General features: G+C 66.5%; 42 protein-coding genes and 2 tRNA genes. 19 read left to right on the top strand and 25 right to left on the bottom strand.

From position 1 onward, the window contains the following. Positions 1 to 431: 431 nt before the first annotated feature. Positions 432 to 1,751, bottom strand: a complete 1,320-nt coding sequence (locus ACUXVE_RS18545; RefSeq protein WP_093818228.1) for a M20 family metallopeptidase — start codon at positions 1,749 to 1,751, stop codon at positions 432 to 434. A gap of 186 nt (positions 1,752 to 1,937) precedes the next feature. Between ACUXVE_RS18545 and ACUXVE_RS18540 the strand changes: the two genes are divergently transcribed. The 9 genes from ACUXVE_RS18540 (at position 1,938) to ACUXVE_RS18500 (ending at position 17,559) form a co-directional block, all read left to right on the top strand. Continuing rightward, positions 1,938 to 3,176 carry an efflux RND transporter periplasmic adaptor subunit gene (locus ACUXVE_RS18540; protein WP_093818174.1) on the top strand — a complete coding sequence of 413 codons (1,239 nt, stop codon included), beginning with the start codon at positions 1,938 to 1,940 and terminating at the stop codon, positions 3,174 to 3,176. 74 nt (positions 3,177 to 3,250) lie between these two features. Beyond that, positions 3,251 to 6,484 (top strand): efflux RND transporter permease subunit, encoded by a 3,234-nt coding sequence (locus tag ACUXVE_RS18535; protein WP_445514922.1) that lies wholly within the window; start codon positions 3,251 to 3,253, stop codon positions 6,482 to 6,484. A 31-nt stretch (positions 6,485 to 6,515) separates the two neighbouring features. Further along, positions 6,516 to 9,638: an efflux RND transporter permease subunit gene (locus tag ACUXVE_RS18530; RefSeq protein WP_222388258.1), complete on the top strand. Its 3,123-nt coding sequence runs from the start codon at positions 6,516 to 6,518 to the stop codon at positions 9,636 to 9,638. A 248-nt stretch (positions 9,639 to 9,886) separates the two neighbouring features. Continuing rightward, positions 9,887 to 11,944 carry a TonB-dependent siderophore receptor gene (locus ACUXVE_RS18525; protein WP_445514921.1) on the top strand — a complete coding sequence of 686 codons (2,058 nt, stop codon included), beginning with the start codon at positions 9,887 to 9,889 and terminating at the stop codon, positions 11,942 to 11,944. A gap of 120 nt (positions 11,945 to 12,064) precedes the next feature. Next, positions 12,065 to 14,242 (top strand): YccS family putative transporter, encoded by a 2,178-nt coding sequence (gene yccS, locus ACUXVE_RS18520; protein WP_222388256.1) that lies wholly within the window; start codon positions 12,065 to 12,067, stop codon positions 14,240 to 14,242. Between the two features lie 169 nt (positions 14,243 to 14,411). Beyond that, positions 14,412 to 16,301 (top strand): MFS transporter, encoded by a 1,890-nt coding sequence (locus ACUXVE_RS18515; RefSeq protein WP_445514920.1) that lies wholly within the window; start codon positions 14,412 to 14,414, stop codon positions 16,299 to 16,301. A gap of 183 nt (positions 16,302 to 16,484) precedes the next feature. Further along, positions 16,485 to 16,772, top strand: a complete 288-nt coding sequence (locus tag ACUXVE_RS18510; RefSeq protein ID WP_025874636.1) for a CD225/dispanin family protein — start codon at positions 16,485 to 16,487, stop codon at positions 16,770 to 16,772. 33 nt (positions 16,773 to 16,805) lie between these two features. Further along, on the top strand, positions 16,806 to 17,090 hold the full coding sequence (locus ACUXVE_RS18505) for a CD225/dispanin family protein (protein WP_025874635.1): 285 nt from the start codon (positions 16,806 to 16,808) through the stop codon (positions 17,088 to 17,090). A gap of 43 nt (positions 17,091 to 17,133) precedes the next feature. Then, entirely contained in the window at positions 17,134 to 17,559 is a 426-nt protein-coding gene (locus ACUXVE_RS18500; RefSeq protein ID WP_025874634.1) for a DUF2752 domain-containing protein, read from the top strand. A gap of 479 nt (positions 17,560 to 18,038) precedes the next feature. Here ACUXVE_RS18500 and ampE read toward each other — a convergent pair whose 3' ends face one another. From ampE to ACUXVE_RS18475, 5 genes are all read right to left on the bottom strand, one after another. Continuing rightward, the gene (gene ampE, locus ACUXVE_RS18495) at positions 18,039 to 18,926 is read right to left on the bottom strand and encodes a regulatory signaling modulator protein AmpE (RefSeq protein WP_222388254.1); all 888 of its coding nucleotides are present in this window, start codon (positions 18,924 to 18,926) and stop codon (positions 18,039 to 18,041) included. 94 nt (positions 18,927 to 19,020) lie between these two features. Beyond that, on the bottom strand, positions 19,021 to 19,953 hold the full coding sequence (gene nudC, locus ACUXVE_RS18490; RefSeq protein ID WP_222388253.1) for an NAD(+) diphosphatase: 933 nt from the start codon (positions 19,951 to 19,953) through the stop codon (positions 19,021 to 19,023). Positions 19,954 to 20,094: 141 nt separating this feature from the next. After that, a complete protein-coding gene (gene erpA, locus ACUXVE_RS18485; RefSeq protein ID WP_025874631.1) occupies positions 20,095 to 20,487 on the bottom strand; it encodes an iron-sulfur cluster insertion protein ErpA in 393 nt (130 codons plus the stop codon). Positions 20,488 to 20,518: 31 nt separating this feature from the next. Then, complete coding sequence (locus ACUXVE_RS18480; RefSeq protein ID WP_025874630.1) at positions 20,519 to 20,983, bottom strand: bactofilin family protein; 465 nt, start codon at positions 20,981 to 20,983, stop codon at positions 20,519 to 20,521. A gap of 4 nt (positions 20,984 to 20,987) precedes the next feature. Next, entirely contained in the window at positions 20,988 to 21,731 is a 744-nt protein-coding gene (locus tag ACUXVE_RS18475) for a DUF6776 family protein (RefSeq protein ID WP_025874629.1), read from the bottom strand. A gap of 178 nt (positions 21,732 to 21,909) precedes the next feature. Here ACUXVE_RS18475 and ACUXVE_RS18470 point away from each other — a divergent pair, with 178 nt between their 5' ends. From ACUXVE_RS18470 to ACUXVE_RS18460, 3 genes are read left to right on the top strand one after another with little or no spacing between them, the layout of a single operon-like run. Then, positions 21,910 to 22,527: a DUF4126 domain-containing protein gene (locus ACUXVE_RS18470; protein ID WP_445514919.1), complete on the top strand. Its 618-nt coding sequence runs from the start codon at positions 21,910 to 21,912 to the stop codon at positions 22,525 to 22,527. 44 nt (positions 22,528 to 22,571) lie between these two features. Next, positions 22,572 to 24,467: an EAL domain-containing protein gene (locus tag ACUXVE_RS18465; RefSeq protein WP_093818183.1), complete on the top strand. Its 1,896-nt coding sequence runs from the start codon at positions 22,572 to 22,574 to the stop codon at positions 24,465 to 24,467. Then, positions 24,468 to 26,672 carry an ATP-binding protein gene (locus ACUXVE_RS18460; protein ID WP_222388251.1) on the top strand — a complete coding sequence of 735 codons (2,205 nt, stop codon included), beginning with the start codon at positions 24,468 to 24,470 and terminating at the stop codon, positions 26,670 to 26,672. It abuts the gene before it with no gap. Between the two features lies 1 nt (position 26,673). Here ACUXVE_RS18460 and bfr read toward each other — a convergent pair whose 3' ends face one another. The 4 genes from bfr to ACUXVE_RS18440 form a co-directional block, all read right to left on the bottom strand. After that, positions 26,674 to 27,144 carry a bacterioferritin gene (gene bfr / locus ACUXVE_RS18455; RefSeq protein WP_025874625.1) on the bottom strand — a complete coding sequence of 157 codons (471 nt, stop codon included), beginning with the start codon at positions 27,142 to 27,144 and terminating at the stop codon, positions 26,674 to 26,676. Positions 27,145 to 27,284: 140 nt separating this feature from the next. Further along, a complete protein-coding gene (locus ACUXVE_RS18450) occupies positions 27,285 to 27,494 on the bottom strand; it encodes a (2Fe-2S)-binding protein (RefSeq protein WP_032951724.1) in 210 nt (69 codons plus the stop codon). 135 nt (positions 27,495 to 27,629) lie between these two features. Continuing rightward, positions 27,630 to 27,926, bottom strand: a complete 297-nt coding sequence (locus ACUXVE_RS18445; protein ID WP_258954242.1) for a hypothetical protein — start codon at positions 27,924 to 27,926, stop codon at positions 27,630 to 27,632. Beyond that, positions 27,923 to 28,546, bottom strand: coding sequence for an RNA pyrophosphohydrolase (locus tag ACUXVE_RS18440; RefSeq protein ID WP_049466578.1), 624 nt, complete (start codon positions 28,544 to 28,546; stop codon positions 27,923 to 27,925). Before ACUXVE_RS18440 ends, ACUXVE_RS18445 begins: the two co-directional genes overlap by 4 nt. A 121-nt stretch (positions 28,547 to 28,667) precedes the next feature. Here ACUXVE_RS18440 and ACUXVE_RS18435 point away from each other — a divergent pair. Both ACUXVE_RS18435 and ACUXVE_RS18430 read left to right on the top strand, forming a co-directional pair. Then, positions 28,668 to 28,744: transfer RNA gene (locus ACUXVE_RS18435), tRNA-Met, on the top strand. 52 nt (positions 28,745 to 28,796) lie between these two features. After that, positions 28,797 to 28,870, top strand: a tRNA-Gln gene (locus tag ACUXVE_RS18430). Positions 28,871 to 29,152: 282 nt separating this feature from the next. On the opposite strand, the gene rpsI is transcribed toward ACUXVE_RS18430, so the two are convergent. Continuing rightward, positions 29,153 to 29,545, bottom strand: a complete 393-nt coding sequence (gene rpsI, locus ACUXVE_RS18425; RefSeq protein WP_005411311.1) for a 30S ribosomal protein S9 — start codon at positions 29,543 to 29,545, stop codon at positions 29,153 to 29,155. Between the two features lie 2 nt (positions 29,546 to 29,547). Continuing rightward, positions 29,548 to 29,976 (bottom strand): 50S ribosomal protein L13, encoded by a 429-nt coding sequence (rplM, locus tag ACUXVE_RS18420; protein WP_025874623.1) that lies wholly within the window; start codon positions 29,974 to 29,976, stop codon positions 29,548 to 29,550. A 196-nt stretch (positions 29,977 to 30,172) separates the two neighbouring features. On the opposite strand from rplM, the gene coq7 reads away from it, so the two are divergent. After that, positions 30,173 to 30,817 carry a 2-polyprenyl-3-methyl-6-methoxy-1,4-benzoquinone monooxygenase gene (gene coq7, locus ACUXVE_RS18415; RefSeq protein ID WP_033832396.1) on the top strand — a complete coding sequence of 215 codons (645 nt, stop codon included), beginning with the start codon at positions 30,173 to 30,175 and terminating at the stop codon, positions 30,815 to 30,817. A 73-nt stretch (positions 30,818 to 30,890) separates the two neighbouring features. Here the strand turns inward: coq7 and ACUXVE_RS18410 are convergent, their stop codons facing one another. After that, positions 30,891 to 31,211 carry a DMT family transporter gene (locus ACUXVE_RS18410; RefSeq protein WP_025874621.1) on the bottom strand — a complete coding sequence of 107 codons (321 nt, stop codon included), beginning with the start codon at positions 31,209 to 31,211 and terminating at the stop codon, positions 30,891 to 30,893. Between the two features lie 166 nt (positions 31,212 to 31,377). Then, positions 31,378 to 32,172, bottom strand: coding sequence for an adenosylmethionine decarboxylase (gene speD, locus ACUXVE_RS18405; RefSeq protein ID WP_025874620.1), 795 nt, complete (start codon positions 32,170 to 32,172; stop codon positions 31,378 to 31,380). 150 nt (positions 32,173 to 32,322) lie between these two features. On the opposite strand from speD, the gene crp reads away from it, so the two are divergent. Both crp and ACUXVE_RS18395 read left to right on the top strand, forming a co-directional pair. Further along, positions 32,323 to 33,012 carry a cAMP-activated global transcriptional regulator CRP gene (crp, locus tag ACUXVE_RS18400; RefSeq protein ID WP_025874619.1) on the top strand — a complete coding sequence of 230 codons (690 nt, stop codon included), beginning with the start codon at positions 32,323 to 32,325 and terminating at the stop codon, positions 33,010 to 33,012. A 137-nt stretch (positions 33,013 to 33,149) separates the two neighbouring features. Further along, complete coding sequence (locus tag ACUXVE_RS18395; protein ID WP_093818185.1) at positions 33,150 to 33,911, top strand: sulfite exporter TauE/SafE family protein; 762 nt, start codon at positions 33,150 to 33,152, stop codon at positions 33,909 to 33,911. Positions 33,912 to 34,062: 151 nt separating this feature from the next. Here the strand turns inward: ACUXVE_RS18395 and ACUXVE_RS18390 are convergent, their stop codons facing one another. The 7 genes from ACUXVE_RS18390 to ACUXVE_RS18360 form a co-directional block, all read right to left on the bottom strand. Further along, entirely contained in the window at positions 34,063 to 34,779 is a 717-nt protein-coding gene (locus tag ACUXVE_RS18390; RefSeq protein ID WP_025874617.1) for a haloacid dehalogenase-like hydrolase, read from the bottom strand. After that, entirely contained in the window at positions 34,776 to 35,570 is a 795-nt protein-coding gene (gene trpC / locus ACUXVE_RS18385; protein WP_025874616.1) for an indole-3-glycerol phosphate synthase TrpC, read from the bottom strand. The genes ACUXVE_RS18390 and trpC overlap by 4 nt, the downstream gene beginning before the upstream one ends. 74 nt (positions 35,571 to 35,644) lie before the next feature. Beyond that, on the bottom strand, positions 35,645 to 36,676 hold the full coding sequence (trpD, locus tag ACUXVE_RS18380; RefSeq protein ID WP_025874615.1) for an anthranilate phosphoribosyltransferase: 1,032 nt from the start codon (positions 36,674 to 36,676) through the stop codon (positions 35,645 to 35,647). Between the two features lie 16 nt (positions 36,677 to 36,692). Then, entirely contained in the window at positions 36,693 to 37,280 is a 588-nt protein-coding gene (locus tag ACUXVE_RS18375) for an anthranilate synthase component II (protein WP_025874614.1), read from the bottom strand. 2 nt (positions 37,281 to 37,282) lie between these two features. After that, entirely contained in the window at positions 37,283 to 38,062 is a 780-nt protein-coding gene (locus tag ACUXVE_RS18370; RefSeq protein ID WP_222388250.1) for an SIMPL domain-containing protein, read from the bottom strand. 67 nt (positions 38,063 to 38,129) lie between these two features. Continuing rightward, positions 38,130 to 39,620, bottom strand: a complete 1,491-nt coding sequence (gene trpE, locus ACUXVE_RS18365) for an anthranilate synthase component I (RefSeq protein ID WP_093818189.1) — start codon at positions 39,618 to 39,620, stop codon at positions 38,130 to 38,132. 176 nt (positions 39,621 to 39,796) lie between these two features. Then, the gene (locus ACUXVE_RS18360) at positions 39,797 to 42,178 is read right to left on the bottom strand and encodes an XVIPCD domain-containing protein (RefSeq protein WP_445514918.1); all 2,382 of its coding nucleotides are present in this window, start codon (positions 42,176 to 42,178) and stop codon (positions 39,797 to 39,799) included. 107 nt (positions 42,179 to 42,285) lie between these two features. Here ACUXVE_RS18360 and ACUXVE_RS18355 point away from each other — a divergent pair, with 107 nt between their 5' ends. Continuing rightward, positions 42,286 to 43,152: an ankyrin repeat domain-containing protein gene (locus ACUXVE_RS18355; RefSeq protein WP_445514917.1), complete on the top strand. Its 867-nt coding sequence runs from the start codon at positions 42,286 to 42,288 to the stop codon at positions 43,150 to 43,152. 8 nt (positions 43,153 to 43,160) lie between these two features. On the opposite strand, the gene yegS is transcribed toward ACUXVE_RS18355, so the two are convergent. The 4 genes from yegS to ACUXVE_RS18335 all read right to left on the bottom strand — a co-directional run bounded on the left by yegS (position 43,161) and on the right by ACUXVE_RS18335 (position 45,961). Then, positions 43,161 to 44,093: a lipid kinase YegS gene (gene yegS, locus ACUXVE_RS18350; protein ID WP_222388246.1), complete on the bottom strand. Its 933-nt coding sequence runs from the start codon at positions 44,091 to 44,093 to the stop codon at positions 43,161 to 43,163. Between the two features lie 266 nt (positions 44,094 to 44,359). Next, positions 44,360 to 44,842: a GNAT family N-acetyltransferase gene (locus tag ACUXVE_RS18345; protein ID WP_445514916.1), complete on the bottom strand. Its 483-nt coding sequence runs from the start codon at positions 44,840 to 44,842 to the stop codon at positions 44,360 to 44,362. Positions 44,843 to 44,899: 57 nt separating this feature from the next. Continuing rightward, positions 44,900 to 45,574 carry a ribulose-phosphate 3-epimerase gene (rpe, locus tag ACUXVE_RS18340; RefSeq protein ID WP_025874606.1) on the bottom strand — a complete coding sequence of 225 codons (675 nt, stop codon included), beginning with the start codon at positions 45,572 to 45,574 and terminating at the stop codon, positions 44,900 to 44,902. Positions 45,575 to 45,631: 57 nt separating this feature from the next. Then, a complete protein-coding gene (locus ACUXVE_RS18335; RefSeq protein ID WP_025874605.1) occupies positions 45,632 to 45,961 on the bottom strand; it encodes a J domain-containing protein in 330 nt (109 codons plus the stop codon). Positions 45,962 to 46,105: 144 nt separating this feature from the next. Between ACUXVE_RS18335 and ACUXVE_RS18330 the strand changes: the two genes are divergently transcribed. Next, positions 46,106 to 47,032 carry a phosphoribosylaminoimidazolesuccinocarboxamide synthase gene (locus ACUXVE_RS18330; protein ID WP_032976644.1) on the top strand — a complete coding sequence of 309 codons (927 nt, stop codon included), beginning with the start codon at positions 46,106 to 46,108 and terminating at the stop codon, positions 47,030 to 47,032. Positions 47,033 to 47,247: the final 215 nt, after the last annotated feature.

The following is a 47,247-nucleotide window of genomic DNA, read 5'->3' as shown; positions in this document are numbered from 1 at the left end:
GCCGTGAATACGTCCTTGTAGGCTCGGGCGCGCCATCCATGGCGCTTACGCCCCCAGCCAACCCACCCTCCCGGCCACGGCCAATTTCCCGCGCCACCACGGGAAAGATCAGGAAAGAATCAAAATCAAAAACCGATGCTTCAGACGTTCATGATGTCCGCCGTGTCGACCAAGGTCGACACCTACCAAAGCAGGATGTCGTTCCGACAGCCGCGGGAAGCTGTCGAAGGCGGGGTGGGTCCGGTGGCAGGGGCGTGAGCGCCATGGATGGCGCGACCGAGGCTACAGGGACGTACTTGCGCCGTCCCCTGCCACCGGACCCACCCCGCCATCCCACAGATAGCCATCTTTTGCCGTTGCTGTTGAGGTTGCCGGCCAGCGGCCGGCACTACCGCTTCGGCGGGTGCAGGGCGCAGCCCTGCCCGAAACCCTCAACCCGCCGGGGTGCCGGCACCATGCAGATAATCCAGGCTCACCTGCAGCAGCGCGCGGAATCCGACATCCAGCGCCTTCTCATCCAGCAGGAACTTCGGCGAATGGTTGGCCGGCGCCGTCGCCGGGTCGATGCCTACGCTGGTGGAACCGACGAAGAAGAACATGCCCGGCACTTCCTTGGCGTACAGCGAAAAATCCTCCGCGCCCATCTGCAGCGGCGGCTCGTACACGTTGTCCTTGCCCACCACCGCCTGCAGGCTCGGCAGCATCTTTGCGGTCAGCGCCGGGTCGTTCACCGTGGCCGGGTTGCCTTCCGATTCGTAGATGTCGGTCACCGCCTTGGCCCCATGCGCGGCGGCGGTGTGGTCGGCCACGTTGCGCAGGTCGGCGAAGATCTGCTGGCGCATGCCTTCGTCAAAGGTGCGGATGGTGCCAACCATTTCCACTTCATCGGGAATGATGTTGTAGCGGATGCCGCCGTTGATCGCGCCGAAGGTCAGCACCGCCGGCTGCTTGGACAGATTGGCGCGGCGGCTGACGATGGTCTGTGCGGTACCGATCAGGTCGGCGGTGGCAACAATCGGGTCGACGCCGTTCCACGGTGCCGAGCCATGGGTCTGTCGGCCGATCACCTTGATGCCGAAACGATCGGACGCGGCCATCAGCGGCCCCCCGCGCACCGCGATCTGCCCTGCCTGCACGCTGGAGAACACATGCAGGCCGAACACCGCCTCGGGCTTGAAGTCGGCAAACAGGCCTTCCTTCAGCATCAGCGCCGCCCCGCCCTCTTCCGGCGGCGGTGCACCTTCTTCGGACGGCTGGAAGATCAGCATCACCTGGCCCGGCAGGTCCTTCTTCATCGCCACCAGCGCTTCGGCCACGCCCAGCAGGGTGGCGGTGTGCGCGTCATGGCCACAGGCGTGCATCACGCCTACGGTCTGCCCGCGGTACTGCGCGGTGGCCTTGGAGGCGAACGGCAGGCCGGTCTGCTCGGTCACCGGCAGTGCGTCCATGTCCGCGCGCAGGGCGATCTTCGGCCCCGGCTTGCCGCCTTCGATGATCGCCACCACGCCATGGTGGGCGATGCCGGTCTTCGGCTTCAGGCCCATCGCGCGCAGGCGCTTGGCAACTTCGGCGGAGGTGCGTTCCTCGCGGTTGGACAGTTCCGGGTGCTGGTGGAAATCGCGCCGCCATTCAACCACCTTGGCTTGCAGGCGCTGCGCGGCAGCGGTCACTTCCGGGCGCTGCGCGTCCTCGGCGTGGACAAGGGCCGGCAGGGCCAGCAGCAGGGCGGACAGCAGCAACGAACGGCGCATCTCGATCTCCACGGAAGGGGTCTGCACCTGAATGTAGGGCAACCTTGCCGTTACGGGAACCTCCAGCGTCGTCCATCTGTCTGAGCGCCCGTCCCATCCGTCATGCAGGAAACCCGGTGGGCCACAGGTATGCTTTGCGCATTGCCACCCGGGGTGCCACCCCGTCCAGCCCTCTTGGAGTCTTGAATGTCACGTGTTTGGAAGATCGTGCTGCTGGTCGTGGCGGTACTGGTGCTGGCCGTGGTCGGCCTGCGCGTACTTGGTGGCGGCAAGGACAAGGCTGCCGGGCAGCAGGCAGGCGCCGGCCAGGGGGGTGAAGATCCCGATGCCGGCCCGGTGCCGGTGACCGTGGTCGATGCCGCGCGCCAGGACGTGCCGGTGTATGCCAGCGCACTGGGCACGGTGACCGCGATGAACACCGTGACGGTCAGCCCGCAGGTGGGTGGCCAGCTGATGAGCCTCAATTTCCGCGAAGGCCAGGAAGTGAAGAAGGGCGACGTGCTGGCGGTGATCGACCCGCGCACCGCCCAGGCCAGCTATGACCAGGCCGTTGCATCCAAGCGCCAGAACGAAGCCCTGCTGGCCACTGCGCGCTCGAACTACCAGCGCTCGAACGCGCCGGAGTACCGCCAGTTCGTGGCCAAGACCGATCTGGATACACAACGAAACCAGGTGGCACAGTACGAAAGCGCAGTGGCAGCCAATGAAGCCAGCATGCGTTCGGCGCAGGTGCAGCTGCAGTACACCAAGGTCACCGCGCCTATCACGGGTATCGCCGGCATCCGCGCGGTCGACGCCGGCAACGTGGTCAACGCCGGTACCGCACTGGTCACCCTGACCCAGATCCATCCGATCCACGTGCTGTTCAACCTGCCCGAACGCCAGCTCGGCGACGTGCGCCAGGCGCAGGCCGCCGGCAGCGTGCCGGTCGCAGCGCTGGACCGCGCCGATTCGCACGTGCTCAGCGGCGACGGCAAGCTGGACGTGGTCGACAACCTGATCAGCGCCGACAGCGGCACCTTCAAGGCACGCGCGGTGTTCGACAACACCGACAACGGCCTGTGGCCGGGCCAGTTCGTCAATGTGCGCATGCAGCTGCGCACCATCGGCGGCGGCGTGGTGATCCCGACCCAGGCAGTGCTGCGTGGCCCGGATGGCGAGTACGTGTACGTCGTGCAGGGCGACAACACGGTGAAGATGCAGACCGTGCGCAGTGGCGTGGAAGTGGGCGACAGCCAGGTGCAGATCGCCGAAGGCCTGAAAGGCGGCGAGCGCGTGGTCAGCGAAGGCCAGTTCCGCCTGAAGCCGGGCAGCAAGGTGACCGCGCTGAAGCCGGGCGAAACCCCGGCCGCACCGACCGAGGCCGAACTGAAGGCCGCCGAACAGAAGAGTGGCGGCGGCCGCCGCGGTGGTGGCCCGCGCTGAGCGCAGGCCCCTGCTCTTCCCCGCGCCGGCGATCCCGCCGGCGCTGCCATTGAAGTGCCAGCAAGGATCAGTCCGTGGGCTTTTCGACGATCTTCATCCGCCGCCCGATTGCCACCTCGCTGTTGATGGCGGGCTTGTTGCTGCTGGGCATTCTCGGTTACCGCAAGCTGCCGGTGTCGGCGCTGCCGGAAATCGATGCGCCCAGCCTGGTGGTGACCACGCAGTACCCCGGTGCCAACGCCACCACCATGGCCTCGCTGGTGACCACGCCGCTGGAGCGCCAGTTCGGGCAGATCTCCGGGCTGGAACTGATGACATCCGATTCCTCGGCGGGGTTGTCGACGATCATCCTGCAGTTCTCGATGGACCGCGACATCGACATCGCCGCACAGGACGTGCAGGCGGCGATCCGCCAGGCCACCCTGCCCTCGTCGCTGCCGTACCAGCCGGTCTACAACCGGGTGAACCCGGCCGACGCGGCCATCGTCACCCTCAAGCTGACCTCCGATACGCGGCCGCTGCGCGACGTCAACAACTACGCTGACTCGATCCTTGCCCAGCGCCTGTCGCAGGTGCAGGGCGTGGGCCTGGTGTCGATCGCCGGCAACGTGCGTCCGGCCGTGCGCATCCAGGTCAATCCGGCGCAGCTGTCCAACATGGGCTTGACCCTGGAAGAGCTGCGCAGCGCGCTCACCCAGGCCAACGTCAATGCGCCGAAGGGCTCGCTGAACGGCAAGACCCAGTCCTACAGCATCGGCACCAACGACCAGCTGGCCAGCGCCGCCGAGTACCGCGACACCATCATCAGCTACAAGAACGGCCGCCCGGTGCGTCTGTCCGACGTGGCCGAAGTGATCGATGGCGTGGAGAACGACCAGCTGGCGGCATGGGCCGATGGCAAGCCGGCCGTGCTGCTGGAAGTGCGCCGGCAGCCGGGCGCCAACATCGTGCAGACCGTCGAGCGCATCCGCGCGCTGCTGCCGCAGCTGCAGGGCGTGCTGCCGGCCGACGTGCACCTGGAGGTGTTCTCCGACCGTACCGAGACCATCCGCGCCTCGGTGCATGAAGTGCAGTTCACCCTGATCCTGACCATCGGCCTGGTGGTGGCGGTGATCTTCGTGTTCCTGCGCCGGTTCTGGGCCACCATCATTCCCTCGGTGGCGGTGCCGTTGTCGCTGGCCGGCACCTTCGCGGTGATGGCCTTCACCGGCATGTCGCTGGACAATCTCTCGCTGATGGCGCTGGTGGTGGCCACCGGCTTCGTGGTCGACGATGCGATCGTGATGATCGAGAACATCGTGCGCTACATCGAACAAGGCAAGAGCGGCAAGGAAGCGGCCGAGATCGGTGCGCGGCAGATCGGCTTCACCGTGCTGTCGCTGACGGTTTCACTGGTGGCGGTGTTCCTGCCGCTGCTGCTGATGCCCGGCGTCACCGGCCGCCTGTTCCACGAGTTCGCCTGGGTGCTGAGCATCGCGGTGGTGCTGTCGATGCTGATCTCGCTGACGCTCACCCCGATGATGTGCGCCTACCTGCTCAAGCCCGATGCACTGCCCGAGGGCGAGGACGCGCACGAACGTGCGGCCGCGGCCGGCAAGCAGAACCTGTGGACGCGTACCGTCGGCCTGTATGAGCGCAGCCTGGACTGGGTGCTGGAACACCAGCCGCTCACCCTGGCCGTGGCCGCAGCCGCGCTGGTACTGACCGTGCTGCTGTACGTGCTGATTCCCAAGGGCCTGCTGCCCGAGCAGGACACCGGCCTGATCACCGCCGTGGTCCAGGCCGACCAGAACATCGCCTTCCCGCAGATGGAGCAGCGCACCCAGCAGGTGGCCGAAGCGCTGCGCCGGGATCCGGATGTCACCGGCGTATCGGCCTTCATCGGCGCCGGCAGCATGAACCCCACGCTCAACCAGGGCCAGCTGTCGATCGTGCTGAAAGAGCGCGGCGAACGTGATGGGCTGGAAGACATCCTGCCACGCCTGCAGAAATCGGTCGCCGGTATTCCCGGCGTGGCGCTGTACCTGAAGCCGGTACAGGACGTGACCCTGGACACCCGCGTGGCCGCCACCGAGTACCAGTACTCGCTGTCGGACGTGGACAGCGCGCAAGTCGCGCTGCAGGCCAACCGCCTGACCCAGGCGCTGCGCCAGCGCCCGGAACTGGCCGACGTCGACAACAACTTGTCCAACCAGGGCCGCGCACTGGAACTGAACATCGACCGCGACAAGGCCAGCGTGCTGGGCGTGCCGATGCAGACCATCGACGACACCCTCTACGATGCTTTCGGCCAGCGCCAGATCTCGACCATCTTCACCGAGCTCAACCAGTACCGGGTGGTGCTGGAAGTGGCACCGCAGTTCCGCACCAGCACCGCGCTGATGGAACAGCTGGCGGTCGCCTCCAACGGCGCCGGCGCACTCACCGGCACCAACGCGACCAGCTTCGGCCAGGTCACCTCGTCCAACTCGTCGACCGCCACCGGTATCGGTGCACAGAACACCGGCATCACCGTCGGTGCGGGCGGCATCATCCCGTTGTCGGCGCTGGCCGAGGCGAAGGTCTCCAGCGCGCCGCTGCTGGTCAGCCACCAGCAGCAGCTGCCTGCGGTGACGGTATCCTTCAACGTCGCGGCGGGTCATTCGCTGTCCGATGCGGTCAAGGCCATCGAAGAGACCAAGGCCAGCCTGGACATGCCGGCGCACGTGCATGCGCAGTTCATCGGCAAGGCCGCCGAATTCACCGGCAGCCAGACCGACGTGGTGTGGCTGCTGCTGGCCTCGCTGGTGGTGATCTACATCGTGCTGGGCGTGCTGTACGAGAGCTACATCCACCCGATCACGATCATCTCGACCCTGCCGCCGGCCGGCGTCGGCGCGCTGCTGGCATTGATGGTCTGTGGCCTGAGCCTGTCGGTGGACGGCATCGTCGGCATCGTGCTGCTGATCGGCATCGTCAAGAAGAACGGCATCATGATGGTCGACTTCGCCATCGAGGCGCGGCGCACCGGCGCCAACGCGCGCGAGGCCATCCGCCGCGCCTGCCTGCTGCGCTTCCGCCCGATCATGATGACCACCGCTGCCGCCATGCTTGGCGCGTTGCCGCTGGCGCTGGGCACCGGCATCGGCTCGGAACTGCGTCGGCCGCTGGGCATCGCCATCGTCGGCGGCCTGCTGCTGTCGCAGCTGGTAACCCTGTACACCACGCCGGTGATCTACCTGTACATGGAACGCTTCTCGGAATGGCTCGCCCGTCGCCGTGAACAGCGCGCGCTGCGCGATGGCACGGTGCAGGAGCCGCAGGCATGACCCTGGCCCCGCACCTTCGGGGGGCTGCACGATGAACCTGTCCGGCCCCTTCATCCGCCGCCCGATCGGCACCGCCCTGCTGGCCATCGGCTTGTTCATGGTCGGCGTGATCTGTTACCTGCGGCTCGGCGTGTCGGCGTTGCCGAACATCGAGATCCCGGTGATCTTCGTGCACGCCAGCCAGTCCGGTGCGGATGCGGCGACCATGGCCTCCACGGTGACCGCGCCGCTGGAGCGCCACCTCGGCCAGCTGCCAGGCATTGACCGCATGCGTTCGTCGAGCTCGGAAGGCAGCTCGCTGGTCTTCATGATCTTCCAGAGCGACCGCGACATCGATTCGGCCGCGCTGGACGTGCAGACCGCGATCAATTCGGCGCAGGCCGACCTGCCCTCGGGCATGGGCTCGCCGATGTACCAGAAGGCGAACCCGAACGACGATCCGGTGATCGCCATCGCGCTGACCTCGCAGACGCAGTCCGCCGATGAGCTGTACAACGTCGCCGATTCGCTGCTGGCCCAGCGCATCCGCCAGATCGGCGGCGTCGCCTCGGTGGATATCGCCGGTGCCTCGACGCCGGCGGTGCGTGTGGACGTCAACCTGCGCCTGATGAACGCGCTGGGACTGACCGCCGACGACCTGCGCAATGCCGTGCGCGCGGCCAACGTGACCTCGCCCACCGGCTTCCTCAGCGATGGCAACACCACCACGGCGATCATCGCCAACGATTCGGTTGCACGCGCCGCCGACTTCGCCGATCTGGTGGTCAAGACCCAGGGCGATGGCCGGGTGATCCGCCTGAAGGACGTCGCCAACGTCTACGACGGCCAGCAGGATGCCTACCAGGCCGCGTGGTTCGACCACAAACCGGCCGTGGTGATGTATGTGTTCACCCGCGCCGGCGCCAACATCGTCGAGACCGTGGACCGGGTGAAAGCGCAGATTCCCGCGTTGCGCGACTACCTGCAGCCGGGCACCACGATGACGCCCTACTTCGACCGCACCCCGACCATCCGCTCGTCGCTGCATGAGGTGCAGATCACCCTGCTGATCAGCCTGGCGATGGTGGTGCTGACCATGGCGCTGTTCCTGCGCCGGTTGGCGCCGACGCTGATCGCAGCGGTCACCGTGCCGCTGTCGCTGGCCGGTGCCGCGCTGGTGATGTACGTGATGGGCTTCACCCTGAACAACCTGAGCCTGCTGGCGCTGGTGATCGCGATCGGCTTCGTGGTCGACGATGCGATCGTGGTGATCGAGAACATCATGCGCCACCTCGACGAGGGCATGCCGCGGATGCAGGCGGCCTTCGCCGGTGCGCGCGAAATCGGCTTCACCATCGTCTCGATCACCGCTTCACTGGTCGCGGTGTTCATCCCGCTGCTGTTCGCCAGCGGCATGATGGGCGCGTTCTTCCGCGAATTCACCGTGACCCTGGTGGCGGCGATCGTGGTGTCGATGATCGTTTCGCTGACGCTGACCCCGGCGCTGTGCAGCCGCTTCCTCAGCGCGCACGACCACACGGCGGCACCGTCGCGCTTCGGCCGCTGGCTCGATGCCGGTCACGAGCGGATGCTGCGCATCTACACCGTGTTCCTTGATTTTTCACTGCGCCATGCGCTGCTGCTGTCGTTGACGCCGTTGATCCTGATCGGCGTCACCATCTTCCTGTTCGGTGCGGTGAAGAAGGGCGCGTTCCCGCCGCAGGACACCGGCCTGATCTGGGGCCGCGCCAATTCCAGTGCGACGGTGTCCTTCGAAGACATGGTCAGCCGCCAGCGCCGCATCACCGACATGCTGATGGCCGACCCGGCAGTGAAAACCGTGGGCGTACGCCTGGGCAGCGGCCGCCAGGGCTCCAGCGCGCAGTTCAACGTGGAACTGAAGTCGCGCAAGGAAGGCCGCCGCGAAACCACCGCACACGCACTGGCACGGCTGAGTGCGAAGGCCGACCGCTACCCGGACCTGCAGCTGCGCCTGCGCGCGATCCAGGACCTGCCCAGCAACGATGGCGGTGGCAACAGCCAGGGCGCGCAGTACCGCGTCTCGCTGCAGGGCAACGACCTGGCCGCACTGCAGGAATGGCTGCCCAAACTGCAGGCGGCATTGAAGAAGAACCCGAAGCTGCGTGATGTCGGCACCGACGTCGACAACGCTGGCCTGCGCCAGAACATCGAGATCGACCGGGCCAAGGCCGCGCGCCTGGGCATCTCGGTCGGCGCCATCGACGGTGCGCTGTACGGCGCCTTCGGCCAGCGCCAGATCTCCACCATCTACTCGGACATCAACCAGTACAGCGTGGTGGTCAATGCGCTGCCGTCGCAGACCGCCACGCCTTCGGCGCTGGACGAAGTGCATGTGCGCGCACGCAACGGCGAAATGGTGCCGATCACGGCGGTGGCCCGCCAGGCGCCGGGCCTGGCGCCCTCGCAGATCACCCATGAAAACCAGTACACGACGATGGACCTGAGCTACAACCTCGCCCCCGGCGTCAGCATGGGCGAGGCCAAGGCCATCATCGACAGCACCGTGGCCGGTATGCGCATGCCCGGCGACATCCGCCTGGCCGACGACGCCGGCTTCGGCTTCAACTCCGACCCCAGCGACATGCTGATCCTGGTGCTGGCAGCCATCCTCACCGTCTACCTGGTGCTGGGCATCCTGTACGAAAGCCTGATCCACCCGGTGACGATCCTGTCCACCCTGCCGGCCGCCGGCGTCGGTGCGTTGCTGGCGTTGTTCGGCACCAATACCGAACTGTCGGTGATCTCGATGATCGCGCTGGTGCTGCTGATCGGCATCGTCAAGAAGAACGCGATCATGATGATCGACTTCGCCCTGGTGGCGCAGCGCGAACATGGGCTGACTCCGCGCGAGGCTGCACGTGAAGCCAGCATCGTGCGTTTCCGCCCGATCATGATGACCACGATGGTGGCGATCCTGGCGGCGGTGCCGCTGGCGATCGGCCTGGGCGAAGGTTCAGAGCTGCGTCGCCCGCTGGGCATCGCGATGATCGGCGGCCTGCTGTTCTCGCAGAGCCTGACCCTGCTCAGCACGCCGGCGCTGTACGTGATCTTCTCGTGCCTGGCCGAGCGCTGGAAGGCGCGGCGCGCGCGCAGGCGTGAAGCGAAGCTGCTCAGGCGCGCACAGCGGGCGTAGCAAGGCCCATCCACGCATGGCGTGGATCTACTGCAACACCTACCTTGGTGGGTGCGGACCGTTGGTCCGCACGCCGATGGCATTTGACGCGCCGTAACGAAAAGAGAACAATTCTCATCCAGCCATGGTCCTGCGCCCCCTTGCGGCGCCCCGCTGCCGTCCCCGGCACGCCTGCGTGATCCCAGCCACCGACCTTTCCCCCCTGCATGGGCGGATGGCCCGTGGCCGCCCGCCGAGGATCTCCATCGATGTTGCCGATTCGCTCCCCCCGCCTGGCCGTACTGGCCGTCGCGCTGTCCGCCGCCTGCACGGCCTACGCCGAAGCCCCGGCCGGATCCCGCAGCGCCACCGATCTGGACGCGGTCAAGGTCATCGCCGAGCGTACCCACACCGAGGCTGGCGCCCTCGGCGATCGCGCCCTGCGTGATACCCCGTTCGCGATCACCGCCGTCGGCCGTGAGCAGATCGAACAGCGCCAGGTCGTGTCGCTGGGCGAAGCCTTCCTGCTCGACCCCTCGGTCACCACCCAGGTCAGCGCCTATGCCAGTGGCTGGAGCTCGCCGATCCGCAACCGTGGCATCGACCTGAATTTCGACAGCTACCGGGTCAACGGTCTGCAGGTCTCGTCCTGGGGCACCGAATGGCCGCTGGAAGTGATGGAACAGGTCGACCTGCTGAAGGGTCCGGGAGGTTTCCTGTACGGCTTCGGCGCGCCGGGCGGCATCGTCAACTACATCACCAGGAAACCGACCGACGTACCGACCTTCTCCGCCCAGCTCGGCTGGCGCGAGCAGGGCATCGTCAGCGGAGGCATCGACGTCGGCGGCCGCTTCGGCAACGAGCAGATGTTCGGCTACCGCTTCAACGCATACCAGGAAAAGGGCGAAACCTTCAACGGTGGCCATGTCGATCGCAAGGTCGGTGCACTGTCGCTGGACGCGCGCCTGAGCGATGCGCTCACCTGGACCTTCGACGGCGTGTTCCAGTCGCGCGACCTGCGCGAGGAATCACCGCAGTACTACTTCCGTGGCCTGACCTCACTGCCGCGGCCGATCGCCGGCGATGTCGACAACAGCGTGCCCGGCACCTACTACGACACCCGCTCCAGCCTGCTGTCCACCGCGCTGAACTGGCAGATCAACAGCGACTGGAAGGCCAGCCTGAGCTATGGCGTCACCACCTCGTGGAACGACGTCAACAAGATCTTCGACTACATCGACGATACCAACGGCGACTACGCCGTCAACGTCTATGAGCTCGGCGGCAAGAGCGAGTGGAAGCTGGCACAGGCACTGGTGCAGGGCCGCTTCGGCACCGGCCCACTGCAGCACCAGCTGGTGGCCGGTGTCAGCCACCAGACCGGGCTGGGCTGGGACCGTCCCTACGAGTTCAGCCTGATCGGCCGCGCCAACCTCTACCAGCGCCATGGCATCCGTCACGACGCGGTGGGTTCCCGGGTGATGACCCGCGGTGACGAGACCGTGCAGCAGGCGGTGTTCGTCAGCGATACCGTCGATCTCAGCCATGGCTGGTCGGTGCTGGCCGGTTGGCGCTACAGCGACTTCGAGACCAAGGGCGCGTACCACACCTATCCGGTCACCCCGACCTATGCGGTCATGTTCAAGCCCAGCGAGGCCGTCACCCTGTATGCCAGCTACATCGAGTCGCTGGAAGCAGGCAGCCGCGTAGGCAACAGCTACATCAATGCCGGCGATGTGCTCGCCCCCACCATCAGCAAGCAGTACGAGATCGGCGCCAAGGTGGAAGCGAATCGCTGGAACGCGAACGTCGCTGCGTTCCGCCTGGAACGTGGCGCCAACATCGATCAGCTGACCGATGCAGGCAAGCGCCTGGTGCAGGATGGCATCACCCTGTACGAAGGCGTCGAAGCCAGCGCCGACCTGCACCTGACCGATGCGCTGACCGTGGGCGGTGGCGTGACCTGGCTGGACCCGACCTACGACAAGCTGTCACCGGGCAGCGCGGCGCAGGAAGGCAACCGTACCGTCGGTGCTGCGCGCTGGAGCGGCGTGCTGCACGCCACTTACCAGCTGCCGTGGGTGGAAGGGCTGGAGACCTATGCCGCCGTGCGCTACTACGGCGATGTCTGGTACGACGCCGACAACACCCTGAAGCTGCCCGACTACACCCTCGTCAACGCCGGCGTCGGTTACCGCCTGCTGGCCTCCGGCCATCCGCTGACCCTGCGGGCCAGCGTGGAGAACCTGGCCAACCGCAGGTACTGGTCCAATGCCGGCGTCGGCCTGCCGCGCACCTTCGCGCTCAGCGTGCGGTTCGACATGTAACGGGCCTCGGTAGCGCCGGGCCATGCCCGGCGGTTGCATGCCACGCCGCGCATGGCGCGGTGCTACCGGATTTCACCCGTGGCCCGTAATAATGGTGGCCGATCCTTTCGCCGAGCCTGCATGTCCGCACGCGAATCCCGCCTCAGCCGCCTGTGGGCCCACGAGAAGGCCAGCTATGGCCTGCGGGTGTTCATTGCCCTGACCGCGGCCATGGCCGTGTGCTGGCATCTGGATGCGCTGACCGCGCTGCCCGGCGTGTTCCTCGGCATCATCGCCAGTGCGATTGCCGAGACCGATGACAACTGGTGGGGGCGGACCAAGGCCGTGCTGCTGTCGCTGTTGTGCTTCTGCCTGGCAGCGGCCTCGGTGATCTGGTTGTTCCCCTGGCCGTGGATCTTCATCGCGGCCCTGGCGCTGTCCACGTTCGGTCTGACACTGCTCGGTGCACTCGGCGAGCGCTACGCATCCATCGCCCAGGCGACCGTGACGCTGGCCATCTACACCATGATCGGCCTGGAACAGCATGGCGCCCATGACCTGCACAGTGCGCTGGATGCGGTCAGCCACCTGCTTGCGGGTGCGGTCTGGTACGGGCTGCTGTCGATCCTGTGGACCACGCTGTTCGCCAACCGGCCGGTGCGCGAGCGCGTGGCCCGGCTGTACGTGGAACTGGGGCGTTACCTGCAGCTCAAGGCCGCGCTGTTCGAACCCGTGCGCGAGGCCGACCTGCAGCGCCGCCAGCTCGACCTGGCCGAACAGAACCGTCGCGTGGTCGGCGCGCTGAACGAGGCGAAGACGGCGATCCTGGCGCGCTTTGGCCGCTCCGGACGGCCCGGCGTCAACTCCGGCCTGTACCTGCGCCTGTACTACATGGCACAGGATTTCCATGAGCGCGCCAGCTCCTCGCATTACCCGTACGGCGCGCTGGTCGACGCGTTCTTCCACAGCGACGTGCTGTACCGCTGCCAGCGCCTGCTCGACCTGCAGGGCCAGGCCTGCGCACGGCTGGGCGAAGCGATCCGGCTGCGTCGTCCGTTCGTCTACGGCGAGAGCAACCAGCAGGCCGGGCGCGATCTGGCCGATGCCCTGGCCTACCTGCGCGACCAGCAACGCCCGCAGTGGCAGCGCCTGCTCGGCTCGCTGGACCTGCTGGTGCACAACCTGCGCAGCATCGAGCGCCGCCTGCTCGATGCCGAACGATCCGAAGCCAGCCTGGACAACGTCGACACCCGCCTGCGCGACAGCAACCCGCACACACTGCGCGAAATGGGCGTGCGCCTGCGCCAGCAGCTCACCCCCGGCTCGGTATTGTTCCGCCATGGCCTGCGCATGGCGCTGGCGCTGATCGCCGGTTTCGTTGCCATCCGCCTGTTCAATGCACAGAACGGCTCGTGGGTCCTGCTGACCATCGTGTTCGTGTGCCGGCCCAGCTTCGGTGCCACCCGCCAGCGCCTGGCCCAGCGCATCGTCGGTACGCTCGCCGGCCTGGTGCTGACCTGGGCGCTGCTGCAGCTGTTCCCAACGCTGGAGATCCAGCTGCTGATCGCACTGCTGTCGGCACTGCTGTTCTTCTTCACCCGTACCGACCGCTATCTGGTCGCCTCGGCCGCCATCACGGTGATGGCGCTGACCTGCTTCAACCTGATCGGCGACGGCTTCGTGCTGATCGTGCCGCGCATGGTCGATACGGTCCTGGGGTGCGCAATCGCCGCAGCGGCCGCGTTCCTGATCCTGCCGGACTGGCAGGGTCGACAGCTGCACCGCGTGCTGGCGCGGGTGCTGGATACCGCCGCCCGTTATCTGGAATCGGTGCTGGGCCAGTACCGCAGCGGCATGCGCGACGACCTGGCCTACCGCATCGCCCGCCGCGACATGCACAACGCCGATGCCGCACTGTCCACCGCATTGTCGAACATGCTGCGCGAACCGGGCCACGTGCGCCGCAACCTCGATTCGGGTTTCCACTTCCTGGCCTTGTCCAACACCCTGCTCGGGCATCTGTCGGCGCTGGGTGCGCACCGCGACCAGGTCGACAGCTACGCGGGCGATCCACTCGCGCTGGCCGCCGGCGAGCGGGTGCGTAAAGCGCTGCAGCAGCTGGCATCGGCATTGACGGCGCAGCAGCCGGTGTCAGAGGAAGACAACGACGCCGATCGTGCGGTGGCTGCGGAACTGGAGCAGCTCGATGAGACGATGCCGCCGAAACTGCAGTTGATCCGCACGCAGATGGCGCTGGTGCTGCGGATGTTGCCGAAGGTGAGAGCAGCGGCCAATGGCGCGGTGCGCGGCCTGGCCTGAGCGGACGGCATCCACGCATGGCGTGGATCTACTGGTGCGGCATCCACGCGTGGCGTGATCTGCTGGAGTGGCATGCGTCCACGGCGGCATCCAGTACCCCCGGAACGACGGTCCCGTCGTCCCTGCATACGGGCAGGAATGCTAGGCTGCGCCGGTCCAAGGAGGTTCCATGTCCGGTCACAACCAGTTCGCCCTGCTGCGCCAGCGCCGTTTCCTGCCGTTCTTCATCGTGCAGGGCTTGGGTGCCTTCAACGACAACGTGTACCGGCAGGCGATCATCGGCCTGCTGTTCTATCTGGGCGTGGCCGAGAGCGAGCGCACGCTCTACACCAACCTGGCGCCGGCGCTGTTCATCCTTCCCTACTTCCTGTTCTCCGCCCTGGCCGGGCAGATCGCGGAAAAGCTGGAGAAGTCGCGGCTGATCGTGATCACCACCACCATGGAGATCGTGATCATGTCGCTGGCTGCGGTGGGCTTTCTCACCGAGAGCCTGCCGGTGCTGCTGGTGGCCCTGTTCTGCACGGGCCTGCAGTCCACCCTGTTCGGCCCGGTGAAGTACTCGGTGCTGCCCTCGGTACTGCGTCCGGAAGAACTGACCGGTGGCAATGGCCTGGTCGAGATGGGCACGTCGATGTCGATCCTGACCGGCATGATCGTCGGCGGCCTGGTGTTCACCCTGGCAGGCAGCCATGGCCCGATCGTGGCCGCCACTGCGGTCATCACGCTGGCGATCTGCGGCAACCTGGCCGCGCGCATGATCCCCAAGGTCGATGCCGGCGCCCCGGACCTGAAGATCAACTGGAACCCGATCCCCGAATCGCTGGCCGTGCTGCGCATGGCCAGGAAACAGAAGGCGGTACGCAACGCCATCCTCGGCGTGTCCTGGTTCTGGTTCGTCGGCACCATCCTGACCGCGCAGCTGCCGTCCTATGCGGTCACCAACCTCGGTGGCGAGCCCACCCTGTACATCTTCGCCCTGGCGCTGTTCTCGGTCGGCACCGGCGTCGGTTCGCTGCTGTGCGAGAAGCTGTCGGCGCGCACGGTGGAGATCGGCCTGGTGCCGCTGGGTGCATTCGGCATGACCGCCTTCCTGCTGGACCTGTACTTCGCACGCGCCGGTGAGGCCACCGCGCAGGGCCTGTCGGTCACCCAGTTCGTGCACCAGGCCGGCAGCATCCGCATCATCATCGACCTGCTCGGCATCGGCCTGTTCACCGGCTTCTTCGTGGTGCCGCTGTTTGCGTTGATCCAGAGCCGCACGCCGAAATCGGAGATGTCGCGCGTATTCGCTGCGCTGAACATCCAGAACTCCGGCTTCATCGTCGCTGCGGCCGTACTCGGCCTGCTCACCCAGCGCCTGCTCGGCTGGACCATCCCGCAGCTGTTTCTGGCACTGGCCATCGCCAATGCCGTGGTGGCGATCTACATCTTCACCATCGTCCCCGAATTCCTGATGCGCTTCCTCAGCTGGGTGATGGTGCGCACGCTGTACCGGCTGCGCCCGCACGGCATCGAAGCGAACGTGCCCGATGAGGGCGCCGCGCTGCTGGTCTGCAACCACGTCAGCTACATGGACGCGCTGATCCTGTCGGCGACGATCCCGCGCCCGGTGCGCTTCGTCATGTACTACAGGATCTTCAACATCCCGGTCATGCGCTGGATCTTCCGCACCGCCAAGGCGATTCCGATCGCCGGTGCGCGCGAAGACCCTGCCCTGATGCAGCGCGCGTTCGATGAGGTCGATGCCGCACTCGCCGAGGGCGAACTGGTATGCATCTTCCCGGAAGGCGCACTGACCCGCGACGGCACGATGGCACCGTTCAAATCCGGCGTGGAGAAGATCCTTGAACGCCGCCCGGTACCGGTGGTGCCGATGGCCCTGCGCGGCATGTGGTCGAGCATGTGGAGCCGCCGCGATACCCGTCTGGGCCGCATGCGCGTGCCGCGCCGGTTCCGGGCGACAGTGGAGGTGGTTGCCGCCCCGGCGGTGGATGGCCATTCCACCGATGCCGCCGCCCTGGAAGCGCAGGTCCGCAGCCTGCGCGGCGACCTCGCCTGACGCAATCGTCCCCTTCCGGGGACGATGACGGGTCGCTGCATACGCCACCGTCCAGAGGCGATGCAAAGCCTGACGGGGCTGAAAACGCATACATGCGTCGTCGGTTGCGGTAGATTACGCACCCACAGGGGGGAGGTTCGGCCTGTCTACGACACGCCGACCGCCAAGGAATGGAGTCTTGCTTTGAATCAACCGCCACCGCTCAGCCGTCCGGTCTACATCCCCAACCATCTGGTCTGGGCGATCCTGACGACGCTGTTCTGCTGCCTGCCGTTGGGCGTGGTGTCGATCGTGTATGCCGCCCAGGTCGATGGTCGCAATGCGGCCGGTGACCTGCCGGGGGCCTATAGCGCGTCGCGCAAGGCGGGCTGGTGGGCGGTGGCTTCGGCCGCAGCCCTGCCGGTCCTGTTGCTGTTGTGGTTCGGGCTGTTCGGCGGCTTGGCCGCGCTGGGCGCTCTATCCGACCTTTGATTCACCACCACCACCCATCGAGGAGCTTGAACCATGAATACCACCACTGCGCAGGTCCCCAACAATCTGGTCTGGGCCATCCTGTCCACCCTGTTCTGCTGCCTGCCGGCCGGCATCGTGTCGATCGTCTACGCCGCCCAGGTCAACGGCAAGCTGGCTGCCGGCGACGTCGCCGGTGCCCGTGATTCGGCCGACAAGGCCAAGAAGTGGGCCATCTGGTCGGCCATCGCTGCCGTTGTGGTTGGCGTCCTGTACTTCATCATCATCATGGCCGTTGGCGGCCTGGGCGCCCTGAGCGGCGGCAACGGCAGCTACTGATGCCCGCGACGGGGTCCGGCCATGCGCCGGATCCCGCCCCCGCATGTCCGCACTTCCTGCTCGTTCCCGACTCACCCGCTGGGCTCCGCTGCTGGCCGCGTCCGGCCTGGCTGCGGGTGCCGCCGTGGTCCTGCGCCACGTCAATCCGTATGTCTCCGGCAATCCGCTGCCGGGCTGTCCGCTGTACGCACTGACCGGCTTCTACTGCCCCGGCTGCGGCAGCACGCGCTGCCTGTACTCACTGGTCCACTTCGACCTGCCCGGCGCGATGGCGATGAACCCATTGCTGGTCATCAGCCTGCCCTTCCTGTTCCTGATGCTGCTCAACACCGCCGGCGTACGCCCGCGCGTGCTTGATCCACTGATGCGGGTACTGGCCAGCCCCACGTTCTGGCTGTGGCTGCTGCCCGGCTATGCCGTGCTGCGCAACCTGCCGTGGGCTCCGTTCACCGCGCTGGCCCCGGTGTAGGTTTCCAGCCAACGGCGCAGCCCCTCGTGGTGGGCGGCAGAAGCTGGGGTTGGCCGGGCGGGTGGGCTGCGCAGGGGCCGCTGCAAGTACGTCCATGTAAGCTCGGTCGCGCCATCCATGGCGCTTACGCCCCTGCGCAACCCACCCGCCCGGCCACGGACAATTTCCGTGCGCGTCCACCACAGGAAAGAAAAAGAGAAGATCAAAAGCCGAAGCGGGTCGCTCCGCTCGGCATCCACGCATGGCGTGGATCTACTGGCCGTCATCGGAAACTGTCGGGGCTGGGGCGGTGTGGGGCTGCAGGACCGTTGGCGCCATGGATGGCGCCATCGAGCCCCCATGGATGGGTTAACGGCGTGTCCTGCAGCCCCACACCGCCCCACCAAACCCACGGAAATCCAGAGCCGCTGTTACAGTTGCAGTTGCAGTTGCAGTTGCTTCCAGCGGGTGCAGGGCGGCAAGCCCTGCAGAAAGAACAACTAAGTCACCCAGCCCGCGATCACCAGCAGGGCCAGCACCGCCAGCCACAGCAGCAGCATCCGCCACACCAGGCTCATCGCATCCCGCAGGTCCGGCAACCGCTGCCACACCGGCAGCAGGCCGGCTTCGGTGTAATCGTGAGCGTCTTCGCGCAGCTCGGCATTGACGCTGGCACGCGCCACCGCACCCAGGAAACCAATGCCGCCGGCCAAGCGCCCACCATGCGCTTGGCGCCATGCTTTCCAGGCCGTGTCGAAGTTGCCGACCAGGGCCATCGAGAACGCCATCAACTGTGCCACCGGCCACTCGATCCAGCCCAGCAGCCGCTGTGCCAGCGCCAGCGGCTCCACCGGCACGCGCGCGCGCATCGGGCTTTCCGCCATCAGTGCCAGCAGGCGATAACCGAGAGCCCCCACCGGGCCCAGCAGCAGGAACCAGAACAGCACCGCGAACCAGCGCCGCAGGGCGTTGAGCACGGTCGCCTCGACCAGTGAAGGAACATCCTCGCGCAGGCTGCCACCGGCCGACTGCAGGTTGCGTACCGCCGCCTGCCGGGTCGGCGCATCGTCGGCATCGATGATCGCTTCGATGTCGCGGTCCAGATCGCGCGGGCCCCAGCACCAGGCCAGCACGGCCACGCCCAGCAGCAGCGCCGGAAGGCCGAACAGCACCCCGCGCAGCAGCCAGGCGACCAGCGCCATCAGCAGCAGTGGCGGTACGATCGCCAGCGCCACGCCGGCGGCCCCCTGCCAGGCCCGACCACCGCGCGCGTCCAGCCAGCCCAGCCAACGCCGGAAGCCGTCGAAACGGCGCAGCGACGCGGCAGCGGCCGGGGCGACATGGCCAAGGGCCAGTGCCACCAACACGGCGACCAGGGTGGTGAACATGGCAGGTCTCCCTACGAGCGAGCGTTCGGCGTCGTTACCTTACCTGTCGCAGCGTCGCCGTCAGCGGTGAACCGTACTGTAACCGGCTGCGTGTTCAGGTGGCGGCAATGCTGGCGCCGCCGGATGCCGGTTGCTGGCGGTACCAATGCTCGATCAGGCCCCGCGAAATGGAAATCGGCGGTGACAGACGGATGCCTTCTCCATCGTCCTCGACGTCACGCGCGAGGGCCGCGCCAACGTCCTCGGCGCTGAACCAGCGCGCGTCTTCCAGCTCGCCATCCACGGTCGGCACGTCGTCGTGTGCCTGCGCGCGGAATCCGACCATCAAGGCGCCGGGGAACGGCCAGGGCTGCGAGCCAAGGTACTGGCAGGCGGTCACCCGCACCTTGCTCTCTTCGTGCACTTCGCGCGCTACGGTCTGCTCGAAGGTCTCGCCCGGCTCGACAAAGCCGGCCAGCACCGAATAGCGGCGCGGCGCCCAGTTGGACTGGCGGCCCAGCAACAGCCGGCCCTGGTTTTCCACCGCGACGATCACGGCCGGGTCGACGCGCGGATAGTGCTCGGTCGCGCACTGCGGGCAGCGGCCGACGAAGCCCCCCCGGGCGAACGTCACGGCACCGCCGCAGACACCGCAGAAGCGGGTACGCGATTGCCAGTAGGACATGCCACGGGCGTAGCTGAAGGCGGTCGCATCGGCCACGGTCCACAGCAGCGCGGCCTGGCGCAGATCGAGCCGGCGTGGCGCGGTGACCGTCACGCTGGCCGCTTCCACCGAGAACCACGCCTGCTCGCCACGCAGGCCGAGGAAGATCGCAACACCTGGCCCGCCACCGACATCGGCGCCGGTCAACGCCAGCGGCTGGTCGTCGTCACCGGTGAAGGCGGTGCCGTCCTGGTCCAGGACAAGAATGCGCGCATCGGGCCACAGGCGCGCCAGAGCATCGGCATCTTCGCGCATGGCATCGGCGCGCTCCAACGGTTCACCCACGAAGGCAAAACCGGAAAGCGGCGAAGGAGAATTGAGCATCCAGCTAGCCTGCCGCCAATCACGGCAAGTGGCAAGCCGCAGACTGTGCAGAAACCCGCCTGTGGTTGCAGCAACGGTCATCCACGCATGGCGTGGATCTGCCGAAGGCAGCGCGCGGGGTGCATGCCCCACGCCCTGCAATTACATGCTGAAACTGCTGCCGCAGCCGCAGGTGGTCTTGGCGTTCGGATTGCGGATCACGAACTGCGCACCGGTCAGGCTCTCGGTGTAATCCACTTCGGCACCCATCAGGTACTGCAGGCTGAGCGGATCGACCAGCAGGGTGACCCCGCTGGTCTGCACCGCCAGGTCATCGCCGGCACGGTTCTCGTCGAACTCGAACCCGTACTGGAAGCCCGAACAGCCGCCGCCCTCGATGTACACACGCAATGACAGGTCGGGGTTGCCCTCGTCCTGGATCAGTTCCTTGACCTTGGCCGCAGCGGCCTCGGTGAAGTTCAGCGGCCGATCCAGCGACTGGTAGTCGGGCGCGGCGGCCGGCGTGGCGCCGGGGAGGGAGACGAGCGTGTTCATGGGCTCAGCATGGGGGCGCCGGCGCTGGCTTTCAAGCCATCGCCTCGGCCAGCTTGCGGCGGGCGGCGGTGTCGCCCTTGCCGTCAGCGGATGCTTCGCCTTCCGGCGCCGGCAAGGCCTGCATCGGGGCGCTGGCATGGATCAGCCGGCCGTTCAGCTGGGCACCCGCATTCATTTCCACCACCTGGTAGTGAACATTGCCGTTGACCCGCGCACTCGGGGTCAGCTCGACCTTCTCGGTGGCATGGACATCGCCGTCCAGGCGGCCACTGATGACCACCACCTGGGCGCGGATCTCGCCTTCGATCACGCCATGCTCGGCGAGGGTCAGGGTCGCCGCGCTGGCGCCCTCCTGGGCAATCACCTTGCCGTGGATGCGACCTTCCACGTACAGGCCACCACTGAATTCCACATCGCCACGGATCACCACCTGGTTGCCGATCAGGGCATCCACCACCAGTTGGCCGTCACGGCTGGATTTGCTGCTTCCGAACATCTGCCTACTCCCCTTTGCTGGCCGGTGCGCCGGCCTGTTTCCAGTCGAATACCTGCGTGGTGCCCCCCGCACCACTCCCCAATGTCACCTTCACCCGTTGCGGGGTGAAGTCAGCCGGCAGCATCACGCTGCCGGTGAGCTGCTGGAAGTACCGGAACGAGTAATCCTGTCCCGGCACCTTGCTGCGCTGGTGCAGCTCGTCCCAGCTGATGGTGGCCAGCTTGCCGTTCTTCACGCCTTCCACCGTGAAACGCATCTGCCCTTGGCTGATCGCTCCGCGGTTGAGGTTCTGGGTCAGCACCACGCTGTACTGCCAGGTGCCGGCCGATTCCGGGCTGAATTCAATCGAATGGGTGTTCAGGCCCTTGCGCTGGCTGGTCGAGCCCACCAGGCGTTCGTAGAAGGCGACGTCAGCGCGCAGGCCGGCGATCTCTTCATCACGCTCGGCCAGCGAAGACTGCACTTCGTTGTTGGCGGCGCGGCTGATGCGGTCCGACGCTTCCAGCGTGGCCTGCTTCTGGCGCAGTTCGGTCAGCTGCGTCTGCAGCGTATCGGCGCGCTTCTCGGCAGCCTGCACGCGCTGGCCCTGTTCACCGCGCGGCGTGCCCAGCCAGCAGCCACCCAGCACCGCAAGCACCAGGCTCAGCAGCCAGATGCCGGCGATCACCAGCAGGCGACGGCGGTCGGCGGGTGGTTGCGCGGCACCGGGAAGGCGGACCTGCACGCGCATGGGAGGGCGGTTGTTCATGGGTAGTCTCCGTGGCAGCGCCGAAGCGCCGCCAATACGGCCCCTGGGGCAAACGACGGGCTAGTGTATGACAGGAACGGCAGGTTTCCCCGGTGCCGGCCGGTACCGGGCGGTGGCATTCAGCCACTCCATGGTCGATAGTGTGGCACCCCGCACAGTTCCGCCGCCGGAGCCCGCCATGACCGAAGCCCACCTGTTCGTGATCGGCATCCTGCTGGCCTGGCTGGCCGGCATCCGCGTCTACCTCACCGTATTCGGCGTCGGCATCGCCGGCCTGCTCGGCTGGGTCGACCTGCCACCGGCGCTGCAGGCCACCGAGTCGTGGTGGGTGCTGGGCACGTCGGCGGCGCTGGCCATTGCCGAATTCTTCGCCGACAAGATTCCCGGCGTGGATTCAGCCTGGGACCTGGTGCAGACCCTGGCGCGCGTGCCCGCCGGTGCTTTCCTCGCGGCAGCGACACTGTCGCCCGATGGCAACCTGGGCACCGGTGCACTGGTCGCCGGCGCGGGCGTTGCACTGGCCAGCCATGGCCTGAAGGCCGGCACCCGCGCCCTGCTCAACACCTCACCGGAACCGGCCAGCAACTGGGTCGCCTCTGCGGCCGAAGATACGGTGGTGATCGGCGGCTTGGCGCTCGCGCTGGCGCATCCATGGATCGCGCTGGTGGTAGTGCTGGCCTGCAGCGTGGCCGGCGCATTGCTGGTCTGGCTGGTCTGGCGCACCCTGTGGAAAAGCGTGCGCTGGTTGGCACGTGGCGGCAGCCACGACGGACAACGGCAACCGCGTACCGGTTGATCGGCAGGCTTGTCGCATAATGGCCGCGAACACCAGGAGCATCGATGGCCGCAAACGAATCCGCCGCGGGCCCCCGCCCGGGACGCGCTGAAACCCCTCCGGCCGATCATTGGCAACGTTGGGCCGCCCCCTTGGCCGCGGCAACGCCTGCCGAAGGAGTACCGGCGGTGTCAGAGGCACCCGCCCTGTCGGTGCCCGGCGACGGCGCCCGACTGGCGGCTCCGCCCCCCCTGCCCTCCACCGCGGCACTGCCCGAGGCGGGCAACAGTGACATCCCGCCTGTCGATGCCGACTCGCCCTACCGCGTGCTGATCGTCGAAGACGATCGTGCCCAGGCGCTGTTCGCACAGAGCGTGCTGCATGGCGCCGGCATGCAGGCGATCGTGCTCGGCGATGCCGATGGCGTGCAGCAGGCCATCCGCGAGCAACGCCCTGACCTGATCCTGATGGATCTGCACCTGCCCGGGCTGGATGGCATGCGGTTGACCGCGATGATCCGCCAGCAGCCCGGCATGCAGCTGCTGCCGATCGTCTTCCTCAGCGGCGACCCGGATCCGGAGCGCCAGTTCGAAGTGCTCGACTGCGGTGCCGACGATTACCTGAGCAAGCCGATCCGGCCGCGCCACCTGATTGCCGCGGTGGCCAACCGTATCCGCCGCGCACGCGCGCAGGCAGCAACCCTGCCCGGTGCCAACGGTGCTCCGGCCACCAGCAACCCGGAAACCGGGCTGCCCACGCGCCACCATGTGCTGCAGCAACTCAACGCGACGCTGGCCCAGCACGAACGCGGTGGCGTGTTCTTCGTGGAAATCTCCAGCGCGCTGGGCCTGCGCGAACGCTATGGCTATGCGGCCTTCGAGCGGCTGATGGTGCAGGCCGGGCAACGCCTTGCCGAGGCTGGCCATCCGCACCTGCTGGCGCGCCTGAACGACAACAGCTTCCTGCTGCTGGCGCGCAACGCCGATGAGGACAGCCTGGAAGCGATCGCCGGCACCCTGCGTGAGCAGCTGTCGGCGCGCGCCTTCGTGATCCGCGACGACGAGTCGGTACACCTGCGTGGCGTGGTCGGCTACGCGCCGCTGTCGCCGGGTTTCGACGATGCCAGCAGCGCCCTGGAAGCGATCGAACGTACCACCCTGCAGGCACGCCTGCTCAGCGCCGGCGTGGCCGGCCACGTGCATCGCCAGGTCACGACCGAGCAGGAGCACCTGGCGTTGCTGGAGGGCCAGCTCGAGCTCGCTTACCAGCCGATCGTCGCCGTCGCCGGCGGCAGCAGCGCGCAGTACCAGTTGCTGCTGCGCCTGCGCCGGACCGATGGCAGCGTACTGACCGCCGGCCAGGTGATTCCGGCAGCCGAGGCGGCCGGCCGCATCGCCGACCTCGACCAGCAGGTGCTGGAGCATGCGATGGGTCTGCTCGACCTGTATCGCCACGCCACCCAGCCGCTGAACCTGTTCGTCTCGCAGTCGCTGCGCACCCTGCAGCGCGATGCCTTCGCCGACTGGCTGCTGGAGTCACTGCAGCAACGCCGCCTGCCCGGCAGCGCGCTGGTGATCGACGTGCGCCTGCCCGATGCACTGATCCACACCGTGCCGTTGCAGCAGTTCTGCCAGCGCATGGCCAGCGTCGGCGTGCGCTTCTGCCTGAGCCAGTTCGAACCGGGCAGCGAAGCCCTGGCCCTGCTTACCCAGTTGCCCCTGTCGTTCGTGCGCATGGCCGCACGCTTTTCCAGCAGCCACTCCAACCCCGATACGCGCGAAGAACTGCGCCGATCGATCGAGCAGGCGCATGCAGCCGGCCTGCAGATCATCGGCCAGCAGATCGAGGACCCGCAGGCAGCGGCCGCGATGTGGGTCGGCGGTGTCGATTACATCCAGGGCAACATGGTGCAGTCAGCCGGCAGCGACCTGAACTTCGACTTCCACAACGCGGTGCTCTGAGTGTCACCGACGGTCGCGCTGTTGGCGGTGCTGGCGCTGGCCATCGTCGCCCTGCTGGTACTGGGCCTGCGATTGCGTTCGCGCAATCGCGCGCTGACGGCACTGCAGCGCGAACGCATCACCCTGACCAGCGAACGCGACCAGCTGCGGCGCACCACCGAGCGCCAGGGCCAGCTGGAACATCAGCTGCTGCAGGCCAAGCAGGCAGCAGAAGCAGCCGTGCTGGCCAAGGGCGAATTCCTGGCCACCATGAGCCATGAAATCCGCACGCCGCTCAACGGCATCCTGCCGATGCTGGAGCTGATTGCCCGCGGCCCGCTGGGCGAAGACCAGCGGCAGATGCTGGCCACCGCCTCGGCCAGCTCGCAGCAGCTGCTGCGCATCGTCGATGACATCCTCGACTACTCGCGCCTGGAAGCCCAGGCGCTGGAGCTGGAGATCACCAGCTTCAACCTGCGCGAACTGCTCGATGGCGTGGTGCAGTTGCTGCAGCGCGCCGCCGAAGCCAAGGGCCTGACGCTGAGCCTGCAACTGGATCCGGCCGTGCGCCTGCCGGTACGCGGCGACCCGGTGCGCCTGCGCCAGGTCCTGGGCAACCTGCTGGCCAATGCCATCAAGTTCACCGCACGCGGCCAGGTGCAGTTGCGCGTGCAGCGGCTGGGCGAAGGACCCGCCCAGCACCAGCTGCGTTTCGAAGTGATCGACACTGGCATCGGCATCGATGAGGCCCTGCAGGCGCGGCTGTTCCAGTCCTTCAGCCAGGCCGACGCGTCCACCACCCGCATCTACGGTGGCACCGGCCTGGGCCTGGCCATCTGCAAGCGCATCACCGACCTGATGCATGGCGACATCGGCGTGCATTCCACCCCAGGCCAGGGCGCAACCTTCTGGTTTGAAATACCGCTGCTGAAGGTTCCCGGCGACCTGCCGGCGCTCGCCCGCTCACCGGCAGCGCTGCTGCTGTACACCGCCGATGCGCAGCTGCAGCCACGCGTCGAGCGCATCGCCGCGCACCACGGCCTGCAGGTGCAGCCGCTGGCCAGCATTGATGAGGCAATGGAACGCCTGCGCGCAGCACCACGCCCGGGCCAGAGCACACCGGCATGGCTGCTGGTCGACGCGCGCCACCGCCGCAATGGCGAGGCGGCCCTGCAGCGCACCTTGGCCGAGCGCGGTGCCGACGACGCACTGCAGGTGCTGTGGCTGCAGGACGACCCGGTTGCAGCACGGCCGCGCCAGCAGCAGCTGCACAGCGCATTCAACGATGCCGACCTGCACGCCCTGCTGGCGCAGCCAACAGCCACTGCACGTCCGGCAGCGCTGCTTGCCAACGCCGAAGGCGCCAGTCCGGCCGCCGCGCTGCCGCCACTGGATCTGCATGTGCTGCTGGTCGAAGACAACACGGTCAACCGGATGGTGGCCGAGCACCTGCTGCGGGTCTTCCAGTGTCGCGTGCGCAATGCCGCCGACGGCGAGCAGGCCCTCGCACTGCTGCGCGAAGGTGGAATCGACGTGGTGCTGATGGATTGCCAGATGCCGGTGCTCGACGGCTACAGCGCGACACAGCGCTGGCGCAGGGAGGAAGCCGAAGCCGGGCGCACGCGGTTGCCGATCATCGCGATGACCGCCAACGCCATGGCCGGTGATCGCGAACGCTGCCTGCAGGCGGGCATGGACGACTACCTGTCCAAGCCGATCACCCGTGAAGCACTGCATGCGTTGCTGCAGCGTTGGGGGCAGGTCTGCGTGGATCGCGGACATGCACCGCTGCCGCACCCCGTTCAACCTGCCGCAACCCCGAGCGTGCCCGACGGCGAAAGACTGGACGATGAACGAACGCGCGCGACCCCGGTTCCACAGCCGGTGCTTGATCGCAGCGTGCTGGATGAACTGCAGGCGGTGATCGGCGATGCCGCCGCGCAGATCGTAACGGTGTTCCTGGAAGACGCACCGCAGTTGGTGCAGCAGCTGCAGCAGGCGGCGCAGGGCAACGACGTCGAACGCCTGCAGGCGCTGTCGCACAGCCTGAAATCCTCCAGCGCCAACGTCGGCGCGCTGTCGCTGTCAGCGGTGGCGCGGCGGATCGAACACGAAGCCCGCAGTGGCAGCCTGCAGCGCCCTGCCGTGGCAGTGGCGCTGCTGGTAGCGGAGTTCGCCCGCGCGCGCGTGGCGCTGACCGGCTACCTCGCCGGCCAGGCCCGTTGAGTCACTCTTCGAGCTTGCTCAGCAGGTACTTCGGCTCACCGATGCGCTCGATCAGCTCCAGCTGGGTTTCCAGCCAGTCGATGTGTTCTTCCTCGGAATCGAGGATCTTCACGAACAGCTGGCGGCTGACGTAGTCGCCGACCGAATCGGCATAGGCCACGGCCTCGCGCAGGGTGACCACGCCATCGCGTTCCAGCGACAGATCGCACTGCAGGATCTCGGTCGGGTTCTCACCGATGCGCAGCTTGCCCAGCGCCTGGAAATTCGGCAGGCCTTCAAGGAACAGGATGCGATCGGCGAGCATGTCGGCATGCTTCATTTCCTCGATCGATTCCTTGTACTCGTGTTCGGCCAGTTCCTTGATGCCCCAGTTCTTGAGCATCTTGGCGTGCAGGAAGTACTGGTTGATCGCGGTCAGCTCGTTGTAGAGGACCTTGTTGAGGAATTCGATGACCTTGGTGTCGCCCTTCATGGGGATGCTCCTGCACGCTGAAATCGCGGGCACTGTAACGCCTTGCGCCTGCGCGTGAAGGAACGCGAATCGTGTGCATTGGCTACTGCGGCCAGCAATGAAGACCAGGAGCGTGCGGCGTCAACGCGCCGCGAAACGACTCAAGCGACCTGCGCCAGACCCAGTACCGGCAACGGAAGATCGTGGGTGGCACGCGCCTTGGCCAGCAGCTCGCCGGCCATGTCCAGGCAGGAGCCGCAGGTGGCGCCGCATCCGGTGCGCATGGTCAGCTCGGCCACCGACGTGACGCCATGGCTGGCGGCTTCGCGGATCTGGTGGTCGGTAACACCGTTGCAGATGCAGACGTACACGGGCGGGAACCAGGGCAGCAGGCCAGTAGCGGCCTGGTCGCTATTCCAATGGAAACGAGAATGGTTGTCAATCAGCGACCTGAACCATTCTCGATAAGGTTCAGCCTCCGGTCCAACCGGCCCGCCGTAGGGCGGCTACAGACACAACAGCGCCAGCACCGGCGTGCCAAGGAAGACGATCAGCCAGCAGCGCTCGCCGCCTGCTGCCCTCCGCCGAATCAGGTAGTCCGCCAGGAACAGGGCGCCGGCACCGGTGGCCAGGGCCAGGGCCACCCCCAGCGCAAGCGGCATCCATGCGGTGTCGGCGAGGACCACCACGCACAACAGCAGCCAGGGCAGGCTTGCCAGACGGACAGCCAGTTGCTGCCGGAAATACCCGGCAGGGGGGCGTTGTGACGGCTCGCTCCGCGCTTTGCGCAGCTTCCCCGTCAAACGGCCCCCGGTTCACCCTTCGCCTTGCGCGGCCAGTATCCGCCGCGCTTGGGCGTGCGCTTCCTGGGCCTGTCGTGGCCGGCCGCGTGGCCTGGCATCCAGGCCTCGGCAGCGCTCTTGGGCATGGCACTGATGCCCTGTCCCGCCACCCCCTGGGCCAACGGCGCCAGATGTCGCAGCGCGCGCGCGTAGACGCCACGCTTGAACACCACCACATGCTCCACCGGGTACCAGAAGTCGACCCAGCGCCAATGATCGAACTCGGGCGAGTCGGTATGGTCCAGGCTGACGTGGGCCTCATCACCGGTCAGGCGCAGCAGGAACCAGACCTGCTTCTGGCCGATGCAGACCTGGCGTTCATTGCGGCGGATGGCACGCGCCGGCAGCTTGTAACGCAGCCAGCCCGGTGTCGCCCCAAGCACTTCAACGTGCTCCGGCAACAGCCCGGTCTCTTCCTGCAGTTCACGATACATGGCCTCGACAGGCGTCTCGTCGGTGTTCATGCCACCCTGCGGGAACTGCCAGCCATCCCGGCGCACACGTCGTGCCCAGAACACCTGCCCGTCCTGCCGCATCAGCACGATGCCGACGTTCGGTCGATAGCCGTCCGGATCGATCACGATGCGGACTCCTAAGAAAATCTACTGGTTGGGACTATCCCATGCCGTCTGTCGGGCCACAAGCACGATACAAAGGTGTTGACAGCCCTTGTACACATCAGCAGAATAGCGGGCTCACCAAGGCTATGTAGCTCAGCCGGTTAGAGCACAGCACTCATAATGCTGGGGTCGGTGGTTCGAGTCCACCCATAGCCACCACGTTGAAGTTGTTTTTCAACGTGAAAAGTGAGAAAATAGTTACACGTTACATTGCCCCTTAGCCAAGCGGTAAGGCACCTGACTCTGACTCAGGCATCGGTGGTTCGAATCCATCAGGGGCAGCCAAATTAAAAAGAAAAAGGCCTGATCGAAAGATCAGGCCTTTTTCTTTTTAATTTGGTCACGCATCCCACCTTATCCCCGCGCCTGTCGGCGCGCCCCCTTGAACAACAAGGGGGCTCTCCTCCAGACAGAGACCGGGGTCGGGCATACGGACCATGGGTAGTGCCGGCCGCTGGCCGGCAACCTTGAAATGCGCAGCCCCAGAACGACAAAAGCCCGGCCGAAGCCGGGCTTTTGCTTTTCCATCCAGCGGGCTCCCGAAGGAGCCCAACCAGGCGCGGTAAATCAGCGCTTGGAGAACTGGGTGGCGCGGCGGGCCTTGTGCAGACCGACCTTCTTACGTTCGACTTCGCGGGCGTCGCGGGTCATGAAGCCAGCCTTGCGCAGCTCGGACTTCAGGGTCTCGTCGTACTCGACCAGAGCACGGGCGATGCCCAGACGGATCGCACCGGCCTGGCCGGTGGTGCCGCCGCCAGCGGCGGTGACCAGGATGTCGAAGCTCTCGGTGTTCTTGGTCAGCTCGAGCGGCTGGCGCACGATCATGCGAGCGGTCTCACGGCCGAAGAACTCGTCCAGCGGACGGCCATTGACGGTGATGTTGCCCGAACCCTTGCGCAGGAACACGCGAGCGGTGGAGGACTTGCGGCGGCCAGTGCCGTAGTTTTGAGTGATAGCCATGATTAGATATCCAGAACCTGCGGCTGCTGTGCGGCGTGCGGATGCTCAGTGCCGGCGTAGACCTTGAGCTTGCGGTACATCTGGCGACCCAGCGTGCCCTTCGGCAGCATGCCCTTGACGGCGGTCTCGATCACGCGCTCCGGGTGGCGCTCAAGCGCCTGGGCGAGGGATTCGGTCTTCAGGTTGCCGATGTAACCGGTGAAACGGTGATACATCTTGTCCTGCAGCTTCTTGCCGGTGACGACAATCTTTTCTGCATTGATGACGACCAGGTAGTCGCCGGTATCAACGTGCGGGGTGTAGACCGGCTTGTGCTTGCCACGCAGACGGCGGGCCAGCTCGGTGCAGAGACGGCCCAGGGTCTTGCCCTCGGCGTCGACGAGGTACCAGTCGCGCTGGACGGTCTCGTTCTTGGCAGTGAAAGTGCTCATGAAGAACTCTTGGTTAGGTCGGGCTCATTGCGGCGAAGGACTCGCCGGAACTCTGCCACGCGTTGTGAAAGGTGGAGCGTAAGGGGCGGCATTGTACGCAGCTTGGCTGGCGGGTGCAAGCCGGCGCCCGCCCCGGGTTGGCAGGGGACCGGGGCCGGGCGAGAATCGGGCTTCCCCCGCTCCACGCCGTGCCGCCATGACCGTGCTTCGCCAGACCACCCCGCTGGACCACCTGCTGACCGAGGCGCAGCGCGCCCTGGACACGGTGTTCGGCAACCCGCCGGCCAGCCGCCCCTATCCGGCCACGGACACCGGCGAGCCCGGCATGGACAGCGCCCAGCGTCGCCACGCGGCCGGGCTGATGCGCATCAACCATGTCGGTGAGGTCTGCGCCCAGGGCCTGTACTTCGGCCAGGCCGCGGTGGCACGCGACCCGGCGACCCGCGAACATCTGCTGGAAGCGGCCCAGGAAGAGACCGATCACCTGGCCTGGTGCGCCACCCGCCTGGGCGAGCTGGACAGCCGCCCGAGCCTGTTCAATCCGCTCTGGTACGCCGGCAGCTACACCATCGGCACCCTGGCCGGGCTGCGCGGCGACGGCTGGAACCTGGGCTTCGTGGTCGAGACCGAGCGCCAGGTGGAAGCCCATCTGGACGAACACCTGGTCGACCTGCCGGCCGGCGACCTGCGCAGCCGCGCGGTCATCCGGGTGATGAAGGAAGACGAGGCCCGGCATGCCGAGCATGCCGAACAGGCCGGCGCACGCCGCCTGCCGTTCCCGATCCCGGGCGCGATGGCGCTGGCCTCCAGGGTGATGAAGACCATTGCCTACCGCATTTGAAAGGGCAACCCCCACCAACGGTGGGGGCCTACCAAACCACACGGTGGGGCCCGACCGTTGGTCGGGCCGCCCTTCAATTCGGTGACACCAGCTTCAGGCCGATCACACCGGCCACGATCAGGCCCACGCAGGCCAGGCGCGCCGGCGAGGCGCTGTCGTTGAACAGGTAGATGCCCAGCACCGTCACGCCCATGGCGCCGATGCCGGTCCAGATCGCATAGGCCGTGCCGACCGGAATGTTCTTCATCGCCTGGCTCATCAGGTACAGGCTGATCAGGGCCGACACCACCGTCAGGGCGGTCGGCACGGGTTTGCTGAAACCTTCGGAGTACTTCATTCCAAGGGCGAATCCGATCTCGAACAGACCGGCCAGCAGCAGGTAGATCCAGGGCATGGGTGGGGGGCTCCTTACCTTTTTGGGAAAAACGAAACGGCCCGGTGTTTTCACACCGGGCCGTAAGTCGGTACATCGCCGTGGAACTGAAGATTGCGCCAAGCGCAGGCTCCACGGGGCGGGGCGTCCCGCCTGGGTGGCGATGCCTGCCGGCATCGCACATGGGTCACTCAGCCAGGTTGCGGCCGTGGAACAGCTCTTCGATCTCACGACGCAGCAGCGCTTCGATCTTCATGCGTTCCTTGAACGAGATGTTCTTGGCCTTCTCCTCGAACAGGTACTGGTCCAGGTCGAAGTCCTTCAGGTGCATCTTCGTGTGGAAGATGTTTTCCTGGTAGACGTTGACGTCGAACATCTCGTAACGCGACTTGATGTTCTTGGCCAGGAAGTTCTGGATCGAGTTGATCTTGTGATCGATATAGTGCTTCTTGCCCTTCACATCACGCGTGAAGCCACGGACACGGTAGTCCATGATCACGATGTCCGATTCCAGGCTTTCGATCAGGTAGTTCAGTGCCTTCAACGGCGAAATGACGCCGCAGGTAGCCACGTCGATATCGGCGCGGAAGGTGGCAATGCCTTCCTGCGGGTGCGTTTCCGGATAGGTGTGCACGGTGATGTGCGACTTGTCCATGTGCGCGACCACGGCATCGGAAATCAACTCCTTGCCGGCCTGTTTCTTGTCGATCACCGGCTCTTCGGAGATCAGGATCGTCACCGAGGCACCCTGCGGATCGTAATCCTGGCGCGCCACGTTGAGGATGTTGGCGCCGATGATCTCAGCGACATCGGTCAAGATTTGAGTCAGCCTGTCGGCGTTGTACTCTTCATCGATGTATTCAATGTAACGCTGACGCTCCTCTTCGGTGCGCGCGTAACACACGTCATAGATGTTGAAGCTCAGCGCCTTGGTGAGGTTGTTGAAACCCTGCAACCTCAGGCGAGGCAACGGCTTGACCACGGCGGTCGATTCCTGTGTAAGAAGGGAAAGGGGGAATTATGCGGCATAAGTGTCTCCAGGGGGAACGTGAAGACGCTCAGCTTCTGGCACACTGTTTGCCCTTAACAATTGCGCTGGTTAAGCTCCGCTATCGACCCCGTGAATCCGTTCATGCGCAGAGGGAGCGCCCCTATCGTGTCAACCGTGCGCCTAGCTAGCAGCCCATTGGCCTTGGACATCGCCACAATCGACCGCTTCCTGGCACACAGCCACCGGCGGCGCTATCCCACCCGTACCGACGTCTTCCGACCTGGTGACCCGGCGGGAACCCTGTATTACGTCATCAGCGGCTCGGTTTCGATCATGGCCGAGGAGGAAGAGGACCGTGAGCTGGTGCTGGGCTATTTCGGCGCCGGAGAGTTCGTCGGCGAGATGGGCCTGTTCGTGGAGTCGGACCGCCGCGAGGTGATCCTGCGCACCCGCACCGCCTGTGAGCTGGCCGAAATCAGCTACGAGCGCCTGCATCAGCTGTTCCTCGGCCCGCTGTCGGCCGATGCCCCGCGCCTGCTGTATGCGCTGGGCCAGCAGATCTCCAAGCGCCTGCTGGACACCAGCCGCAAGGCCAGTCGCCTGGCGTTCCTGGATGTCACTGACCGTATCGTGCGCACCCTGCACGATCTGGCGCAGGAGCCGGAGTCGATGAGTCATCCGCAGGGCAGCCAGCTGCGCGTCTCACGCCAGGAACTGGCCCGCCTGGTCGGCTGCTCGCGCGAAATGGCCGGCCGGGTGCTGAAGAAGCTGCAGACCGACGGCCTGCTGCATGCCCGCGGCAAGACCGTGGTGCTGTACGGCACCCGTTGACCACCTGGTGTCCGCCGGGCATGGCCCGGCGCTGCCACAAGACCTGCGCCGGTAGCGCCGGGCCATGCCCGGCGGATCGCCGTACGTGCGACGTACCATCGCATGTCCCGCACACCCGCTTCCGCTAGGCTCGGTCCATGGAACTGAGCAGCGAATTCTGGTGGTTCATCCTCATCGGCCTTGGCGCACAGCTGGTCGATGGTGCACTGGGCATGGCGTTCGGGCTTGTTTCTTCCTCGGTGCTGCTCAGCATGGGGCTGCCTCCTGCACAGGTCAGCGCCAGCGTCCATACCGCTGAAGTGTTCACCACCGGCGCCTCCGGCGTGTCGCATCTGGTCGCTGGAAATGTCGACAGACGACTGTTCTTCCGCCTCGCCCTGCCCGGCGCCCTGGGCGGTGCACTCGGCGCGTACGTCCTGACACAGGTCCCTGGCGACCTGATCCGCCCGCTGATCTACCTGTACCTGCTGGTGCTGGCCATCATCATCCTGGCCCGCGCAGCCGGCCGCTGGATGCCCAAGGGCGAGATCCGCCGGGTGCCGGTGCTGGGATTCTTCGCTGGCCTGCTCGATGCCAGCGGCGGCGGCGGCTGGGGCCCGGTGGCCACCTCCACCCTGCTCGCCCGCGGTGGCCAGGCCAGGACCACGATCGGCACCGTCAACGCGGCCGAGTTCGTGGTCACCTTGACCATTTCTGCCACGTTCCTGCTGTCGATGGGAGTGCAGCACCTGCAGATCGTCGCCGGCCTGTTGATCGGCGGCATGATGGCCGCGCCGGTGGCGGCGGTGCTGGTGAAGCGGGTGAAGGAACGCTGGGTGCTGGTCGCGGTGGGCGTGCTGGTACTGGGCATCAGCCTGTTCCAGGTGGGCCATGCGCTGTTCGGGTACCTGCACCGCTGACCGCCCGCCGGGCGTGGCCCGGCGCTACCCGCGAGGGATCCGGTAGTGCCGGCCGCTGGCCGGCAACCCCATGAACTCCGGAAACGCGTGCCAGGTTGCCGGCCAGCGGCCGGCACTACCGGGTCCCCGCCCGGCGGGCAGGCGGGGTTGATTACGCCTTGTCGCCGCCACGGTCCACGCAGCCCCAGTTGAGGATGCGGGTGCCGGCCGGCAGCACGCGGCGGAAGAATTCCACCTTGGCCGGCTTCGGGTTGACCACCACCGGCGCTTTCGCCGCCAGCAGCAGCGGGAGATCGGCGGTGCTGTCGGAATAGGCGATGTCGATGTCGCCGTAGCCGCGCTCGCGCAGCATGCGCATCTTCTCTTCGTTGTGGCAGTGGCGGGTCGGCCCCACCCCGCCCAGACGCGGCCCCACTTCGGTGCCGATCACCGGCACGTCCTGGTGAGCGACAAAGGCCAGGATCGCGCGGGCCAGCTCCGGCGGCGCACCGGTGGCCACCACCACGCGGTCGCCCTTGGCACGATGCGCGGCGAACACCTCCAGCGCCTGCGGCAACAGCTTGGCGCGCATCTGCGCCTCGTTGCGCAGCACGTAGGCGTCGATCACCTTGTTGAACTCACGCGCGCGGTGCAGCCCGAAACTGCCGATCCAGACATAGACCGAGATACCGGCACGGCGGGTCGGCAGCATCGCCACCATCGGCCCGGCGATCGGGGTGACCAGCAGCGCCGCCAGCATCCGCAGCGGGTTGCGCTTGATCAGCGAGGCGAACAGGTGGGTGCCCGAATCGCCGTCATACAGGGTGTGGTCGAAGTCGAAGACCACCAGCGGCGCATCCTCGCGCGGCGTTGGATAGTGCGTTTTCATGCTGCGAAGAATAGCTGACGCAGACCCTCGCCCGGCTCTTCCACGCGCATGAAGGCCTCGCCGACCAGGAACGCATGGATGCCGGCATCGCGCATCAACGCCACGTCCTGCGGGCCGAGAATGCCACTCTCGGTAACCAGCAGGCGGTCGCGTGGCACGGCCAGGCGCATGTCCAGCGTGGTCTGCAGCGACACCTCGAAGGTGCGCAGGTTGCGGTTGTTGATGCCGATCATCGGCGCCGGCACCTGCAGCGCACGCTCCAGTTCGTCGATGTCATGCACTTCCACCAGCACGTCCATGCCCAGCGACATCGCCAGTTCGGACAGCGTGGCCAGCTGCGTATCGTCCAGCGCGGCGACGATCAACAGGATGCAGTCGGCGCCGAGCACTCGGGCCTCGACCACCTGATAGGCGTCGATCACGAAGTCCTTGCGCAGCACCGGAAGCGTGCAGGCGTCGCGGGCCTGCTGCAGGTAGACGTCGGCCCCCTGGAAGAAATCCACGTCGGTCAGCACCGACAGGCAGCTGGCGCCGCCGAACTCATAGCTGACCGCGATGTCGGCCGGGCGGAAGTCCGGGCGGATCACGCCCTTGGACGGGCTGGCCTTCTTCACCTCGGCAATCACCGCCGGATCGCCATTGGCTACCGCGGCCTGCAGCGCGCGCACGAAACCGCGCACCGGTGGCGCATCGGCCAGCGCGGCCTGCAGCTCCTCAAGCGGCCGCTGGGCGCGGCGCTGGGCTACTTCTTCGGCCTTGCGGGCCAGGATCGTCTGCAGGATATCGCTCATCGTCGTCGGGTCGGTGCTGGGGCGGTGAGGACGACCATTATCGGCCATCGGGTGGGTCAGGCTGAACCGCGCGCTCAGGCAACCAGCGCGCGGGTGGTATCGACATACTGCTGCAGGCGGGCACGGGCGCTGCCGTCGGCGATGACCGCGCGGGCACGGGCCAGGCCGTCGCCGATATCGCTGGCTACACCCGCCACGTACAACGCTGCGCCCGCATTCAGGGCGACGATGTCCAGCGCCGGACCCGGCTCGTTGTCGAGCACCGCGCGCAGCATGGCAATGGATTGCTCCGGGCCGTCCACGCGCAGGTTGCGGCTGGCCGACATGGCGATGCCGAAGTCTTCCGGATGGATCTCGTACTCGCGCACCTTGCCGTCGCGCAGCTCACCCACCAGGGTGCCGGCGCCCAGCGAGATCTCGTCCATGTTGTCGCGGCCCCAGACCACCATGGCGCGCTCGGTACCCAGCTCGCGCAGCACGCGCGCCTGGATGCCCACCAGGTCGGGATGGAACACGCCCATCAGCACCGACGGTGCGCTGGCCGGGTTGGTCAGCGGCCCGAGGATGTTGAAGATGGTGCGCACGCCCATCTCGCGACGCACCGGCGCCACCACCTTCATCGACGGATGGTGGATCGGCGCGAACATGAAACCGATGCCGGTCTGTTCGATGGCCGCCGCCACCTGCGCCGGCTGCAGCTCGATCGCTGCGCCCAATGCCTCGACCGCATCGGCACTGCCGGACTTGGACGACACGCTGCGGTTGCCATGCTTGGCCACGCGCGCGCCGGCGGCAGCAGCAACGAACATCGCGCAGGTGGAGATGTTGAAGGTATGCGAGCCATCGCCACCGGTGCCGACGATGTCGACCAGGTGGGTGGTATCGGCAACCGGCACGGCCAGCGCGAATTCGCGCATCACCGTCGCCGCGGCGGCGATCTCGTCGATGGTTTCCTTCTTCACGCGCAGGCCGGTGAGGATGGCGGCGGTCATCATCGGCGAGACATCGCCGCGCATGATCTGCCGCATCAGGTCGACCATTTCGTCGAAGAAGATCTCGCGGTGTTCGATGGTGCGTTGCAGGGCTTCCTGGGGGGAGAAGCTCATCGGAATACTCCTTGGATCAGGCAGCCGGGCGCTGCAGGAAATTGCGCAGCAGCGCGTGACCATGCTCGGTGAGGATCGATTCGGGATGGAACTGCACGCCCTCCACCGGGAACTGGCGGTGGCGCAGGCCCATGATCTCTTCGATCGAGCCATCCTCGTTTTCGGTCCACGCGGTCACTTCCAGCGCGTCGGGCAGGCTGTTCTTGTCCACCACCAGCGAGTGGTAGCGGGTGGCCTGGTAACCGTCCGGCAGGCCGGCGAACACGCCCTTGCCTTCATGGCGGATCGGCGAGGTCTTGCCGTGCATGATGTTGCCGGCACGGATGACCGTGCCGCCGTAGACCTGGCCGATACCCTGGTGGCCCAGGCACACGCCGAGGATCGGCGTGGTCGGGCCCAGGCGCCGGATCAGCTCCAGCGACACGCCCGCTTCGTTGGGCGTGCACGGGCCGGGTGAGATGACGATGCGTTCGGGCTTCTGCGCGGCGATCTCGTCCACGCTCATCGCATCGTTGCGCACCACCTTCACTTCGGCACCCAGCGTCTGCAGGTACTGCACGAGGTTGTAGGTGAAGCTGTCGTAGTTGTCGATCATCCACAACATGGTCAGGTTCCGTCGCTTATCAGGAAAATGGCGTACACGTTTTCGGTGTAGGTGATGGGGCCGGCTTCGATGGATTCGGGCAGGCGCGAGCCCGTGGTCTCGATGCTGTTCATCGGCGCCTCGGGCGAGGGCGGCGAAGGCGGCGTCACCAGATCGCCGCTGCTGGGCCAGCTGCCTGCCTGGATGCCGTAGGCGAAGTTCGGCGCCACATCGGAAATGCTGTACAGACCGCGCAGCTGGGTGCCGTAGGCTTTGGCCAGGCCCTGCGCGGACTCGCGGGTCTTGGCTGCGGCCTCGCCCTTGAGTTCACGGCGCAGCGCCACCTCGCCCGAGTACGTCGGGGCCAGGCTGCTGACCTGTACGTTCTCGTTGGCCTTCAGCGCGCCCAGCACATCCTGCATCGCCTTCACGCTGGCAAAGCTGGCGCGCAGCTGGCGCGACACGCGGGTACCGATGAAGACCTGACGGTTCTGCTCATAGCGCGTCGCTGGGCCGATGCGCAGGTTGTCCGCGCGCACGCTGCCGTCCACCGCTTTGTGCTGCTTGAACAGCGCCAGCACGCGGGCGACGTTGTCCTGCACGCGGCGGCGCGCCGCATCGGCGTCCATGTCGGTTTCTTCGATGTTCAACTGCAGGCCGAACCGGTCCGGCATCACCGTGCGGGTGCCATGCCCCTTCACCAGCAGGTGCGGCTGCGAGGGAATGGTGTTTGCCTGCGCCCAGGCAGACGGGGCCATCGTGGCCAGCAACGACGACCACAGCAATGCGCTCAGCAGCTTCATGCGGTACTCCTTGTCTTGAATGGAAACAGCGAGGGGTGCTGCGGCGCAGGCCACAGCACGGGGAAACTCACAGGCCCTTGGCGGCCTGGGCGACGGCACGGAACAGCGCGCGGCCCTTGTTCATCGTCTCGTCCCACTCCTTGTCCGGGTCCGAGTCGTAGACGATGCCGGCGCCGGCCTGCACGTACAGGCGGCCGTCCTTGATCACGGCGGTGCGGATCGCAATCGCGGTATCGGCATCGCCGTGCCAGCCGATGTAGCCGATGCTGCCGGCGTAGACATTGCGCTTGATCGGTTCCAGTTCGCGGATCACTTCCAGCGCGCGGATCTTCGGCGCACCGCTGACCGTACCGGCCGGGAAGGTGGCACGCAGCACGTCGGCGTAGCTCAGGCCCGGCTGCAGCTGCCCGGTCACTTCGCTGACGATGTGCATGACGTGGCTGTAGCGTTCGATCACGAACTGCTCGCCCACTGCCACGGTACCGGCTTTGGACACGCGGCCGGCGTCGTTGCGGCCCAGGTCGATCAGCATCAAGTGCTCGGCGCGTTCCTTCGGATCGGCCAGCAGCTCGGCCTCCAGCGCCTGGTCCAGTTCCGGCGTGGCGCCGCGCGGGCGGGTGCCGGCGATCGGGCGCACGGTCACTTCACCCACGCCTTCATGGGTATGTTGCAGACGCACCAGGATTTCCGGCGACGAGCCGACCACCTGCAGATCGCCGACATCGAGGAAATACATGTACGGCGACGGGTTCAGTCCCCGCAGCGCGCGGTACACATCCACCGGCCGTGCCTTGAACGGCACGCTCAGGCGCTGGCTGAGCACCACCTGGAAGATGTCGCCGGCACGGATGTACTCCTTGCTGCGCTGGACGGCATCGACGAAGCCTTCGCGGGTGAAGCCGGAGATGAAATCGGACTCGTCCAGCACGTCGCTGGTGAGCGGTGCGGGATAGCCCGCGCCCGGCGCACGCAGCTTGGCGGTCAGCGCATCCAGGCGGGTCTGGGCCTGCTCGAACGCACCCGCGAGGCGGGGGTCGGCGTGCACGATCAGGTACAGCCGGCCCTTCAGGTTGTCGAACACCGCCAGCTCATCGGAGTGCAGCAGCAGGATGTCCGGAGTGCCCAGTTCGTCGCGGCCGGCCGGCGATGCCAGGCGTGGCTCGATGTAGCCGATGCACTCGAACCCGAACCAGCCGACCAGGCCACCGGTGAAGCCCGGCAGGCCTTCCAGCTTCGGCACCGAGTGGGCACTGCGCAGCGCCTCGACCTCGGCAAACGGATCGGCCACCTCGCGGGTTTCCACCACCTGGCCGTCCTCGCGCACCGTCAGGGTGTGGCCGTGGAAGGCGTACACGCGACGTGCCGGCAGGCCGATGATCGAGTAACGACCAAAGCGCTCGCCGCCTTCGACGGATTCAAACAGGTAGGTATTGGGGCCGTCGGCGAGCTTCAGATAGACCGAAAGCGGCGTGTCCAGGTCGGACAGCACTTCGCGGACAACGGGAATATGGGTGTGGCCTTCAGCGGCCTGCTGCTGAAACTGAGCGTGCGAGATCAAGACGACTTTCCTTCCGGGACACAGCGTTATGGGGACGGACGACGGCAACAGGCCACCATCGCCACCAACGGCGTGCGGAAGAAAGGGTATGCGGGGTCGTCAGGCTGGACACCCAATGACTGTATCGCAGCTTTGGCCGCAGGGAAACCCTTTGGCGACGGGCGGTTTGCGCCGCCCTAGCCCATCCGCCGCGCCTGTTCCTGGGTCTCCTGCACCTGCTGCTGGGCCAGCGACACCCCCTGCGCCTGCTCGCGAGTGGCATTGATCGCGTCCATCTGGGCGGTGCTCGCGCTCAACGGCTGGGCCATGCCCGCCGCCACTTCGACGTGGGCATGTCGACGGTGCGCGGCGTTCAGGTCGGGCGTATCCACCGCGAAGGCACGGCTGTGGTCGTCGCTGAGCACCACGTGGGAAATGGACTCCAGCCCCTCGCGCCTGGCCTGCACGGCCAGTGCGCCGGCGAGCTGGTCGCTCTGCAGGTCAGGCACCCGGTTGTGGGCGCGGTCCAGCGCGTGGACCCCGGTCTGGGCACCCACAAACAGGGGGTTGCCGGCATGGGAGGGATGGTCGATGCCGATCGCCTGCGCCGAGGGTTCGCCGGCACGGCTGGCCTGCCGGCTTTCGGCGGCAGGCTGGACGTGCGGGGGCCGCGCGACCAGTTTCCGGGCGGCGGCCTCCTGCTTGATCAGTTCCGAGTCCAGGCTGGGGATGACCGTCGGATCCATGCCATGGCGGGCGGTCGCCTCACTGAAGGCCGGCATCATTCCGCGGATGACGCGTCCGGACTTGTCGAGGTTGTGCAGCTTCGCTGCGTCCAACGCCAGGTTGCCGGTCGGCAAGTGGGTCGCAGCGGCAGCCCCGATGCCCACCGCAGCACCCCCTACCGCGGACAGTGTGATCGGCGCCTTGGCAGTAATGCCCTTCACATGGGAGGCCACCAGGTCATAGCCGCGGTCAACATGGGCGCCGGCGGTGGCGAACCCGTTCTGCAGCTTGCCAGCGACCCATTGGCCGTCGTGGTTGATGGCGGCGGCCACGCGCTCGCCCGCCGCGCGCGTGCCTGCGGCATCAGCAAGGGCCTGCTTCGTCGCATGCTGCGCATGTTGCTCGCCGTGGTCACGGACGTCTTCGGCCTGCCTGGCAAGCCTGCCGGCGACGTTGTCCGCGCCCACCCGGTCAGCGACCCACGACAGTGCGGACAGGCCATGGGAGCGGGTCTGCGATTCGACGCGGTGCAGGGTGGATTCGATGCTTCCGGTCAGTTCGCGCCCCGAAGCAACCACCGTGCTCGTCGCCCGGGTACCCAACTGCAGGCTGGCCGAGCCCATGTTCACCACCTGGCCGATGACCATGCCTTCGGTCTTCAGCACACGCTCGACGCCATCGCCCGTTCTGTCCAGCACCTGGGCAGTGGCAGCGCCCGCCCGCTCGACCTGCTCGCCGGCCAGGCGACCGCTACGCATACCGTAGGCCGTGGCGTGCAGGACAGTGGACAACGGCCCCGCCAGTTCCGCCACCTGGCTGGGCGGCGCCACGTGCGGGCGATCGACGAGTGCCCCTTGCGCGTCGCGGGTCTTGGGCTCAAGCAACAATTCCAGACGTCCTGCCGCGAGCGGAATATCGCGCAGCGCCTGCTGGCCCGGCTGGCTCGCCAGTTGTTCGATGAACTGTGCGGCGGAGGTCTGCGCCCCCGGGGGCAGCATCTCGCGCAGCTTTTCACCGACGACCTTCTGCATGGCCGGATCCTTCAGCACCATGCCCAGCTCGTTGGCAAGCACGCCGTAGCCACGACGTTGCTGCTCGCTCAAGCGGTGCATGCCGTTCTGCACATCGTTCAGCACTTCACCGGCGGTCTGGTAGGTACGCACGGTCTGCTGCGTATCGAAGGTCGGCAGGCCGTTGTCCTTGGCGAAACGCGCCGGGGTGGCCGGATGCAGGCCGGCGGCGTTGAACGTGGTGGCACGTGCGCCGGTGACTGCGGACGCGGCGGATGCCATGCCGCCACCGAGGGAGTGACCGGCGATTTCGAAGCCACCGGGGCGCTCCTGATTGACGATGGAGGCAAGACGCATGGCGCGATCGTAGTAATCGCTGCGCATGCCGATGCCCTGCTGACCGTTGTTGAGGAAATCCTCGCCACCGGATTCGCGCCGTCCACTGGGCGAAGACGGATCGACAATTTGCCCCGTAGAGCCCTTGTACACGATGACGGGCTTCGCATCCTCGCCTAGAACGCGCTTATCAGGGAGATAGATTTCAGCGCGAAACCCAGAGTACCTGGGCTGCAGCAACTCTTTTAGATCGTCATTCGAGATATCGATTCCAGCGGCACGAAGTGCGGCTGGATCGCTGCTAGCACGCGCCCAGCCAACCGGCGCCTGGCCCTCATGATTCGCGGCTCGATACACATCAGCCGCCAGGCCTGACATTTCACGAGCGTGATACGTCTCTTGGAGACGATCCGCCTCCTTGTCATTCCCACTTTCACGCAGTTTCTCAACAAGAAGATTCTGTTCCTGGACGGCGCGCGAGCGCGCCTCAACGTCTGGACCACTCATGGCAAACTCCATTGCACTATGAAAGCCGCGTATCTCGATCCGCGAGACTTATGGATTATCAGAACATTTTGCTAATGTCACGTCCTCGCCGGTTCAACAGGAAGACCATGTCCGTCGTTCTTCACAACATGACGACAAAGCTGCTCATTTGCGTGGCATGGGTCGCACTTCTCCTGGCTACGGGCTGCTCCGTCTCCTCCGCACACGGGGCCAGCGACTACTTTGACGGCGGGGCATTGCGACTCGCCATTGCCGCCGAGCATGGCGACGTCGAATCCATCCAGCGCCTTATCAAGGATGAAAAGATCGATCCGGATAAAACATTCTCCAATCGAGATGGCATTCCGTTGATCGCGTGGCCCCTGCGAGCCCGCAACATCGAAGGGCTCAGGGCATTGTTGGAGGCCGGCGCAGACCCCAATGCGCGCGAGTCAAAGCAGATGAATGGAGAACTGATCAGGTTCGACAACGCGATGGTCTACGCGGCCAAGATGGATGACCCGCGCTACCTGGAGCTTCTGCTGAAACACGGCGGAAACCCCAATACGCGAAACGTCAACAACGAAACGTTGCTTCTGCAGGCCTTCCTCAGCGGAAATCAGTGGAAAAATGTGCAGGTCCTGGTGGAAAACGGAGCGAACATCAATGAGTCCAGCCTGAAAAGCCTGGGCGATGACACGGTCCTGAGCTGGTACACGACGCGAGGCGGCTTCGACTACGCATACTGGCTGCTGGAACATGGTGCTGATCCAGCGATTGCAAAGCCGGAAGGGTCCAGCCAGCCTGGCCGGCAGAAGATGGTCGAGGACATCTACTGGGAAATCACCACACCCGACAACCTGCCGTGGCAGAAGAAATGCCAGCAATGGCTGGCTGAGCGCAACATCCCCCGCCCGCCGATGCCCGACCACATCCGCAGGAAGCGCGAGGCCTTCAAATTCCCAAGCAAGGAAGAAGACATTCCGCTGCTCTGATTCCTGTCTCAGCTGCCGGAAAGCAGCACGCAGTCATCCGGCAGATGCATCCGCACCCTGCCCGCCACGCAGTCGATGCGGAAGCGGCGTGCCTGCACCGGTTCGCCGTCCAGGTTCAACGTCAACGGCTGCGGTGCGTCGATCTGCAGCCACGGCAGCTGCGCGCGCGTGGCGACACGTTCCAGCGCCGCCTCCTTGCCGCCGGTCAGCATCTGCCCAAGGGTGGCTGCGACTTCACCCTCCAGCTCCGGCACCACGGTGACATCCAGCAGGCCGTCATCGATCAGTGCCTGCGGGCACAGCTGCTGGCCACCACCGGCCTGACGGCCATTGCCGACGCCCAGTGCGATGAACCCGCCTTCCCACTGCAAGTCCGGCCCGCTCAGGCGTGCGGTGATGGGTTCGATGCGGCCGAGCTTGGCGATGCCGGTGATGACATAGGCCAGTCCGCCGAGCATCTTCTTCAAGCCGGCATCGGTTTCCACCGTGACCTGGGTACCGAAGCCACCGCTGGCGAGGTTTGCGCACCACCATGGCTTGCCGTCGGCATCGACGCGCAGCAGGTCCATCGGGCGTGGGTGGCCGCCGGCAATCAGCGCGAAGGCCTCCTGCGGCTCCACCGGAATGCCAGCAGCGGTGGCGAAATCGTTGGCGGTACCCATCGGCACCAGCGCCAGCGAAGGCAGCGCCTCAGCCGGTTCGTCGCGATGGGCCAGCGTCTCGGCCACCGCGCTCAGCGTTCCGTCGCCGCCGGCCGCCACGATCACGTCCACGCCGTGGTCGATGGCCTCGGCGACATAGCGCTCGGCATCACCATCTTCCCAGGTCACCCGCACTTCCAGCTGCACGCCGCGTTCGCGCCAGTGGCCCACGGCCTCGCGCAGGTCATCGTTGCCTGCGGACTTGCCGTTGAGGATCAGGCGCCAGCGCGGTGTGCTCATGCGGTGCTTCCAGGGAAGGGCGGCACAGGCTAGCAACCGCGCGTTCGGGGCCAGTGAAAGGCAGCGGCCACCGTTCAGGTCAGGGCGCTGGACTCGCCCGTGCGCCATGTCATGCAGGTGTCATCGGCCACCCGGAGAATGGAAGGCCATAGCAGGGACGACGGATGGAGGCAGGATCAGCCTCCCACGCATGCAGCAAGGCCACGCCAGCGTTTGGCGTGGCTTTTTTTTATCCATGGCCACGCATGGCGTGGATGCACTTCGCCTCAACCGTTGGCGAAATCGTGCAACGCTTGACCCTGCAACCGGTATACCGTCCACTCGTCCTGCGGTCTGGCGCCGGCTGCGGTGTAGAACTCGATGGCCGGGGTGTTCCAGTCCAGCACCGACCATTCGAAGCGACCACAACCCTCAGCTACCGCCTGGCGAGCGATGTACTTCAGCAGCGCTTTGCCCGCGCCGGAGCCGCGCTTTTCCGGGCTCACGTACAGGTCTTCCAGGTAGATGCCCTTGCGCCCCAGCCAGGTGGAATAGTTGTAGAAATACACCGCGTAGCCGATGGCTTCACCGTTGGCCTCGCAGACCAGCGCGCGGGCGGTGGCGTCGGCGCCGAACAGGCTTTCGGCGATGCCGATCTCGTCGGTCTGCACCGACTGCTCGGCCTTCTCGTAGATCGCCAGTTCGCGGATGAACCGAAGGATCAGGCCGGCGTCGGCGACGGTGGCCGGGCGGATGTTCAACAGTGCCATGGGCGAAGAGGGAACGAAGGGAGTTGAACGAGCTTAATCCCCTCCGTCCCCTTTTTGTCAGCGCGCTGCAGCGACGTTGGCGCGCATCTGCGCGATCACGTCCTGGTAGCTGGTCTTGGCGTTGAAGATGGCCGAGCCGGCGACGAACGTGTCGGCGCCAGCGGCGGCGATCTCGCCGATGTTGTCGGCCTTCACGCCACCATCGATCTCAAGGCGGATGTCACGGCCGCTGGCATCGATCTTCTGGCGCACCACGCGCAGCTTGTCCAAGGCCGACGGAATGAAGGCCTGGCCGCCGAAGCCCGGGTTGACCGACATCAGCAGCACCAGGTCCAGGTCGTCCAGCACCCAGTCGAGGATGTCCACCGGGGTGGCCGGGTTGAGCACGATGCCCGGCTTGCAGCCCAGCGAGCGGATCAGCTGGATGGTGCGGTGCACGTGGCGGCTGGCCTCCGGGTGGAAGCTGATGTAGGTGGCACCGGCCTCGGCAAAGTCCGGGATGATGCGGTCCACCGGCTCGACCATCAGGTGCACGTCGATCGGCGCGGTGACGCCATGCTTGCGCAGCGCCTGGCAGACCATCGGGCCGATGGTCAGGTTGGGCACGTAGTGGTTGTCCATCACATCGAAATGGACCCAGTCCGCACCTGCGGCCAGGACGTTGTCGACTTCCTCGCCCAGGCGGGCGAAGTTGGCCGAGAGGATGGAAGGAGCGATGAGGCAGTTGGACATGGCCGGGGCCTTCGGAACGGGGAAAGGGGTTTCCCGCCCGCAGGCGGGGCAATGGGGTCAGCGCTTGCGCAGGGTCTTGATGCGGTCGTAGGCGGCGTTGATGCGCCGCGACTTCTGCTCGGCCTGCTGCTGCAGCTCGGGGGCGGCGCCGCCCAGCTTGTCGGGGTGGTACTGGGAGATCAGCTTGCGGTAGGCGCGCTCGACCTCGGCATCGGTGGCCTCGGAGGTCAGCCCCAGCTCGCGGTACGGGTTCTCCTTGTTCAGGCGGAACCAGTCGCTGTCGAAGGCATGCCCCAGCAACAGGCCGACCACCGCGCCGAACAGCGGATTGGGCCGGAACAGCAGGGCGCCGGCGATGAATCCGAGCAGTTTTCCGTACCAGCGCATGGCGCTCCGGGGTCGGCCGACGAAATGGACGCTCATTTTACGTCACAGCGGGCCCGGACCGCTTTACACTAGGCCGCCCGCTGACCAGTTGCGGGCCCGCCGGGTCCCCTGGGCAGCCGTCTCGACGAAGCCCCAGGAGTGCCCGTGCCAACCACGCTGTTGCAATCCGATCTCCCCGGCCTGCCCTTGCGCCACCGCGGCAAGGTGCGTGATGTGTTCGATATCCCGCGCGAGCGACTGCCGGCCGGTACCCCACCGGGGGACTACCTCTTGATGGTCGCCACCGATCGCCTGTCGGCGTTCGATGTGGTCCTGCCCGACCCGATCCCGGGCAAGGGCGAGATGCTCTGCCAGGTGTCCAACTTCTGGTTCGCCAAGACCGCGCACCTGATGCCCAACCACCTGACCGGCATCGATGTGGCCAGCGTGCTGCCCGAGGGCGTGGACGCGGCCCTGTACGCCAAGCGCGCGGTGGTCACCCGCAAGCTGAAGCCGGTACCGGTGGAAGCCATCGCCCGCGGCTACCTGATCGGCAGCGGCTGGAAGGACTACCAGCGCACCGGCAAGGTCAGCGGCATCGAGCTGCCCGATGGCCTGCGCCAGGCCGAGCAGCTGCCCGAGCCGATCTTCACCCCCTCGACCAAGGCCGCCGTTGGCGACCATGACGAGAACATCGACTTCGACGCGATGGTGAAGACGGTCGGTGCGGAAATGGCCGAGCGGGTGCGCGACGCGACGCTGCGCATCTACAAGTTCGCGGCCGATTACGCACGCGAGCACGGCATCATCCTGGCCGACACCAAGTTCGAGTTCGGTACCGACGCCGACGGTCGCCTGTACATCATGGACGAGATGCTGACGCCGGATTCCTCGCGCTACTGGCCTGCCGACGAGTACGAAGTGGGCACCAGCCCGCCGAGCTACGACAAGCAGTTCGTGCGTGACTACCTGGAGACGCTGGACTGGGGCAAGACCGCCCCGGGCCCGAGCATCCCGGCGGAGATCATCGAGCGCACCCGCGCCAAGTACGCCGAAGCGCTGCAGCGCCTGGCCGGGATCAGCGTCGACTGATTCCCCTGCGCCCCCCCGGCCCGCGTGGCGGGGGCGTTCTGAATGCGGTAGTGCCGGCCGCTGGCCGGCAATCTCCGCGAACCTGCAGCCAGGCATGGCCTGGCTCTGCTGGCGGTTGGTAGTGCCGGCCGCTGGCCAGCAACCCCGGCGAACCTGCAGCCGGGCATGGCCTGGCTCTACTGCCGGTTGGTAGTGCCGGCCGCTGGCCGGCAACC

It is taken from the genome of Stenotrophomonas sp. 3(2025), from assembly GCF_052665395.1.
This window is presented reverse-complemented; position numbering and strand designations above follow the sequence as displayed.

Bases quoted from the DNA above. Each gene is read 5' to 3' on its own strand.
- ACUXVE_RS18545 (WP_093818228.1), bottom strand. From the start codon at position 1,751: ATGCGCCGTTCGTTGCTGCTGTCCGCCCTGCTGCTGGCCCTGCCGGCC.
- ACUXVE_RS18540 (WP_093818174.1), top strand. From the start codon at position 1,938: ATGTCACGTGTTTGGAAGATCGTGCTGCTGGTCGTGGCGGTACTGGTG.
- ACUXVE_RS18530 (WP_222388258.1), top strand. From the start codon at position 6,516: ATGAACCTGTCCGGCCCCTTCATCCGCCGCCCGATCGGCACCGCCCTG.
- ACUXVE_RS18525 (WP_445514921.1), top strand. From the start codon at position 9,887: ATGTTGCCGATTCGCTCCCCCCGCCTGGCCGTACTGGCCGTCGCGCTG.
- yccS (WP_222388256.1), top strand. From the start codon at position 12,065: ATGTCCGCACGCGAATCCCGCCTCAGCCGCCTGTGGGCCCACGAGAAG.
- ACUXVE_RS18515 (WP_445514920.1), top strand. From the start codon at position 14,412: ATGTCCGGTCACAACCAGTTCGCCCTGCTGCGCCAGCGCCGTTTCCTG.
- ACUXVE_RS18505 (WP_025874635.1), top strand. From the start codon at position 16,806: ATGAATACCACCACTGCGCAGGTCCCCAACAATCTGGTCTGGGCCATC.
- ACUXVE_RS18500 (WP_025874634.1), top strand. From the start codon at position 17,134: ATGTCCGCACTTCCTGCTCGTTCCCGACTCACCCGCTGGGCTCCGCTG.
- ampE (WP_222388254.1), bottom strand. From the start codon at position 18,926: ATGTTCACCACCCTGGTCGCCGTGTTGGTGGCACTGGCCCTTGGCCAT.
- nudC (WP_222388253.1), bottom strand. From the start codon at position 19,953: ATGCTCAATTCTCCTTCGCCGCTTTCCGGTTTTGCCTTCGTGGGTGAA.
- erpA (WP_025874631.1), bottom strand. From the start codon at position 20,487: ATGAACACGCTCGTCTCCCTCCCCGGCGCCACGCCGGCCGCCGCGCCC.
- ACUXVE_RS18480 (WP_025874630.1), bottom strand. From the start codon at position 20,983: ATGTTCGGAAGCAGCAAATCCAGCCGTGACGGCCAACTGGTGGTGGAT.
- ACUXVE_RS18475 (WP_025874629.1), bottom strand. From the start codon at position 21,731: ATGAACAACCGCCCTCCCATGCGCGTGCAGGTCCGCCTTCCCGGTGCC.
- ACUXVE_RS18470 (WP_445514919.1), top strand. From the start codon at position 21,910: ATGACCGAAGCCCACCTGTTCGTGATCGGCATCCTGCTGGCCTGGCTG.
- ACUXVE_RS18465 (WP_093818183.1), top strand. From the start codon at position 22,572: ATGGCCGCAAACGAATCCGCCGCGGGCCCCCGCCCGGGACGCGCTGAA.
- bfr (WP_025874625.1), bottom strand. From the start codon at position 27,144: ATGAAGGGCGACACCAAGGTCATCGAATTCCTCAACAAGGTCCTCTAC.
- rpsI (WP_005411311.1), bottom strand. From the start codon at position 29,545: ATGGCTATCACTCAAAACTACGGCACTGGCCGCCGCAAGTCCTCCACC.
- rplM (WP_025874623.1), bottom strand. From the start codon at position 29,976: ATGAGCACTTTCACTGCCAAGAACGAGACCGTCCAGCGCGACTGGTAC.
- coq7 (WP_033832396.1), top strand. From the start codon at position 30,173: ATGACCGTGCTTCGCCAGACCACCCCGCTGGACCACCTGCTGACCGAG.
- ACUXVE_RS18410 (WP_025874621.1), bottom strand. From the start codon at position 31,211: ATGCCCTGGATCTACCTGCTGCTGGCCGGTCTGTTCGAGATCGGATTC.
- crp (WP_025874619.1), top strand. From the start codon at position 32,323: ATGCGCAGAGGGAGCGCCCCTATCGTGTCAACCGTGCGCCTAGCTAGC.
- ACUXVE_RS18395 (WP_093818185.1), top strand. From the start codon at position 33,150: ATGGAACTGAGCAGCGAATTCTGGTGGTTCATCCTCATCGGCCTTGGC.
- ACUXVE_RS18390 (WP_025874617.1), bottom strand. From the start codon at position 34,779: ATGAAAACGCACTATCCAACGCCGCGCGAGGATGCGCCGCTGGTGGTC.
- trpC (WP_025874616.1), bottom strand. From the start codon at position 35,570: ATGAGCGATATCCTGCAGACGATCCTGGCCCGCAAGGCCGAAGAAGTA.
- trpD (WP_025874615.1), bottom strand. From the start codon at position 36,676: ATGAGCTTCTCCCCCCAGGAAGCCCTGCAACGCACCATCGAACACCGC.
- ACUXVE_RS18375 (WP_025874614.1), bottom strand. From the start codon at position 37,280: ATGTTGTGGATGATCGACAACTACGACAGCTTCACCTACAACCTCGTG.
- ACUXVE_RS18370 (WP_222388250.1), bottom strand. From the start codon at position 38,062: ATGAAGCTGCTGAGCGCATTGCTGTGGTCGTCGTTGCTGGCCACGATG.
- ACUXVE_RS18360 (WP_445514918.1), bottom strand. From the start codon at position 42,178: ATGAGTGGTCCAGACGTTGAGGCGCGCTCGCGCGCCGTCCAGGAACAG.
- ACUXVE_RS18355 (WP_445514917.1), top strand. From the start codon at position 42,286: ATGTCCGTCGTTCTTCACAACATGACGACAAAGCTGCTCATTTGCGTG.
- yegS (WP_222388246.1), bottom strand. From the start codon at position 44,093: ATGAGCACACCGCGCTGGCGCCTGATCCTCAACGGCAAGTCCGCAGGC.
- ACUXVE_RS18345 (WP_445514916.1), bottom strand. From the start codon at position 44,842: ATGGCACTGTTGAACATCCGCCCGGCCACCGTCGCCGACGCCGGCCTG.
- rpe (WP_025874606.1), bottom strand. From the start codon at position 45,574: ATGTCCAACTGCCTCATCGCTCCTTCCATCCTCTCGGCCAACTTCGCC.
- ACUXVE_RS18335 (WP_025874605.1), bottom strand. From the start codon at position 45,961: ATGCGCTGGTACGGAAAACTGCTCGGATTCATCGCCGGCGCCCTGCTG.